General features: G+C 73.8%; 33 protein-coding genes and 1 pseudogene. 10 read left to right on the top strand and 24 right to left on the bottom strand.

What is annotated here, in order from left to right; translation table 11 throughout:
* Positions 1-492: 492 nt before the first annotated feature.
* The 3 genes from ACH4TG_RS12325 to thyX all read right to left on the bottom strand — a co-directional run bounded on the left by ACH4TG_RS12325 (position 493) and on the right by thyX (position 4,205).
* A complete protein-coding gene (locus ACH4TG_RS12325) occupies positions 493-2,178 on the bottom strand; it encodes a ribonuclease J (protein ID WP_398242109.1) in 1,686 nt (561 codons plus the stop codon).
* A gap of 196 nt (positions 2,179-2,374) precedes the next feature.
* Positions 2,375-3,274: a 4-hydroxy-tetrahydrodipicolinate synthase gene (dapA, locus tag ACH4TG_RS12320; RefSeq protein ID WP_398242108.1), complete on the bottom strand. Its 900-nt coding sequence runs from the start codon at positions 3,272-3,274 to the stop codon at positions 2,375-2,377.
* A 163-nt stretch (positions 3,275-3,437) separates the two neighbouring features.
* Positions 3,438-4,205, bottom strand: a complete 768-nt coding sequence (thyX, locus tag ACH4TG_RS12315) for an FAD-dependent thymidylate synthase (RefSeq protein WP_398242107.1) — start codon at positions 4,203-4,205, stop codon at positions 3,438-3,440.
* A gap of 133 nt (positions 4,206-4,338) precedes the next feature.
* Between thyX and ACH4TG_RS12310 the strand changes: the two genes are divergently transcribed.
* Positions 4,339-4,893, top strand: coding sequence for a hypothetical protein (locus ACH4TG_RS12310; RefSeq protein ID WP_398242106.1), 555 nt, complete (start codon positions 4,339-4,341; stop codon positions 4,891-4,893).
* Between the two features lie 53 nt (positions 4,894-4,946).
* Here the strand turns inward: ACH4TG_RS12310 and ACH4TG_RS12305 are convergent, their stop codons facing one another.
* The 6 genes from ACH4TG_RS12305 to ACH4TG_RS12280 all read right to left on the bottom strand — a co-directional run bounded on the left by ACH4TG_RS12305 (position 4,947) and on the right by ACH4TG_RS12280 (position 11,270).
* Positions 4,947-5,399, bottom strand: coding sequence for a hypothetical protein (locus ACH4TG_RS12305; RefSeq protein WP_398242105.1), 453 nt, complete (start codon positions 5,397-5,399; stop codon positions 4,947-4,949).
* A 4-nt stretch (positions 5,400-5,403) separates the two neighbouring features.
* Positions 5,404-6,168: a 4-hydroxy-tetrahydrodipicolinate reductase gene (gene dapB, locus ACH4TG_RS12300; protein ID WP_398242104.1), complete on the bottom strand. Its 765-nt coding sequence runs from the start codon at positions 6,166-6,168 to the stop codon at positions 5,404-5,406.
* 85 nt (positions 6,169-6,253) lie between these two features.
* Entirely contained in the window at positions 6,254-7,645 is a 1,392-nt protein-coding gene (locus ACH4TG_RS12295; protein WP_398242103.1) for a M16 family metallopeptidase, read from the bottom strand.
* Entirely contained in the window at positions 7,642-9,867 is a 2,226-nt protein-coding gene (locus ACH4TG_RS12290) for a polyribonucleotide nucleotidyltransferase (protein WP_398242102.1), read from the bottom strand. The genes ACH4TG_RS12295 and ACH4TG_RS12290 overlap by 4 nt, the downstream gene beginning before the upstream one ends.
* Before the next feature lie 341 nt (positions 9,868-10,208).
* Positions 10,209-10,496: a 30S ribosomal protein S15 gene (gene rpsO, locus ACH4TG_RS12285; protein WP_033173003.1), complete on the bottom strand. Its 288-nt coding sequence runs from the start codon at positions 10,494-10,496 to the stop codon at positions 10,209-10,211.
* A gap of 138 nt (positions 10,497-10,634) precedes the next feature.
* Positions 10,635-11,270, bottom strand: a complete 636-nt coding sequence (locus ACH4TG_RS12280) for a chloramphenicol phosphotransferase CPT family protein (protein ID WP_398242101.1) — start codon at positions 11,268-11,270, stop codon at positions 10,635-10,637.
* Between the two features lie 972 nt (positions 11,271-12,242).
* Between ACH4TG_RS12280 and ACH4TG_RS12275 the strand changes: the two genes are divergently transcribed.
* From ACH4TG_RS12275 to ACH4TG_RS12250, 6 genes are all read left to right on the top strand, one after another.
* Positions 12,243-15,089, top strand: coding sequence for an AAA family ATPase (locus tag ACH4TG_RS12275; RefSeq protein WP_398242148.1), 2,847 nt, complete (start codon positions 12,243-12,245; stop codon positions 15,087-15,089).
* A gap of 279 nt (positions 15,090-15,368) precedes the next feature.
* Positions 15,369-16,298: an ATP-binding cassette domain-containing protein gene (locus tag ACH4TG_RS12270; protein WP_398242100.1), complete on the top strand. Its 930-nt coding sequence runs from the start codon at positions 15,369-15,371 to the stop codon at positions 16,296-16,298.
* A complete protein-coding gene (locus ACH4TG_RS12265) occupies positions 16,295-17,134 on the top strand; it encodes an ABC transporter permease (RefSeq protein WP_398242099.1) in 840 nt (279 codons plus the stop codon). The genes ACH4TG_RS12270 and ACH4TG_RS12265 overlap by 4 nt, the downstream gene beginning before the upstream one ends.
* Positions 17,135-17,261: 127 nt before the next feature.
* Complete coding sequence (locus ACH4TG_RS12260) at positions 17,262-18,542, top strand: sensor histidine kinase (RefSeq protein WP_398242098.1); 1,281 nt, start codon at positions 17,262-17,264, stop codon at positions 18,540-18,542.
* On the top strand, positions 18,539-19,246 hold the full coding sequence (locus ACH4TG_RS12255; protein ID WP_398242097.1) for a response regulator: 708 nt from the start codon (positions 18,539-18,541) through the stop codon (positions 19,244-19,246). The genes ACH4TG_RS12260 and ACH4TG_RS12255 overlap by 4 nt, the downstream gene beginning before the upstream one ends.
* A gap of 119 nt (positions 19,247-19,365) precedes the next feature.
* Complete coding sequence (locus ACH4TG_RS12250) at positions 19,366-19,929, top strand: DinB family protein (RefSeq protein ID WP_398242096.1); 564 nt, start codon at positions 19,366-19,368, stop codon at positions 19,927-19,929.
* Positions 19,930-20,008: 79 nt separating this feature from the next.
* On the opposite strand, the gene ACH4TG_RS12245 is transcribed toward ACH4TG_RS12250, so the two are convergent.
* The 9 genes and pseudogenes from ACH4TG_RS12245 to rimP form a co-directional block, all read right to left on the bottom strand.
* Positions 20,009-20,965: a bifunctional riboflavin kinase/FAD synthetase gene (locus tag ACH4TG_RS12245; protein WP_398242095.1), complete on the bottom strand. Its 957-nt coding sequence runs from the start codon at positions 20,963-20,965 to the stop codon at positions 20,009-20,011.
* Between the two features lie 2,969 nt (positions 20,966-23,934).
* Positions 23,935-26,223: pseudogene (locus tag ACH4TG_RS12240) on the bottom strand (trypsin-like peptidase domain-containing protein); the annotation flags it as partial.
* 582 nt (positions 26,224-26,805) lie between these two features.
* Complete coding sequence (truB, locus tag ACH4TG_RS12235; protein WP_398242094.1) at positions 26,806-27,717, bottom strand: tRNA pseudouridine(55) synthase TruB; 912 nt, start codon at positions 27,715-27,717, stop codon at positions 26,806-26,808.
* Complete coding sequence (gene rbfA / locus ACH4TG_RS12230; protein ID WP_398242093.1) at positions 27,714-28,232, bottom strand: 30S ribosome-binding factor RbfA; 519 nt, start codon at positions 28,230-28,232, stop codon at positions 27,714-27,716. Before rbfA ends, truB begins: the two co-directional genes overlap by 4 nt.
* Before the next feature lie 138 nt (positions 28,233-28,370).
* On the bottom strand, positions 28,371-28,664 hold the full coding sequence (locus tag ACH4TG_RS12225; protein WP_398242092.1) for a DUF503 domain-containing protein: 294 nt from the start codon (positions 28,662-28,664) through the stop codon (positions 28,371-28,373).
* Positions 28,665-28,761: 97 nt separating this feature from the next.
* Positions 28,762-31,830: a translation initiation factor IF-2 gene (gene infB, locus ACH4TG_RS12220; RefSeq protein WP_398242091.1), complete on the bottom strand. Its 3,069-nt coding sequence runs from the start codon at positions 31,828-31,830 to the stop codon at positions 28,762-28,764.
* Positions 31,831-31,988: 158 nt separating this feature from the next.
* Complete coding sequence (locus ACH4TG_RS12215) at positions 31,989-32,267, bottom strand: YlxR family protein (RefSeq protein ID WP_398242090.1); 279 nt, start codon at positions 32,265-32,267, stop codon at positions 31,989-31,991.
* 91 nt (positions 32,268-32,358) lie between these two features.
* On the bottom strand, positions 32,359-33,345 hold the full coding sequence (gene nusA / locus ACH4TG_RS12210; protein WP_398242089.1) for a transcription termination factor NusA: 987 nt from the start codon (positions 33,343-33,345) through the stop codon (positions 32,359-32,361).
* Positions 33,346-33,347: 2 nt separating this feature from the next.
* The gene (gene rimP / locus ACH4TG_RS12205) at positions 33,348-33,890 is read right to left on the bottom strand and encodes a ribosome maturation factor RimP (RefSeq protein WP_398242088.1); all 543 of its coding nucleotides are present in this window, start codon (positions 33,888-33,890) and stop codon (positions 33,348-33,350) included.
* Positions 33,891-34,116: 226 nt separating this feature from the next.
* Here rimP and ACH4TG_RS12200 point away from each other — a divergent pair, with 226 nt between their 5' ends.
* From ACH4TG_RS12200 to ACH4TG_RS12190, 3 genes are read left to right on the top strand one after another with little or no spacing between them, the layout of a single operon-like run.
* Positions 34,117-34,650, top strand: coding sequence for a hypothetical protein (locus ACH4TG_RS12200; RefSeq protein ID WP_398242087.1), 534 nt, complete (start codon positions 34,117-34,119; stop codon positions 34,648-34,650).
* A complete protein-coding gene (locus tag ACH4TG_RS12195) occupies positions 34,647-35,153 on the top strand; it encodes a ferritin-like domain-containing protein (protein WP_398242086.1) in 507 nt (168 codons plus the stop codon). Before ACH4TG_RS12200 ends, ACH4TG_RS12195 begins: the two co-directional genes overlap by 4 nt.
* Positions 35,154-35,207: 54 nt before the next feature.
* Positions 35,208-36,152: an aminoglycoside phosphotransferase family protein gene (locus ACH4TG_RS12190; protein ID WP_398242085.1), complete on the top strand. Its 945-nt coding sequence runs from the start codon at positions 35,208-35,210 to the stop codon at positions 36,150-36,152.
* A 72-nt stretch (positions 36,153-36,224) separates the two neighbouring features.
* On the opposite strand, the gene ACH4TG_RS12185 is transcribed toward ACH4TG_RS12190, so the two are convergent.
* The 6 genes from ACH4TG_RS12185 to dxr form a co-directional block, all read right to left on the bottom strand.
* Complete coding sequence (locus tag ACH4TG_RS12185; protein WP_398242084.1) at positions 36,225-37,910, bottom strand: proline--tRNA ligase; 1,686 nt, start codon at positions 37,908-37,910, stop codon at positions 36,225-36,227.
* A 75-nt stretch (positions 37,911-37,985) separates the two neighbouring features.
* The gene (locus tag ACH4TG_RS12180) at positions 37,986-38,561 is read right to left on the bottom strand and encodes a GNAT family N-acetyltransferase (RefSeq protein ID WP_398242083.1); all 576 of its coding nucleotides are present in this window, start codon (positions 38,559-38,561) and stop codon (positions 37,986-37,988) included.
* A gap of 171 nt (positions 38,562-38,732) precedes the next feature.
* Entirely contained in the window at positions 38,733-39,578 is an 846-nt protein-coding gene (locus ACH4TG_RS12175; RefSeq protein ID WP_398242082.1) for a GNAT family N-acetyltransferase, read from the bottom strand.
* Positions 39,579-39,673: 95 nt separating this feature from the next.
* Positions 39,674-40,828 (bottom strand): flavodoxin-dependent (E)-4-hydroxy-3-methylbut-2-enyl-diphosphate synthase, encoded by a 1,155-nt coding sequence (gene ispG, locus ACH4TG_RS12170; protein ID WP_398242081.1) that lies wholly within the window; start codon positions 40,826-40,828, stop codon positions 39,674-39,676.
* Between the two features lie 100 nt (positions 40,829-40,928).
* Positions 40,929-42,245, bottom strand: a complete 1,317-nt coding sequence (locus tag ACH4TG_RS12165; RefSeq protein ID WP_398242080.1) for a M50 family metallopeptidase — start codon at positions 42,243-42,245, stop codon at positions 40,929-40,931.
* The gene (gene dxr / locus ACH4TG_RS12160; RefSeq protein WP_398242079.1) at positions 42,242-43,486 is read right to left on the bottom strand and encodes a 1-deoxy-D-xylulose-5-phosphate reductoisomerase; all 1,245 of its coding nucleotides are present in this window, start codon (positions 43,484-43,486) and stop codon (positions 42,242-42,244) included. The genes ACH4TG_RS12165 and dxr overlap by 4 nt, the downstream gene beginning before the upstream one ends.
* Positions 43,487-43,657 lie beyond the last annotated feature (171 nt).

The following is a 43,657-nucleotide window of genomic DNA, read 5'->3' as shown; positions in this document are numbered from 1 at the left end:
GCATGTGTTAAGCACGCCGCCAGCGTTCGTCCTGAGCCAGGATCAAACTCTCCGTGAATGCTTCCGGGTCATCCCGGCAACACACGAAAGAGCGGCACCGCAAGGAGGAATAATCCCCGCAGTGCACAGCGTCCTCGCTGTGTATCGCCTTCCCAGTAACGGGAAGGACTTTCAAAGGAACCTCATCCACCACGGACGAATCCGTGAGGGACGGGGTATCAACATATCTGGCGTTGACTTTTGGCACGCTGTTGAGTTCTCAAAGAACGGAAGCTGCCTTCAGCGGCCCTTTCAGGCCCCTCCGGGCTTTCCCTTCGTTGTGTTCCAACCTTAGCAGATGCTTTCCGGTCGGAATTACCAGCCCCTTTGCCTGTATTGGCTCCGGGACACGCGTTTCCGCGGGTCTCGTCGAGGCGGTTGTGCCAACGTACTGGAGCGGGCCGCCGGATGCAAATCCGGCGGCCCGCTGCCTGTCAGGGTGTTGACGGTGTGTCAGACCTCGACCACGACTGGCAGGATCATCGGGCGCCTGCGGTAGTTGTCGGAGACCCACTTGCCGACCGACCGGCGGATGAGCTGCTGGATCTGGCGGTTCTCCAGGACCCCGTCGGAGGCCGAACGGGACAGCCCCTCCTCGATCTTGGGGATGACCGCGGCGAACGCCTCGTCCTCGATGCCCGAACCGCGCGCGTGGATGTTGGGACCGCCGACCAGCTTGCCGGTGGTGCTGTCGACCACGACGAAGACGGAGACGATGCCCTCCTCACCGAGAATGCGACGGTCCTTCAGGGACGACTCGGTGATGTCGCCGACCGACAGGCCGTCGACGTACACGTATCCCGCCTGGACCTTGCCCGCGATCTTGGCCACGCCGTCGACGAGGTCGACGGCGACGCCGTCCTCGGCGATGACGCAGCGTTCCTTGGGAATGCCGGTCAGCTGGCCGAGTTCGGCGTTGGCGCGCAGGTGGCGCCATTCGCCGTGGATCGGCATCAGGTTCCGCGGCTTGCAGATGTTGTAGAAGTACAGGAGTTCGCCCGCCGAGGCGTGCCCGGAGACGTGCACCTTGGCGTTGCCCTTGTGCACGACGTTGGCCCCCCATCGGGTGAGGCCGTTGATGACGCGGTAGACCGCGTTCTCGTTCCCGGGGATCAGCGACGAGGCGAGGATGACGGTGTCGCCCTCGACGATGCGGATCTGGTGGTCGCGGTTGGCCATCCGGGAGAGGGCGGCCATGGGCTCGCCCTGGGAGCCGGTGCAGACCAGGACGACCTGCTCGTCGGGGAGGTCGTCGAGGACCTTGACGTCGACGATCAGGTTGGCCGGGACCTTGAGGTAGCCGAGGTCGCGGGCGATGCCCATGTTCCTGACCATGGAGCGGCCGACGAAGGCGACCTTGCGGCGGTGCTCGTGGGCGGCGTCGAGGACCTGCTGGATGCGGTGCACGTGGCTGGCGAAGCTGGCCACGATGATCCGCTTCTCGGCGCGGTCGAAGGTCTGCCGGAGCACCTGGGAGATGTCGCGCTCGGGCGCCACGAAGCCGGGGACCTCGGCGTTGGTGGAGTCGGAGAGCAGCAGGTCGATGCCCTCCTCGCCGAGCCTGGCGAAGGTGGGCAGGTCGGTGAGCCGGCCGTCGAGCGGCAGCTGGTCCATCTTGAAGTCGCCGGTGACGACGACCATGCCGGCCTGGGTGCGGATCGCGACGGCCAGGGCGTCCGGGATGGAGTGGTTGACCGCGACGAACTGGCAGTCGAAGGGGCCGATGCGCTCCCGGTCGCCCTCCTTGACCTCCAGGGCGTAGGGCCTGATGCGGTGCTCCTGGAGCTTGGCCTCGATCAGGGCGAGGGTCAGCTTGGAGCCGATGAGCGGGATGTCCTCCTTCTCGCGCAGCAGGAAGGGGACGGCGCCGATGTGGTCCTCGTGGCCATGGGTGAGGATGATGCCCACGATGTCGTCGAGGCGGTCCCTGATGGAACTGAAGTCCGGCAGGATCAGGTCGACGCCGGGCTGCTCCTCCTCCGGGAAGAGGACGCCGCAGTCGACGATCAGCAGTTTCCCGCCGAATTCGAAGACGGTCATGTTGCGGCCGATCTCGCCGAGGCCGCCGAGCGGGGTGATGCGCAGGCCGCCCTCGGTCAGTACCGGCGGGGCGCCGAGTTCAGGGTGCGGATGGCTCAAAAGGTTCTCCTCTGCCGCGCGCGCCGGGCGGCCCCTGCGGGGGCCCGGGGTGCGCGGCTCATCGTTCGTCGGGCGGCAGGCGGGCGTGCGGGCGGACGGGTGTCCTCGCGCGTCACGGCACGTCTGCGCCGACCTGGTGTGCGTTCTGCTTCGGTCTTCTTCGGTATGCAGCGGTATTCAGTTGTGAAGTCTGTGTTCAGAGGTGTACCCCGCCGGCGGCGAGATCCTTCCTGAGCTGCTCGGTTTCGGCGTCGGTGAGGCCGACCAGGGGCAGCCGCAGGGGTCCCGCGGGCAGTCCGCGCAGCGCCAGGGCGGTCTTCGTGGTGACGACGCCCTGGGCGCGGAACATGCCGGTGAACACCGGGAGGAGCCGCTGGTGGATCTCGGCGGCCTTGTGCACGTCGCCACCGGTGTACGCCTCCAGCAGGGCGCGCAGCTCGGGCGTGACGAGGTGGCCGACCACCGAGACGAAGCCGCCGGCGCCGATGGACAGCAGCGGCAGGTTGAGCATGTCGTCGCCGGAGTACCAGGCCAGGCCGCTGCGGGCGAGCGCCCAGGAGGCGGCGCCGAGGTCGCCCTTGGCGTCCTTGTTGGCGACGATGCGCGGGTGCTCGCCGAGCCGGACGATCGTCTCGGTGTCGATGGGCGCGCCGCTGCGGCCGGGGATGTCGTAGAGCATGACCGGCAGGCCGGTGGCGTCCGCGATGGCGGTGAAGTGCCGGTACAGGCCCTCCTGCGGGGGCTTGCTGTAGTACGGCGTGACCGTGAGCAGGCCGTGGGCGCCGGCGGCCTCGGCCTGGCGGGCCAGCTCGATGCTGTGGGCGGTGTCGTTGGTGCCGACGCCGGCGACGACGTGGGCGCGGTCGCCGACCGCTTCGACGACGGCTCGGACCAGCTGGTCCTTCTCCCGGTCGCTGGTGGTGGGCGACTCCCCGGTGGTGCCGTTGACGACCAGGCCGTCGTTGCCGGCGTCCACCAGGTGGGCGGCGAGCCGCCGGGCGCCGTCGAGGTCGAGCGCGCCGTCCGCGGTGAACGGCGTGACCATTGCGGTCAGGACCCGCCCGAAGGGGGCCTTGGGGGTGGAGGTCGGAGCCATGGGTCCCACGGTACTGGGTGGGTGCGCGCGGGTGCAGCCGCGGGACCTGCGGAGGAAGGACTCCGGCGCTGCCTGCTCGGGGGTTCAAGCAACGCCGGAGTCCGTTTCTGCAGCCTAGATGAACTTCACGAATGCCTGCAATCCGAACACTTCGGACATTTTCTCAGGGGGCGACTCGGCCGTTCGCGTTGAACGCGGCGTGCGTCAGCGGCATGAGATCCGTCCACAGCGCCTCCATCCGCTCCCCGACCATCTCGATCTCCCGCTGCGGGAAGGACGCCACCTTCGCCAGCTCGTGCTGGGTGCGCAGCCCCAGGAAGTGCATCAGCGAGCGGGCGTTGCAGGTGGCGTACATCGACGAGTACAGGCCCACGGGCAGAGTGGCCCGGGCCACCTCGCGCGCCACCCCGGCCGCCAGCATGTCCTGGTAGGCGGCGTAGGACTGGGCGTAGGACTCCTCCATGGCGGAGACCGCGGCCTTGTGCTGCTCCGGCGTGCCGTGCACGAACTCGTACTTGCCCGGGCGGCCCTGCTGGACCAGCTTGCGGTCCTGCGAGGGCACGTAGAAGACCGGCTGCAGCTCGCGGTAGCGGCCGGACTCCTCGTTGTAGGACCAGCCGACGCGGTGCCGCATGAACTCGCGGAACACGAAGATCGGCGCGCTGATGAAGAAGGTCATCGAGTTGTGCTCGAAGGGGCTGCCGTGCCGGTCCCGCATCAGGTAGTTGATCAGGCCCTTGGACCGCTCGGGGTCCTTCGTCAGCTCCTCGAGCGACTCCTCCCCCGCGGTGGAGACCCTGGCCGCCCAGAGCACGTCGGTGTCCGAGGCACTGTGCTTGACGAGTTCGACGGTGACATCGTCGCGGAACCGGACGGGGACGGCGGTCCCGGTGGGCGGATCGGTGGGGACGGGAGGGCGTTCCTGTTGCATGCGCCCAGCCTAGAGGCTGGTCCGAGGGGGTATTGCAGGCGACGGTCCCGACCCGGAGGTTGGCCGACGTGCCCGCGGCGGCTAGCCTCACCCGCTAGAGCCCGCCCCGCCGGACCGGAAGAGGATTCTCCGCGTGTCCCAGCCGTACCAGTCCCTCACTGCCCTTGCGCCCGACAGCGCCGAGCACACCGGCGCCCGGCCGCTGCCGCACGCCGCGCGCGACGGCTGGATGCGGCCGTACCGTCCCGGTCCCTGGCGGGTCGCCGCCGCCGCCCTGGCGCTGATGCTGGCGGCCTACCTGATGTTCGCCGCGCTGATCATGGTCGCCGCGGGCAGCGTGCAGGGCGCCGGGGCCTGCCTCGGCTTCGCGGTCCTGGTGATCGCGTGCACCCTGCGGCTGCTGCGGATGGGGGTGTGGATCAGCGGCAAGGGGCTGCGGCAGGTGGGCTTCTTCACCACGGCGACCGTGCCGTGGCGGCAGATCGGGCGGGTGCACACGGCGCAGCAGCCGGTGAAGGTGCTCGGCCTGCCGCGGACCGTGATGGGCCAGGCGCTGCTGATCTCGCGGCGCGGCGGCCAGACGCTGCGGCCGCTGATGACGGACCACAACGCGGATTTCCTCGGGCGGGTCGAGGCGTTCGACATCGCCGCCGACGCCCTCGAGGGCTGGGCCACCGAACTGCGCTGACGAGCGCCGGCCGGGCTGTCCGGGCCCGGCCCCGCCCCCGTCGGGCCGCCGGCCTAGTCGCCGACCGCCTTGCCGTCGTGCAGCGCGATCGCCCGCTGCATGGCCTTGCGGGCCCGCGGGGTGTCGCGGGCGTCGAAGTACGCGACGGCCAGCCGGAACCAGTTCCGCCAGTCGTCGGGGGCGGCCTCGGTTTCGGCCTGCCGCCTGGCGAACACCGCGTCGGCCGAGTCCCGGTCGATCCGGCCGCTGGGCGTGCGCGTCAGCTCGTCGACCGGCAGCCCGCCCTCGGCCTCCAGCTCCCGGCCCAGCCGGCCCGCGTGCCGGGCGAACTGGGTGGTGTGCCAGAGGAACCAGGCGCCGATCAGCGGGAGCACCAGCACCGCGACGCCGAACGCCACGGTGACCGGGCGTCCGTCAGCGATCAGCAGCACGCCGCGGTCGCCGACCAGGACGAAGTAGAACACCAGGACGACAGCGGACACGGCGTAGCTGATGCGGGCGCCCATGGCGTCAGGCTCCTTCGGGGCCGTCGGCCAGGAAGTGCTCCAGGCCGTAGGTGAGGCCGGGGACGGTCGGGACCGTGCGCACCGCGAGCAGGATGCCCGGCATGAAGCTGCTGTGGTGCAGCGAGTCGTGCCGGATGGTGAGGGTCTCACCGGTGCCGCCGAACAGCACCTCCTGGTGGGCGAGCAGGCCGCGCAGCCGCACCGAGTGCACCGGCACGCCGTCGACGTCGGCGCCGCGGGCACCCTGGAGGCCGTGCGTCGTCGGGTCCTGCTGGGGTGCGCGCCCCGCCTGGTGGCGGGCGGCGGCGATCAGCTGCGCGGTGCGGGCGGCGGTGCCGCTGGGCGCGTCCGCCTTGTTGTCGTGGTGCAGCTCGATGACCTCGACGGACTCGAACCAGCGGGCGGCCTGCTGGGCGAACTGCATGGTCAGCACCGCGCCGATGGAGAAGTTCGGGGCCACCAGCGCGCCGGTGCCCGGGGAGGCCTTCAGCCAGCCCTCCAGGGCGGCGAGGCGCTCGGGGGTCCAGCCGGTCGTGCCGACCACCGCGTGGATGCCGTGGCCGACGACGAACTCCAGGTTGGACATGACGGCGTCGGGATGGGTCAGGTCGACCGCGACCTGGACGCCGGCGCCGGTCAGCGCGTCGAGGCGGTCGTCGCGGTCGACGGCGGCGACCAGTTCCAGGTCGTCGGCCGCCTCGATCGCGCGGACCGCCTCGGAGCCGATCCGGCCCTTGGCGCCGATCACGGCCACACGGAGGGTGCTCATCGTTTCGTGGTCCTTAGGTTCGTCTGGCTTCACGCGTCGGGGTGGGCACGGGGCCCGGCGGCGGCCGCCCGGGCCGCCGCCGGGGTCAGGCGAGCGCCTCGTGCAGGCGGGCCGCCTGCTTGTCCTTCACCGGCCCTATGACGGCCAGCGAGGGACGCTGTCCCAGTACATCGCGGGCCACCGCGCGGATCTCGTCCGGGGTCACCGCGGCGATCCTGGCGAGCAGGTCGTCGACGGACAGCTGCTCGCCCCAGCACAGCTCGCTCTTGCCGATGCGGTTCATCAGCGCGCCGGTGTCCTCCAGGCCGAGGACCGTGGAGCCGGACAACTGACCGATGGCGCGCCGCAGTTCCTCGTCGTTGAGGCCGTGCTCGGCGACCTGCTGCAGCTCGTCGCGGCAGATCTTGAGCACCTCCGGCACCCGTCGCGGCTGGCACCCGGCGTACACGCCGAACATGCCGCAGTCGGCGTACGACGAGGTGTACGAGTACACGCTGTACGCCAGGCCGCGCTTCTCGCGCACCTCCTGGAACAGCCGCGAGCTCATCCCGCCGCCGAGGGCGGCGTTCAGCACGCTCAGCGCCCAGCGGCGCTCGTCGTTGCGGGACAGGCCCGGCATGCCGAGGACCACGTGGGCCTGCTCGGTGCGCCGGTCCAGGATCTCGACGGCACCGGCGGCGCGCAGGGTGCGCAGACCGCCGCGCGGCGGCTGCGGCCGGGCGTCGGCGTCGCGCAGCGCGCCGGCCCGCTCGAACGCCCGCCGGACCTGCCGGACGACGTTCGCGTGGTCGATGTTGCCGGCGGCCGCCACCACGAGCCGCGTCGGGTCGTAGTGCTTGCGGTAGAAGCGGGCGACCTGGTCGCGGGTGAGGGCGTTGATGGTCTCGACGGTGCCGAGGACCGGGCGGCCCAGCGGCGAGTCGCCGAGCAGCGCCGTGGTGAACAGGTCGTGGACCTGGTCGCCGGGGTCGTCCTCGGTCATGGCGATCTCCTCCAGGACCACCCCGCGCTCGGCGTCGAGGTCCTCCTGGCGGATCAGCGACCCGGTGAGCATGTCGCTGACCACGTCGATGGCCAGCGGCAGGTCGGTGTCGAGCACCCGCGCGTAGTAGCAGGTGTACTCCTTGGCCGTGAACGCGTTCATCTCGCCGCCGACCGCGTCGATGGCGGCCGAGATGTCGAGCGCGCTGCGCCGCTGGGTGCCCTTGAAGAGCAGGTGCTCCAGGTAGTGGGTGGCGCCGTTGAGCACCGGGGTCTCGTCGCGTGAGCCGACGCCCGCCCAGATGCCGAAGGTGGCGGAGCGCACCGTGGGCAGGGTCTCGGTGACGACCCGCAGCCCGCCGGGCAGCACGCTGCGGCGGACCGTGCCGGTGCCGTCGGTCCCCGGCAGGAGGGTGCGTGTGCGGGTGGCCCGCGTGCGGACGGCCCGCCCCTTGGTGGTGGGGCGGGCCGTCACTGCGGTGGAGCGGGTCGTCACTTGGCCGACTCGTCCTTCGCGTCGCCGTCCTTCGCGTCGTCCTCGCCCTCGATCACGGGGATCAGCGAGAGCTTGCCGCGCTGGTCGATCTCGGCGATCTCGACCTGCACCTTGGTGCCGACGCCGAGCACGTCCTCGACGTTCTCCACGCGCTTGCCGCCGGCGAGCTTGCGGATCTGCGAGATGTGCAGCAGTCCGTCCTTGCCGGGCATCAGCGAGACGAAGGCGCCGAAGGTGGTGGTCTTCACGACCGTGCCCAGGTAGCGCTCGCCGACCTCGGGCATCGTCGGGTTGGCGATCTGGTTGATCATCGCGCGCGCCGCTTCGGCCTGGGAGCCCTCGGTGGCGCCGATCAGCACCGTGCCGTCGTCCTCGATGGAGATGTCGGCGCCGGTGTCCTCCTGGATCTGGTTGATCATCTTGCCCTTGGGGCCGATGACCTCGCCGATCTTGTCCACCGGGATCTTGATGCTGATGATCCGCGGCGCGTTCGGGGACATCTCGTCCGGGGAGTCGATGGCCTCCATCATCACGTCGAGGATGTGCAGGCGGGCGTCGCGGGCCTGCTTGAGGGCCGCGGCGAGCACCGACGCCGGGATGCCGTCCAGCTTGGTGTCGAGCTGGAGGGCGGTCACGAAGTTCTTCGTGCCGGCGACCTTGAAGTCCATGTCGCCGAAGGCGTCCTCGGCGCCGAGGATGTCGGTCAGCGCCACGTAGTGCGTCTCGCCCTCGATCTCCTGCGAGATCAAGCCCATGGCGATACCGGCGACCGGGGCCTTGAGCGGCACACCGGCGTTCAGCAGCGACATGGTGGAGGCGCAGACCGAGCCCATCGACGTGGAGCCGTTGGAGCCGAGCGCCTCGGAGACCTGGCGGATCGCGTAGGGGAACTCCTCGCGGGTCGGCAGGACCGGGATCAGGGCGCGCTCGGCGAGCGCGCCGTGGCCGATCTCGCGGCGCTTGGGCGAGCCCACGCGGCCGGTCTCGCCGACGGAGTACGGCGGGAAGTTGTAGTTGTGCATGTAGCGCTTGCGCGTCTCGGGCGACAGCGTGTCGAGCTGCTGCTCCATGCGGAGCATGTTCAGGGTGGTGACGCCCAGGATCTGGGTCTCACCGCGCTCGAACAGCGCCGAGCCGTGCACCCGCGGGATCGCCTCGACCTCGGCGGCCAGCGTGCGGATGTCGGTGACGCCGCGGCCGTCGATGCGGACGCGGTCACGGATCACGCGCTGGCGGACCAGCTTCTTGGTGAGCGCGCGGTAGGCCGCGGAGATCTCCTTCTCGCGACCCTCGAACTGCGGCAGCAGCTTCTCGGCGGCCAGGCCCTTGACCCGGTCCAGCTCGGCCTCGCGGGCCTGCTTGCCGGCGATGGTCAGCGCCTGCGCCAGCTCGTCGGTGACCGCGGCCTGCAGGGCCTCGAACACGTCCTCCTCGTAGTCGAGGAAGATCGGGAACTCGGCGGTGGGCTTGGCGCCCTTGGCGGCCAGCTCCGTCTGCGCCTTGCACAGCACCTTGATGAACGGCTTGGACGCCTCCAGGCCGGCGGCGACGACCTCCTCGGTCGGCGCCTCGGCGCCGCCCTCGACGAGCTTGATCGTCTTGTCGGTGGCCTCGGCCTCGACCATCATGATCGCGACGTCGCCGTCCTCCAGCACGCGGCCCGCGACGACCATGTCGAAGACCGCGTCCTCGAGCTCGGTGTGCGTCGGGAAGGCCACCCACTGGCCCTTGATCAGCGCGACGCGGACGCCGCCGATCGGGCCGGAGAAGGGCAGGCCGGCCAGCTGCGTGGAGCAGGAGGCGGCGTTGATGGCGACCACGTCGTACAGGTGGTCGGGGTTGAGCGCCATGACCGTGCAGACGACCTGGATCTCGTTGCGCAGGCCCTTGACGAAGGACGGGCGCAGCGGGCGGTCGATCAGCCGGCAGGTGAGGATGGCGTCCTCGGACGGGCGGCCCTCGCGGCGGAAGAAGGAGCCGGGGATCCGGCCGGCCGCGTACATGCGCTCCTCGACGTCCACCGTCAGGGGGAAGAAGTCGAAGTGCTCCTTGGGCTGCTTCGAGGCGCTGGTGGCCGACAGCACCATGGTGTCGTCGTCCAGGTAGGCCACGGCGGAGCCGGCGGCCTGGCGGGCCAGACGGCCCGTCTCGAAGCGGATGGTGCGGGTGCCGAAGGTGCCGTTGTCGATCACGGCTTCGGCGTAGTGGGTCTCGTTCTCCACTATGGGGATTCTCCTCGTCCTTGCCCGCAGGGCGTGTCCCTGGCGGGCCATCGGTGGAGGGGCGTCCTGCCGGGGCCGGTCTTCGATCGAAGCCACCGGGGGTCTGCCACCCGGGGGCCACTACCGAGGACCGGCGTATGCGGCGGATAGGAGGACGCTCCTCCTCATTCGTTGTCAACAGCACCATTGCACCAGACGAGGACGGGGTCTCGCACGTCATGTGCACAGTCCGTCGCCGGGCACGTACGGTGCCGGTCCTGCATCGCACGCGCGCCGGGCCCCCGGCGCATATGCGAAAGGGAGCGGCCCCGTCGAGACGGGCACCGCTCCCCTCAAGCGTCCTAGCGAACGCCCGCAGCGCCGGCACGGATGCCGAGGCGCTCGCGGAGCTCACGGAAACGCGTGATGTCCTTCTTGGCCAGGTACTGCAGCAGACGGCGGCGCTGGCCGACCAGGATGAGCAGACCACGACGGCTGTGGTGGTCGTGCTTGTGGGTCTTGAGGTGCTCGGTCAGGTCCGAGATACGGCGCGACAGGAGCGCGACCTGGACCTCGGGGGAGCCGGTGTCGCCCTCCTTGGTGCCGAACTCGGCGATGATCTGCTTCTTCGTCTCGACGTCGAGCGACATACGGACTCCTCAGGGTGTTGGGGCCTGCGAGCGCCCCCGGTCTTCATCGCGGGGGATACTCAGGTGACTCGCAAGGCACAAGGTCACGAATGACCGTCACCCAGAGTACCAGCCTGTGGCGAGGCCCTTACCCACCGGTCAGGACGCCCGGCCGCCCGCCGGGACCGCCCGGTCCCCCGCGCCGGTGCTCCCGTCGGCGCTCCGCCCCTCGCCCGCCGCCCGGGCGCGCAGCCGGGCGAAGGCGGTGGGCGCCTCGCCGCGGGACACCGCGCCCTCCACGTGCGCCCGGATCTGCTCGGCGCAGTCGCGCGGGGACTGCGTGCCGGAGTCGACCTCGACGTCGTAGACGCCGTGCGCGTGCACCCGCTCGTACTGGTACGCGGCCAGGCCGGGCGGGCGGTCGCCGCGCTCGCGCTCGCGGCGCTCCAGTTCCGGGAGCGAGCAGCGCACCCCGACGAGGAACACGTCGAATCCCGACAGCACGTCGAGCAGGTCGGCCAGCCGCCAGGGCTCGCTCAGGATGTGGTCGACCACCAGGTCGTTGCCGGCGGCCGCCATGCCCGCGACGGCGCGGTGGTACCCCATGCGGGTCCGCCGCAGGATGCCGTCGAGCGACTCGGGGGCGATCTCCTTGTGCGCGCGCATCGCGTTGATGCCGTCGACGGCGAGGTGGAAGTGGGGGTCGCCGTCCAGGATCGCGAGCAGTTCGCGGGCGATGCTCGACTTGCCCGAACTGGACGTTCCGTTGAGAAAGATGATCCGGCCGGTGCGCATGGGCAGACCGTATCAATGCCGTATCGGTGGCAGAGGGACGGGAGTTGGGTGGTGAGGCGGGCAGGAGGCGGGTACGGGCAGGGTGTGGGGCGTGGTACCGCCGGGCGTCGGGCCTGACATCCGATGCCTACCGGCGATTAGTCTTGCCCTGAACGGGGAGGGGGAATCGGCCATGGGGTGCAGGGGCACGAGCGCCGCCGGACGGTTTACCGCAAGTGACCAGGAGGCATTGTGAGCAGCGATCGGGACGAGAACCGCGTGGGCGGGCCCGCCCCTGTCGAGGACGCGTCGGAGTCCGACTACACCGGCGAGTTCAGCCTGGGGCCGCGGCTCCCTGCCTGGTACATGCAGGATTCCGGCAGCAGTTCCGGCGATGCGTCGGACGAGTCGGAAGCGGAGAACGCACCGGAGGACGAGCCGCAGCGGACGGGCCCGCAGGCCGCCGAGCCGGCGGACCGCGCTGCCGCGGGCAGTGCGCCCGGCCCGGTCGCGGGCCTCGCCTCCGTGTCGCCGGCCTCGTGGTCGGCGTCCTCGGTACCGCTGGTCCCGCAGCCCGCGCCGCGGTCCGTGCCGGAGCCCGAACCCGAGCCCGCGCGCGTCGAGGACGAGCCGTCCTGGTCGGCGCCCTCCGGGCCGGTCGTCCCGCAGCCCAAGTCCCCCGAGCCCGCCGCCTCGCAGAGCCCGCGCCCGGCAGACGAGCCGCCCGCGCGACCCGCCCCCGTGCCGGACGCGGCGTCGTGGTCGGTGTCCTCGGTGCCGGTCGTCCCGCAGCCCAAGTCCGCAGAGCCGGAACCCGAGCGGGACGCCGACTCCGCCGGCGGCAGGGGCTTCCCCCGGCCGGTTTCAGCGACGGACTCGGAGGCCGTGTCCAATTCAGTCGGATCTGATCGGAGTTCGGCTGGTTCTGCCGCGGACGCGCCGTCCGGGCAGGGCGCGTCGCCCGACGCCACGCTGCGGTTCTCGGCCGCCGCGATGCGGCGGGAGATCGAGGAGCGGGCGGGCGAGAAGCTGCCCGAGCCGTCCGAGTTCGCGCAGGACGCCGCGTCGCCGGAGCCCCCGGCGGAGGCACCGAAGGCGGACCGGAGGGAGGACGCGCGGCCCGCGGCCGACGAGCCGGAACCCGAGCCCGAGTCGGAGCCGGAGCCGGAGCCGGAGCCGGAGGATGCCAAGCCCGCCAAGCGCGCCCCGGTGTGGACGCCGCTGCCGCAGTCGCCGGACGCCAATCCGTGGGCACCCGCCCCGCCGCAGGGCCCCATGCCGCCGCTGCCGCCGAGTTACCAGCGGGCGGACGCGCCGCTGCATCCCGGCGGCCCCAACCCGCCCGCGCCGCAGGGCGGGCACCCGTTCCCGCCGGCACCGGCCGCGGGACAGCCGCCGCTGCACCCGGGCGGCCCGAACCCGGCGGCGCCCCAGAGCGGGCACCCGTACCCGCCGCGGCCCGCGGAACCACAGGCGCCGATGCACCCCGGCGGCCCGAACCCGCCCGCGCCCGCCGCGGGTCAAGGAGGCGGTCAGGGGCTGGACTTCCCGCCGCCGACGGGCCTGCCCATGTCCCCCGGCGGATACGGCTTCCCGCCGCCCGCACCCAACCAGCCGCAGGCCCCGGCGCCCGCACCCTTCACACCCGAACCGCCGCAGCCCGCGGCACAGTCGGGCCCGGGGCAGAGCGGCTACGGCTTCCCGCAGCCGGCGGCGCCCCAGCCGCTGGACGGCCCGGGCCCGCAGAGCGGATACGGCTTCCCGCCGCCCGCACCGAACCAGCCGCAGGCCCCGGCGCCCGCACCCTTCACACCCGAACCGCCGCAGCCCGCACCGCAGTCCGGCCCCGGACAGGGCGGCTACGGGTTCCCGCGCCCGGCCGCGCCCGAGCCCCAGGACGCCCCCGCCCCGCAGAGCGGATACGGCTTCCCGCAACCGCCGCAGCCGGCCCAGCCCGGCCAGCTGGTCCAGCCGGGGCAGCCCGGCGGTGACCGGCTGCCCGCACCCGCGCAGGGCTTCCCTGCCGCGGGCGGTCCCGTGCCCGGGCCGCAGGGCCAGAACCCGGTGCTGCCCACGGGCCTGGCGCCGCAGCCTGCGCCGCAGGCCGTGCCTCCGGCTCCGCAGCAGCCCCAACTGCCCGGCCCCGCCGGTCCGGCCGCGCCGGGCCCGCAGGGCGGCGGGTACGGGTTCCCGCAGCCTGCCCAGCCGCAGGCCGAGCCCGGACCGCTGCAACCCCTGCCCGCGCAGGGCGGATACGGCTTCCCGCAGCCGGGCCAGCCAGGTCAACCGGGCCAGCCGGGCGTACCCGGCCAGCCCGTGCACCCCGGTCAGCCGGGGCCTGAGCAGGCGCCGCCGCCCGCCGAGGGCTACGCCCCGCCGGTCGACCCGCGCGCGGGCGGCTGGCCGACGGTGACGCCCGACCAGCGGCAGCCCATGGCCCACGGCGGCGCACCCCTCGGGTACACCGCGGCGGTGGAGCTGAGTTCGGATCGGTTGCTGCGTAATCAGCCGAAGCCGAAGAAGCCGGGTGCCAATGCGCAGCCGTCGCGGTTCAAGATCGGTGGGAAGAAGGAGGAGGCGGAGCGGCAGCGCAAGCTGGAGCTGATCCGTACTCCGGTGCTGTCGTGCTACCGGATCGCGGTGATCAGTCTCAAGGGGGGTGTGGGCAAGACGACCACGACCACCGCGCTGGGTGCCACGCTGGCGAGTGAGCGGCAGGACAAGATCCTGGCGATCGACGCGAACCCGGACGCCGGGACGCTGGGTCGTCGGGTGCGGCGGGAGACGGGCGCCACGATCCGGGACCTGGTCCAGGCGATCCCGTATCTGAACAGCTATATGGACATCCGGCGGTTCACCTCGCAGGCGCCGTCGGGTCTGGAGATCATCGCCAACGACGTGGATCCGGCGGTGTCGACGACGTTCAACGACGACGACTACCGGCGGGCGATCGACGTGCTGGGCCGGCAGTACCCGGTGATCCTCACCGACTCCGGTACCGGTCTTCTGTACAGCGCGATGCGCGGCGTGCTGGATCTGGCCGACCAGTTGATCATCGTCTCGACGCCGTCGGTGGACGGTGCGTCCAGTGCGAGCACGACGCTGGACTGGCTGTCCGCGCACGGCTACGCGGACCTGGTCTCGCGGAGCATCACCGTCATCTCGGGGGTCCGCGAGACCGGCAAGATGATCAAGGTCGAGGACATCGTCGCGCACTTCCAGACCCGCTGCCGCGGCGTGCAGGTCGTGCCGTTCGACGAGCACCTGGCCGCCGGCGCCGAGGTCGACCTCGACATGATGCGGCCCAAGACCCGCGAGGCGTACTTCAACCTCTCCGCGATGGTCGCCGAGGACTTCGTGCGGGCGCAGCAGGCGCAGGGACTGTGGACACAGGACGGCAGCAGCTCGCCGCCGGTCCAGGCGCCCCCGATGCCCGGCCAGTACCAGGGCGCCCCGGGGCCGTACCCGGGGGCGCCGGGCGCGCCTGGGCAGCCCGGACCGCAGGGCGGGTATCCGGCTCCGGGGCAGCCGGTCCCCGGCCAGCCGGCCCCCGGTCCCTACGGTCCGCAACCCGGACAGCCGTATCCGGGGCAGCCCGGCCAGATGGCGGCTCCCGCGCTGCCGCCCGGCCAGGTCCCGCCCGGCCAGTACGGCGTGCCGCCGCAGGCCCAGCAGCCGTACGGGCCCGCGCAGCCCGACCCGCAGGGCCCCGGCGCGCCGCAGTTCCAGCCGCAGTCCTCGCAGCCGCAGACACCGCAGGCCCAGCAGGGGTGGCCGCAGCAACCGCAGGACCCGCAGCAGCAGGGGTACGGCTTCCCGCCGCCCCCGCCGCCGCAGTAGCGCAAGGCGCCAGGCAGGCGGCCGCACGGCCGCCGACCCGCGCCGGGCGCCGCGCATCGGGCCTGGCAGGCGGTACCGAGGGCCGCCGTACGGACGACGATCCGTGCGGCGGCCCTTGCCCCTTCCGGGTGAGCCGTACACCGGCGGTCGTACGACGGGTCCGACCGGGGTGGCACGTGCACTGAAGCGGAATCAGCCCGTGGATCGTCGTGCGGGGAGGGTGCCGGCACGGACGATGGAACTCCACCGTCCATCGACGCAGCATCCGAGGACCACCCCATGATCGAAGCCCACGGACTGACCAAGCGCTACGGCGAACGCGCCGCCGTCACCGACCTGACCTTCACCGTCCGCCCCGGCGTGGTGACCGGCTTCCTCGGCCCGAACGGCGCCGGCAAGTCCACCACGATGCGCATGATCCTGGGCCTGGACTCCCCGACCGCCGGCAGCGCCACGGTGAACGGCAAGCCGTACGCCGACCACCGGGCACCGCTGCACGAGGTGGGCGCGATGCTGGAGGCGCGGGCGATCCACACCGGACGCACCGCCTACAACCACCTGCTCGCGCTCGCGGCGACCACCGGCATCCCCCGCCGCCGGGTGGACGAGGTGATCGACATCGTGGGCCTGCGCGAGGTGGCCCGCAAGAGGGTCGGCGGGTTCTCCCTGGGCATGGGGCAGCGGCTGGGCATCGCCAGCGCCCTGCTCGGCGACCCCGCCACGCTGGTGCTGGACGAGCCGGTCAACGGCCTCGACCCCGAGGGCATCCTGTGGATCCGCACGCTGCTCAAGGACCTCGCGTCCGAGGGCCGTACCGTGCTGCTCTCCTCGCACCTGATGTCGGAGATGGCGCTGACCGCCGAGCACCTGATCGTCATCGGCCGCGGCCGGCTGATCGCGGACACGTCGGTGGAGGCGTTCGTGAGCGGCGCGGCGGGCACCTCGGTGCGGGTGCGCACCGACGACGCCGAGGCGCTGCGCCGGCTGCTGGCCGGGCCCGACGTGTCGGTGGCGTCGGTGGAACGCACGGTCCTGGAGGTGACCGGCCTGACCAGCGACCGGATCGGCCGGATCGCCGCGGACGCCGGCATAGCGCTGGCCGAACTCACCCCGCAGCAGGCCTCGTTGGAGGAGGCCTTCATGGAACTCACCCGCGACGCCGTGGAGTACCAGACGCCGGTGCGCGAGAAGGAAGGACAGGCGGCATGACCACGACCACGATTCCCGCGGAGCCCCTGGCCCAGGCGCCCGCCCCGGCCGCGCGCGGCCACGTCACGCAGGCCCGGGTGCTGCACTCGGAGTGGATCAAGCTGCGCACGCTGCGGTCCACGTTCTTCACGCTGCTCACCGCCATGGTGGCGATGATCGGCCTGGGCGCCCTGTTCTCCTACTTCACCTCCAGCCACTGGGCGAGCATGTCGCCCGGCGAGCGGGCGCACTTCGACCCGGCACTGACCAGCCTGCGCGGCTACTTCCTGGCACAGCTCGCGATCGGCGTCCTCGGCGTGCTGATGATCAGCGGCGAGTACGCGACGGGCATGATCCGCTCGACGCTGTCGGCGGTCCCCAAGCGGCTGCCGGTGCTGTGGGCGAAGGCCGCGCTGTTCGCCGCGGTGGTGTGGGTGCTGATGACGGCGAGCGCCCTGGTGGCGTTCCTCATCGGCCAGTCGCTGCTGTCGTCGCACCACCTCGGCATGTCGCTGAGCGACCCGGGCGCGCTGCGCATGGTGATGGGCGCGGGCCTGTACGTCACGGTCGTGGGCCTGCTGGGTGTGGCCATCGGCGCCCTGATCCGCAACACCGCGGGCGGCATCGCCGCGCTCTTCGGGCTGCTGCTGATCATCCCGGTGCTCGGCGAGGCGCTGCCGTCCTCGTGGGGCAACCACGTGAACCAGTGGCTGCCCAGCAACGCGGGCCAGTCCCTGCTGGCGCTGCACCACGAGGCGCATACCCTGCAGCCGTGGACCGGTTTCGCAGTGTTCTGCCTGTACGCGGTCGTCGCCCTGGCCGGCGCGGCCTACCTGCTGAAGCGGCGCGACGCGTGACGACCGCCGCGCGGGGGCCGGGCGCGCCGTGCCGAGAAGGCCGCGGCGCGCCGCGGCGTCCCGGGGGCCAGGGCCGATGAGCCCGCGCCCGCCCGGGACGCTGTCCCCGGCCCCCGGGAGCCAGGCCGTGGCCGCCGACGCCGTCGGCGGCCGGTCGGCTGCTCCGGCCGAACCGGCGCCCCGCGGGACCGCGGGGGCGCGGGCCCGGGCGGCGCTGGCGGCCTCCTGGAACCGGGTGTACTGGCTTCGGGGGCGCCACCTGGCGCTGTCGCCCTGGGCGGTGGACGTGTGCTTCGCCGTCGGCCTGTTCGTGCTGCTCGGCGCCCTCTCCCATGGCGCCGTAAGGGCGCATCCGGTGCCGCTGCTGACGGCCCAGGCCGGGCTGGTGCTGCCGCTGGCGTGGCGGCGGCGGGCGCCGCTGGTGGCGTTCGGCTGCGTGGCGGCCGCGGCGCTGGGGCAGTGGCTGGCGGACCAGCGGCTCCCCGCCGACCTGGCGCTGCTGATCGCGCTGTACACGGTGGCCGCGAACCGGGACCGGGCGCGGGCCCTGGGGGCGTTCGCGGTGCTGGAGGGCGGGATCCTGCTGGCCACCGTGCGGTGGTCCCCCGCCGAGCACCGGGTCGGGACGTTCGTCTCGCTGTCGGGGCTGGCGGTCGCGGCGCTGGTGATCGGCTCGAACATGCGCGGCCGCCGCGAGCACATGGCGTTCCTGGAGGACCGCGCGGTGCGCCTGGAGCGGGAGCGCGACCAGCAGGCCCAGCTCGCGGTGGCCGGCGAACGGGCCCGGATCGCCCGGGAGATGCACGACATCGTGACGCACAACCTGTCGGTGATGGTCGCGCTGGCGGACGGCGCGGTGTTCGCCCAGCCGACGGCCCCGGAGCGGGCATCCGCGGCCATGCAGCAGGTCGGGGTGACCGGACGGCAGGCGATCACGGACATGCGGCGCTTCCTCGGGGTGCTGCGCGACGACGAGCCGGACGCGCTGCGCCATCCGCAGCCGGGCATCGGGCAGTTGGCGGGGCTGGCCGGGCAGGTGCGGGCCGCCGGGCTGCCGACCCGGCTGGAGATCACCGGCGAGCCGTCGGTCGTTCCCGCCGCCGCGCAGCTCACCGCGTACCGCCTGGTCCAGGAAGCCCTGACGAACACCCTCAAGCACGCGCCGGCCGGGACCCGCGCCGACGTGCGGGTGGCCTGCACGACGGCCGCGGTCACCCTGTCGGTGGCCGACGACGGCAACGGCACCGTCCCCGCGCCACCCGCCTCGGGCGGGGCGTCCGGGCACGGCCTGCCCGGGATGCACGAGCGGGCGGCGGCCTACGGCGGCCGGCTGACCGCGGGCCCGCAGCCCGGCGGCGGCTGGCGGGTCGAGGCCGTGCTGACCCTGACGACGCCGGAGGCGATGTGAACCTGGAGGGGGAGCCGGTGCGACCGGACGGCCGGCCGATCACGGTGCTGCTCGTGGACGACGAGCCGCTGCTGCGGATGGCGTTCACGATGGTGCTCGACGCGCAGTCCGACATGCGGGTGGTCGGCGAGGCCGGCGACGGCGCCGAGGCGGTGCGGCTGACCGGCACGCTGCAGCCGGACGTGGTGCTGATGGACGTCCGGATGCCCGGCACGGACGGCATCGAGGCGACGGACCGGATCATCGCGTCGTGCCCGCAGTCCCGGGTGCTGATCCTGACGACGTTCGACCTCGACGAGTACGCCTTCGCCGGCCTCAAGGCGGGGGCGTCGGGCTTCCTGCTGAAGAACGCCCTCCCGGAGGAGCTGCTGGGCGCGATCCGGGCGGTGGCCGGCGGGGACGCGGTGGTCGCGCCGCGGATCACCCGGCGCCTGCTGGAGCACTTCGCCCACCAGCTGCCCTCCCCCGCGACGACCGAGGGTCCGGCGACCGACGAGCGGCTGGCCCGGCTGACCGCGCGGGAGCGGGAGGTGCTGGTGGAGGTGGGCCGCGGCCTGTCGAACACCGAGATCGCCGCGGGCCTGCACCTGGCGGAGGCGACGGTGAAGACGCACCTGAGCCGGATCCTGGTCAAGCTCGAACTGCGCGACCGGGTCCAGGCGGTGGTTTTCGCCTACGAGACGCGGCTGGTCCGCCCGGCCTGAGGCCGCCCGGGGTCCGCCCGCGGACGGCGGCTCGCGGGCGGGCTCACCGCGCCCCGACGCGCGTCGGCTCCCCGCGAAAGGCCTCCCGCGTTGTCGGTCCCTGCTGCGAGACTCGGGGCATGACGGAGATGGGGCATGCGCCGAGCGAGCAGACGATCCAGACCTCCCCGTCGTGGGCCGAGGGCGACCGGCCCGCGCTGCCCACCACGGGCGGGGAGCGGGAGATCCTCACCGCCTTCCTGGAGTGGCACCGTGCCACGTTCGAGCTGAAGTGCAGGGGCCTGGCGGACGCCCAGATGTCCCGTCGGGTCATCCCCCCGTCCGGGCTGACCCTGCACGGGCTGGTGCGGCATCTGGCCGGGGCGGAGCGCTGGTGGTTCCGCATCCAGTTCGCCGGCGAGGACATCCCGTTGCTCCACTACTCCGACGACGAGCCCAACCAGGACTTCGACCGGCTGGACGGCGACGTGTCCGCGGCCTTCGCGGTGTGGCGGGCGGAGCGCGACCGGGCCAGGATCATCGTCGCCGAGGCGCCGTCGCTGGACACCACGTTCCGGTCCCGGATCACCGGCAAGGAGATCTCGCTGCGGTTCCTGCTGATCGACCTGATCGCCGAGTACGCCCGGCACAACGGGCACGCGGACCTGCTGCGCGAGCGGATCGACGGCGCCGTCGGCCTGTGAGGCGGGGTGCGCCGGCCGGGCGCGCGCTCCGGGACGGGAGTCTCCGGCCGGTGGGCCGCGCGTCCGGGGACGCAGCGGGTCAGACGGTGGGCTCGACCGCTTCCAGCAGTTCCCGCGCGCGCTTGACGTCGTCGGCCATCCGCTCGAGCAGCGCGTCGATCGTGTCGAACTTCTCCATGCCGCGCAGGTACGCCTGGAAGTCCACCGCCACGTGCAGCCCGTACAGGTCCAGGCCGACGCGGTCGATGGCGTACGCCTCGACGGTGCGGGCGGTGCCGTCGAACGTGGGGTTGGTGCCGACGGAGATCGCCGCGGGCATCGCCTCGCCCTCGACGTGCAGCCAGCCCGCGTACACGCCGTCCGCGGGGATCGCAGTGTGCGGCAGGGTCTCGACGTTGGCCGTGGGGTAGCCCAGTTCGCGGCCGCGCTGGGCCCCGCGGACCACGACGCCCTCGACGCGGTGCGGGCGGCCGAGGACCTCGGCGGCGCCCTCCACGTCGCCCTCGGCGACCAGCCGGCGGGTCAGGGACGAGGAGAACGCCTCGCCGCCGCCCGCCTCACCGCGCACGAACAGGTCGACGACCTCCAGCTCGTAGTCGTACTTCAGGCCGAGCGCGGACAGGAAGTCCACGTCGCCCGCGGCCTTGTGGCCGAAGCGGAAGTTCGGGCCCTCGACGACCAGCTTGGCGTGCAGCCCCTCGACGATCACGCTGCGCACGAACTCGCTCGGCGAGAGCCGGGAGAACTCGGCGGTGAACGGCAGGATCAGCAGGGCGTCCACACCGAGGGTCTCGACCAGCTCGGCCCGCCGGTGGTGCGCGGACAGCAGCGGCGGGTGGCTGCCGGGCCGCACGACCTCGCTGGGGTGCGGGTCGAAGGTCACGACGACCGAGGGCAGCCCGAGTTCACGGGCCCGCTGCACGGCGCGCCCCATGATCAGCTGGTGGCCGCGGTGCACCCCGTCGTACGAGCCGATGGTGACGACGCTGCGACCCCAGTCACCGGGAACGTCCTCCAAGCCCCGCCAGCGCTGCACCTTGACGCTCCGCTTCCTCGCCGAATCACTCACTGCCGCTTACGCCAGGGCGCTCGCCCTGCAGAGCCAAGCCTGCCATGCCTGGGGGCCGCGGTGTCCATCGGCACGTCACCCAACGGGACGCCCGGGGGTTCCGATCAGGCCCGGAGGCGGCGCGCGGGGCCGGCGGCCCGCGGTGGCCGTGTCCGGTGTCACAGCGCGGCCGGGGCCGCGGACGTGGGGTGCCCGCCGGCTGGTGCCCTGGTGAGGGGCCGGTCCGGGGAGCGGATCCGTCAGGGAACGGAGGCCAGGGTGCGGTGGGCGCTCGGGCCGATGAGCGAGTCCCAGACGTGGCCGTCGGCCAGCCACACCCGGACCATGCGGGCGAACTCCGGTGCGGCGGAGGCGAGTTCGACGATCCGGCGGTCGAACCTGGCGGCGCCGTCAGGAGTCCGCACCAGCAGCAGGGCGAGCTGGTGCACCAGGTCGCGGGTCAGCAGTGGATGCCGCTGCCGCGCGCCGTGGGCCGCCGCGGTGAGCAGCGCGTCCAGCACCACCGGGTCGCGCTCGGACTCCAGGACGGTCTCCAGCAGTTCCTGGCGCAGCGGCCGCGACAGGTGCGAGCCCGGGGCCGCGAAGACCGGGACGAGGGCCGCCCGCACCGGTGCGGGGTGGTCGCGCAGCAGGGCGGCGGCCAGCGGCAGGAGCACCCCGCGCGCGCCCGGCCCCTGTTCCAGCCGCAGGTCCAGGTAGCGGGCGACGGCCGCGACCTGCCCGGGCCGGTGCCGCAGCAGGTCCTCGACGAGCGCGGCGGCTCGACGGGCCAGCGCCGGCGCGCCGACCTCCGCCAGCGCCCCCACGGCCTCCGCGGTCCGGCCGTCCGCACACCGCAGCCGGCTCTGGAACGCGGCGAGCACGGGCTCGGGGTGCGTGGTCAGCGCGGCCGCCAGGTCCGCGGCGCGCAGCCCCGGGTCGCCGTCGGCGAAGTGCCGCAGCGCGGCGGGCAGATGGCGGGCGCGGGTCAGCGGATCGCGGACGAGCAGGCCGAGCGCCGCGCCGTGCAGAGTGCAGTCGTCGGGGCGCGCGACGATGGCCAGCGCGGCGTACCGCAGCAACTCCCGGTCGGCGTCCGAGCGGACGTACGGCGCGGTCCTCACCCCGTACGTGGCGGCGGCGACATGGCGGTCCGGCCGCGGATCGTGCGCCCACCGGTCGACCGCCCGGCACAGGGCGGACGGCTCGTCCTCGACCAGCGCGGCCAGCACCTCGTCGGCCGCCGCGCTCCCCGCCGCAACCAGGGCGTCCGCCAGCTCGTCGATGCCCAGCCGCCGGTAGGTGTGCAGCAGCGCCTGCGCCGCCGCGGCCACCGTGAGCCGCGGCTCCCCCTGCAACGGCCGGTCGTCCCCGAACCACCCGCACACCGCGGGCATCGCCACCCCCGGCTCGTCCCGCAGCATCTCCGCCACCACCCCCAGAAACCGCTCCCCGCGCCCTCCACGATCCGCGGGGTCGACCTGTTGAGCGCCGGACATCACGTCCCGCGGACCGTACGTGCGGCCGCCTGAACCTGCCAGGAGTCCGGACTCAGCAGCGCCGGTGGGATCGGCCCGGTAGGCGCCGAGCATCGAGTCGCGCCCGCTGCCGGCGCGATCGCCCGCACCAGCCACCGCTCCGGAGCCGGCAGCGCCGGTGCCGTCCGCCCGGTCGGCGCCGGGCCTCGGGTCGAGGGGGCCCCTCGGGTCGAGGGGGCCGTGAGTGCGGTCGGCCGGGTGGGGGCCGTCGAAACGGGGGTCCGGGGCTGCCTGGTGTGCGGAGTCGCCGCGGCCGGGCTGATCGGCGATGGCCGTCGCGCGGAACAGGTCATCGAGGCGGTCGCCTCGGTCGGCCCGTCCGGTACGGTCCAGCCTCTCGCCGCCGGTGCGGTCGTCGCGGTCTGTCCAGGCCGCGGTATCGGGCGGGCCGGCGAGGTCGGTGCCGGCCTCCCGGTCTGCGCGGGCCAGTGCGCCGGGCGGGCCGTCGGCGGGCAGCAGCAGGCGAAGGAGGTCGAGCCGGTCGGCGGCGGGGAGCGGCACGCGGCGCCAGAACCAGGGACCGAACGCGCCGAGGCCGTCCTCTCCCAGTTCCGCGAAGCCGCCGCGCTCGACCGCGCGCACCACGATCCGCCCGGCAAGCGCTCGCAGCACTTCCCGGTAGGGACCGGCGTCCGGCACGCGGAGCAGGACCTCGCGCAGCAGGTGCGCGGCCCACCACTCCGCGTCCTTCCGCCGCGCTTCCAGCCCGTACATCCCGCCCTCGGGACCGCCCCGCCCCGGGGATCGCGTGTACCCCGCGCCCTCCGATCCAGCACGCCCCGGCGCGTACGCCGGACCACCGTGGCCGTGCAGGCCCGGCACGTCGGCGGCGCCCCAAGCGCCGCCGCGGTGCGCGACCTCGGCGACGACCCTGCCCTGGGCCCTGCTCCCCGACCGGTCGGCGGCCGGGACGCAAGCGCGGTCCTCAATTCCCTTGGCGCCCGGGCCCGTCGGGTGGGCGGTCCCGCCGGATGGCTGCCGGTCCGAGACGTCCGCCCGGTCCCCGGGTCCGGCCCCGCCCGCGTCCGCCGCGCCGGTGACCTCGCCGATTCCGCGTGGGCCCACGCCCGCCGCAGGGGTTCCGCCGCTGCCGGGACTCCGCGGCTCCCCCGCCGTCCCGGTCTCCCCCACCGGGCGCCCGGTGGGGCGCGTCCGCGGGCTCGGCACGGTGTCGGCGTCGAGGTCGGCCTCCGCTTCGGGTCGGCTCGACGGGGCGCCGGAGGGGACGCGGCGTGCGGCCGCCGCCTCCGCCGCCTGCGGGGCCTCGCCTCCTGGCCGCCGCTTCCCGCCCGTGAGACCCGCAGGCTCGTCTGCGTCATCTGCCGTCGCGTCAGGCCGAGTCGGCCGCTCGACGGACCGGCCGGGCGCCGCGCCCGCCGGGTCCCTGCTGCCCGCCTCGGGGCGGCGCGGCGTCTGCGGGGGCACGCGAGGGGCGCGCGGGGCGAGGGCGGGGTGGGCGAGCGCCTCGATCAGGCCGTGGAGGTGGGTGGCCAGGGTCTTGGGCGGGGTCAGGAGGAGGGCCTGGACGACGGGGGCCGCGCGGTGGTGCGGCACCGGCAGGCTCCGCGGGAAGCCCTGCGGCGCGACAGCGGGCGCGGGCGGGACCGGGGGCGGCTGGCCGGTGGTGGACGCCCGGCGCGAGGGAAGCCGTACCGGCGCCTCCGCGGGGGTGCCCGCCGGGGCGAACCAGCGGTGGACCAGGGCGTAGAGGGCGGTCGGCAGGTCGAGGTGGAGCGACTGGAGCCAGTCGGCGGCCTCCTGGTGGGCGAAGCGGTAGCCCGCGCCCGCGGGCACCAGCAGGCCCTCGGTGAGGACGGCGGAGGCCCATCCCGTGCGCCACGGGAACAGCTCCTCGAACGCCTCGCGGTCCAACTCGCCCTGCCCGGGGCCGAGGCAGCGTCGGGCGGCCTCGTGCATCCGGCCCGCCACCCGCGCGGCGAGCCGCCGCACGCCCGTGCCGCGCACCGGCGGCTCGGACGCCGCGGCCAGCCGGACGGCGATGCGCAGGCACACCAGGTCCAGGTGCGCGGAGAACAGCTCCACCCGGCTGGGCGGTACTGCGCGCTCGCCCAGGTCCTGGTCCAGTTCCTCGGGCAGCGCGGCCCTGAGTTCCGACAGCAGGCGCATCGCCAGCGGGTGGGCCGCGTCGGGCTCCGCAAGGTCCCCTGGCCGGAGGCCGTAGCGCGTCCGGGCGCGGGCCGCCTGGTCGTCGGAGAGGTCGCCCAGCGGCAGGCACGGCGGCAGCGCGCGCGACGGCACGGCCGCCGCCGGCACCGCGGGTGCCCCGTACAGCAGCTCGCGGGGCAGCAGGGCGCCGGCCTGCTCCCAGAACTCCGGCCGGCAGGCCACCACGAGGCGGACCTGCCCGGCACGCAGCCAGCGCGCGGTGCCGGCGGTCCAGTCGGCCAGGGCGTGGGCGAGGACGGGCGGCATCTCCTCGGGCGCGTCGAGCAGTACGAGCAGGGGCCGCCCGGCGTGGTGGGCGAGGTCGGCGACGGCGTCCGGCGAGGGGTCGTCGGCGCCGCCGGCCGGCCACCCCGGAGCCACCGCGGCGTTCAGGGGGCGGCCCGCGCCGACGATCCGTGCGGCGGTGCGCAGCGCCCGCTCGACGGCGTCCCGCAGGCCCCCGTCCCCCGGACGCAGCTCCGCCCCGCGCAGCCACAGCGTCGGCTCGGGCTGGGCGCCGCGGGCCCGGCGTGCCGCCAACTGGGCCAGCTCGGTGGTCCGTCCGGTCCCCGGCTCCCCCACCAGCCCGAGCACCAGCGGCGGTTGCCCTCCGGTTCGCTGATCGGAGGGCGTACTCGTGCCGGCGGCGTACGCAGCCGCGCCTGGGTTGTCGGCCTCGTGGAGACGGCCCGCGCGGGCGGCGAACTCCCGCCCGCCGTAAGCCCCTTCGCCCTGCACCGAGCGAACGCCCGCGTCCTGGGGGCCGCCCCCGCCACCGCGCCCGACCGGGCCCTCGCCGTCGGACGGGCCGCCCTCCGGGGCCCCGGCGGTGAGGAAGTCGCGGAGGCCGGCGGCGACGTCGTCACGGACGATCGGTTCGCGCCATTCGCCGGGGCCGGTCGCGGCCCCGACCGAGGTGGCGGTGAGCTGGAGGGCGCCGGCCAGGTTCAGGTGGCGGCCGTACGCGGGCACGGTCGCCGCGTTGCGCCGCAGCAGCAGGGCCAGCGGCTCGGGCGCCCCTGCGGGGTCCAGCGGGATGGCGAACCCGGCGGCCCGGTGACCGGAGTGCAGGGCGGTCGCGACGACGCCGAGCACCGCCCCGGTCGCGGCGTCCAGCAGCGGCGCGCCGGACGCCTGGGCGGCGGACCTCGCCAAGTCGGTCTCCCCGAGCGCGAGTTCGTACACCTCGCCGAGCAGGTGGAAGCGGTCGGTCGCGGTGTAGGTCACGGTCGCGGTGCCCAGTACGGTGCCGTCGACCCGGTGCGGGATGTGCAGCCGCACCGCGCGTTCGGGGTGGGCGGGGCCGTGCGGGGCGACCGGCAGCGGCGGCACGGTCAGGCCCTCGGTCGCGACCAGCGCCAGCCCCGTCTCGGGGAGCGCGGTGACCGCCTCGGCCTCGGCGAGGCACACCTGGCCGCCGGGGGCGTGCAGGACGAGGCGGGCGAGCCCGTCGACCGCTTCGTGGCTGGTGACCAGCGTGCCGTCGCCGTCCGCCAGGAACCCCGTGCCGCGCGGGCGCCCGGCGAGGTCGCAGATGCGGATCAGCGGGTCGTCCCCCGAGCCGCGCCCGCCCGGGCCCGGCCATCCGCCCCCCGCGGTCCCCGCTCCGGCGCCCGCCCGCGCGCCGGAGCCCGCCGGCCCGGCGGCGCCGCCGTTCCCGTGCCGTTGCGCGCCCCCCGACGCCTCCCCGCGCCGTGCGCCCCCGGATCCTTCGCCCCGCCGTCCGCCCCCGCGTACCGCCATGTCGGCGCCTCCCGCTGCCTCGCCCTGCGCTGCCCCCGCTTGCGCGAAAGCGCCCCGTTTCGTCCCACTTCGACGGTAGGCGGCAGATGATCTCGCGCCAAGATCGCGCGGGAAAAGCGCCCCTTCGCGCCCCCTCGCTTCACTCCGAGCGCCCGCCCGTTGGGGTGATTTCCGGGTCCGGCGTGGATAAGGACTGGTCAGGGGGTTTGACGGGGGGCCGTGGGGCGGGGCCGCTCAGGAGACAGGTGGCCCCGCCGCTCGGTACCGCGAGCAGCGGGGCGACGGGCCGGGTGTCCGCGCCTCCCGCGGACGGCAGGGCGACGGCGGGAGATCAGCGGGACCACGACGGGGCGGCGGACGGGAAACGGTCGGCGGGCAGCGCTACTGCGCGAACCCCGCGACGATCTTCGCCTTCCCCTTGTCCTCCTCGACCAGCGCGAGGAAGCGGCCGTCCGGCCCGAAGACGGCATGCGGCCCGGCGGGCAGCGCGGGCACGGCGATACGGACGCCGTGGCCCAGCAGCCGCGCCTGGTCGGCGTCGGCGTCCCAGCGAGGGAAGGCCGCGGCGGCCGCCTGCTCGATGGGCAGGACGGCGAACGACAGCTCCAGCTGCTCCAGCGTCCGCGCGCCGTCCAGGCCGTAGGGCCCGACACGGGTGCGGCGCAGTGCCGTCAGATGCCCGCCGGCGCCCAGTCCGGCGCCCAGGTCGCGGGCCAGCGCCCTGATGTAGGTGCCGGAGGAGCAGACGACGGTGACGTCCAGGTCGACGACCTCGGTGGCCGCGCCGGCCGCGTCGACGGCCTCCGCGCGCCGCATGTCCTGCACGGTGAACGAGGAGACGGTCACCGGACGCGCGGGGAGTTCGAAGTCCTCGCCCTCCCGCACCCGGGTGTACGACCGCACGCCGTTCACCTTGATCGCGCTGACCTTGGACGGCACCTGCTGGATGGGCCCGGTCAGCGCGGCGATGCCCGCGTCGACCGCCTCCCGGGTGACCGCGCCGACCGGGACGGAGGCGGTGACCTCGCCCTCCGCGTCGTCGGTCACGGTGGTCTGGCCCAGCCGGATGGTGGCGGCGTACTCCTTCTCGGTGAGCGCGAGGTGCCCGAGCAGCCGGGTGGCCTTCTCGACGCCGATGATCAGCACGCCGGTGGCCATCGGGTCGAGGGTCCCGGCGTGGCCGACCCGCCGCGTACCGGCCAGCCGCCGCATCCGGGACACCACGCCGTGCGAGGTGAGCCCACCGGGCTTGTCGACGATCACCAGCCCGGAAGGTCCCTGTGGACGACTCATGCCTTCGGGGAACCGTCCTCGTCGGAGGGCGCACCGGCGGTGCCGGCGGCCTCGCCCGCGTCGGCGGCCTCGGCCGCCTCCGCCTTCTCGTCGTCCTCGGCCGGCTTGCGGTACGGGTCGGCGTCGCCGGCGTACTGCGCGTCGGTCGCGGTCTTGCGGACCTGCTCGTCGGCCGCGCGGGCCTTGGCGAGCAGGTCGTCGATGGTGCGGGCGTTGTCCGGCAGGGCGTCGGCGACGAAGGCCAGCGTCGGCGTGAAGCGCACGCCCGTCTGCCGGCCGACCTCCGAGCGCAGCACGCCCTTGGCGCTCTCCAGGGCAGCCGCCGAGGCGGCCCGCTCCTCGTCGTCGCCGTAGACCGTGTAGAAGACCGTCGCCTCCCGCAGGTCACCGGTGACCCGGGTGTCGGTGATCGTCACGTACCCCAGCCGCGGGTCCTTGATCCGCCGCTGCAGGGTCTCCGCGACCACCACCCGGATGCGGTCCGCCAGCTTTCGGGCCCGCGCGGTGTCGGTCATCGTCTCCTTCTCTCTTCTTCGCGTTCAGGTGCGCGTGCAGACGCGCCGGTCAGTCCGTGACGGTGGTCGTGGGGGGTCCTCGGCGGCCCTGGGAGGCCGCCTCCGGTCGCCGGTGGCGCACCGGACCGCCGGCGGCCGTCAGTCGTCGTCACCGTGGATCCGCTGCCTGGCCGACAGCAGCTCCACCTCGGGCCGGGCGACCATCCAGCGCTCGCACCGGTCGAGGACGTCCTTGACATGCGCCAGATCGCCGGACACCACCGCGATCCCTATCTCGGCCCTGCGGTACAGATCCTGCCCGCCGGTCTCCGCCACGCTCACCCCGAACTTGCGGTGCAGCTCGGCGACGATCGGGCGGACGACGGACCTCTTCTCCTTCAGCGACCGTACGTCACCCATCAGCAGGTCGAAGCTCAGAGCACCTACGTACATGCCACCGAAGGTACAGGCGACGGCCGGGGCCGATCGACGGGATTTCGCCCGCCGACCGGCCCCGGACCGGTGTGTCACGCCTGTACGGCGTGCCGGATCAGCCGCGCGGCTTCTCCCGCATCTCGTACGTCGCGATGACATCGTCGATCTTGATGTCGTTGTAGTTGCCGAGGTTGATACCGCCCTCGTAACCCTCGCGGATCTCGGTGACATCGTCCTTGAAGCGGCGCAGGCCCTCGATGGTGAGGTTCTCCGCGACGACCTTGCCGTCGCGGAGCAGGCGGGCCTTGGTGTTGCGCCGCACCTCGCCGGAGCGCACCAGCACACCGGCGATGTTGCCGAGCTTGGAGGAGCGGAACACCTCGCGGATCTCGGCGGTGCCGAGCTCCACCTCCTCGTACTCGGGCTTGAGCATGCCCTTGAGCGCCGCCTCGATCTCCTCGATGGCCTGGTAGATCACCGAGTAGTAGCGGACGTCCACGCCTTCGCGCTCGGCCATCTGCGTGGCACGCCCCGCGGCGCGCACGTTGAAGCCGATCACGATGGCGTCGGAGCCGGTCGCCAGGTCGATGTCCGACTCGGTGACCGCACCCACGCCGCGGTGCAGCACGCGGATGTCGACCTCCTCGCCGACGTCGAGCTGCAAGAGCGAGGACTCCAGGGCCTCGACAGAACCGGACGCGTCGCCCTTGATGATGAGGTTGAGTTCCTGCACCTCACCGGCCTTGAGCGCCTCGTCCAGGTTCTCCAGCGAGAACCTGCGGCCCTTGCGGGCGAACGCGGCGTTGCGCTCGCGGGCGGCCCGCTTCTCGGCGATCTGGCGTGCCGTGCGGTCCTCGTCGACGACGATGAAGCTGTCGCCGGCGCCCGGGACGTTGGTCAGGCCGAGGACCTGGACCGGCGTCGAGGGGCCCGCCTCGTCGACGGTGTTGCCCGCGTCGTCGAGCATGGCGCGGACACGGCCGTAGGCGTCGCCGACGACCATGGTCTCGCCGACCCGCAGCGTGCCGCGCTGCACCAGGACGGTCGCGGTCGCGCCGCGGCCCTTGTCCAGGTGCGCCTCGATCGCGATGCCCTGCGCGCTCTGCTCCGGGTTGGCCCGGAGGTCCAGGGACGCGTCCGCGGTCAGGATGACCGCTTCGAGCAGGCTGTCGATGTGCAGGCCCTGCTTGGCGGAGATGTCGACGAACATGGTGTCGCCGCCGTACTCCTCGGCCACCAGCCCGTACTCGGTGAGCTGTCCGCGCACCTTGGTCGGGTCGGCACCCTCGACGTCGATCTTGTTGACCGCGACGACGATCGGCACGTCGGCCGCCTTGGCGTGGTTCAGCGCCTCGACGGTCTGCGGCATCACGCCGTCGTTGGCCGCCACGACCAGGATCGCGATGTCGGTCGACTTCGCACCGCGGGCACGCATGGCGGTGAACGCCTCGTGACCCGGGGTGTCGATGAAGGTGATCCTGCGCTCTTCGTCGTTGACCTCGGTCGTGACCTGGTAGGCACCGATGTGCTGGGTGATGCCGCCGGCCTCGCCCGCGACCACGTTGGTCTTGCGGATCGCGTCGAGCAGGCGGGTCTTGCCGTGGTCGACGTGACCCATGACGGTGACCACCGGAGGCCGCGAGACCAGGGCCTCTTCGCCGCCCTCGTCCTCGCCGAACTCGATGTCGAAGGACTCGAGCAGCTCGCGGTCCTCCTCCTCCGGGCTGACGATCTCCAGCACGTAGTTCATCTCGCCGGCGAGCAGCTCCAGGGTGGAGTCCGACACCGACTGGGTGGCCGTGACCATCTCACCGAGGTTGAGCATCACCTGGACGAGCGACGCCGGGTTGGCGTTGATCTTCTCGGCGAAGTCGGTGAGGGAGGCACCGCGCGACAGGCGCACGGTCTGGCCGTTGCCGCGGGGCAGCAGCACGCCGCCCACGGACGGGGCCTGCATGGCCTCGTACTCCTGGCGCCTCTGACGCTTGCTCTTACGGCCGCGCGCCGGACGTCCGCCCGGGCCGCGACCGAACGCGCCCTGCGTGCCGCCACGACCGCCCGGGCCGCCGGGACGGCCGCCGAAGCCGCCGGGGCGCGGACCGAAGCCGCCACCGCCGCCGGGGGCGCCGCCACCGCCGGGACGACCGCCGAAGCCGCCGCCACCGCCCGGACGACCGCCGCCGCCGGGACCCGCGGGACGGCCGGCGAAGCCGCCGCCGCCCGGACGACCGCCGGGACCGCCGGAACGGCCACCGGGACCACCGCCGGGACGACCGCCGGGACCACCCGGACGGCCGCCGGGGCCACCGGTGGACGACGGGCGCTGCGGCATCATGCCGGGGTTCGGGCGCGGGCCCGAGGACTGCGGACGGGGCATGCCGCCGGGGGACGGACGACCGGCGCCCGGACCGCCCTGGCCGCCGGGCGCACCCGGACGGGGGGCGCCACCGGGGCGCGGACCGCCGCCGCCGGGACCGGCGGGACGCGGGGCACCGCCCTGGCCGCCACCGGGACGCGGCGCGCCACCCGGGCGCGGCATGCCGGTGGAGCCGGACGAGGTGAACGGGTTGTTACCGGGACGCGGGCCGGCGGGACGCGCGGCACCGCCCGGACGCGGGGCACCCTGGCCGGACGGGCGCCCGCCGGAACGGGACGCGCCGCCCTCGCCGCGCTGCTGGCCCTGGCCGGGACCGGCCGGACGGGCCGGACGCGGGCCGGGGGTGGCACCGGGACGCGGGCTCGGGGCCGCCGGGGTCGACGGCGCCTGGAACTCGGCGGCCGGCACGGGGGCCGACGGCGCGGGCTTGGGCGCCGGCTTGGGGCCGGGGCGCGGGCCGGGCGCCGGCGCGGAGCCGGTGCTCGGGGCGGCCGGAGCCGCGGGGGTGGTGGGGGTGGTGGGGCCGCCCGGCTTCGGCGCCTGGGCAGCAGGACGAGCCGGCGCACCCGGGGTCGGGGCCGGCTTCGAGGGCGCCGCCTTGCGCGGCGCGGACGGCTTGGCAGCGGACTTGCCGGCGGCGGGGCCACCGGATCCCTGGAAAGCGTCAGTCAGTTTGCGAACAACCGGCGCCTCGATCGTCGAGGACGCCGAACGGACGAATTCGCCGAGTTCCTGGAGCTTGGCCATGACGACCTTGCTCTCGACTCCCATCTCCTTGGCGAGTTCGTATACCCGGACCTTAGCCACTTCGCTCCTTCTAGGTCCGGGGTGGTCGTCCGCCGGACCGTCGCTACTTCATGGGCGTACTCATCGCGTACTCATCGAGTGCTCATCGCAATCTCGACCTACTTCCATCTCGCGAGGTACCTGACCGCACGGTGTTGCCCGTGCCGTACTTCTTCTTCCTACGGGGCTGCCTGCTCGACATACCGGCGCAACACCGCGGTGTCGGGCGCCACCGGTCCTCTGAAGGCCCGGGCGAACGCCCGGCGGCGGACCGCCAGGTCAAGACAGGCAAGGGCGGGATGCAGATAAGCACCCCGACCGGGCAGCGTACCGCGATGATCGGGAACGCACGCATCCCCGACCGCCGCCACACGCAGCAGATCGCTCTTGGCCGCTCGCTTCCGGCACCCGACGCACGTGCGCTCCGGGCATGCTGGGTTCAGCGTCCGACCAGACACCCTTCAGTCTACCTCCCCGCACCGACCTCACTCCTTCGAGTGGGTCAGCGCACGGTTGTTCGTCTGCCATCTGCCCGGCGGTTGGCCGGATTCAGTCCTGCGGCTGCTCCGTGTCGGGACGGATGTCGATCCGCCAGCCGGTGAGCCGGGCCGCCAGCCGGGCGTTCTGCCCTTCCTTCCCGATCGCCAGCGAGAGCTGGTAGTCGGGGACGGTGACCCGGGACGAGCGGGCCGCGAAGTCGACCACCTCGACCTTGGACACCCGGGCCGGCGACAGCGCGTTCGCCACCATCTCCGCCGGGTCGTCGGACCAGTCGACGATGTCGATCTTCTCGCCGTTCAGCTCGGCCATGACCGCCCGCACCCGGGCGCCCATCGGGCCGATGCAGGCGCCCTTGGCGTTGAGGCCCGAGCGGTTCGAGCGGACCGCGATCTTGGTGCGGTGGCCGGCCTCGCGGGCGATCGCCTCGATGACCACCGAGCCGTCGGCGATCTCCGGGACCTCCAGGGCGAAGAGCTTCTTCACCAGGTTCGGGTGGGTGCGCGAGAGGGTCACCGACGGGCCGCGCACGCCCTTGGCGACCCGCACGACGTAGGAGCGCAGCCGGGTGCCGTGGCCGTAGTCCTCGCCGGGCACCTGCTCCTGCACCGGCAGGATGGCCTCCAGCTTGCCGATGTCGACCAGCACGTTCTTCGGGTCCTTGCCCTGCTGGACCACTCCGGTGACGATGTCGCCCTCGCGGCCCGCGTACTCGCCGAACGTCACGTCGTCCTCGGCGTCGCGCAGCCGCTGCAGGATCACCTGCTTGGCGGTCGACGCGGCGATCCGGCCGAAGCCGGACGGGGTGTCGTCGAACTCGCGCGGCTCGGCGCCCTCCCCCGCCTCCTCGGGCTCCTCGGTGGCCCACACGGTGACGTGGCCGGTGTGCCGGTCCAGCTCCACGCGCGCCTTGCGGTGGCTGCCGGGCTCGCGGTGGTACGCGATGAGGAGGGCCGACTCGATGGCCTCGACGAGCAGGTCGAACGAGATCTGCCGCTCCGTCACCAAGCCCCGCAGGGCCTTCATGTCGATGTCCACGGCTACGCCTCCTCAGTGCTCTCGTCGATGCTGTCCTCGGCGTCGCCGTCGGCCTGCGCCTCGCCGTCCGCCTTCCGGCTGAACTCGACCTCGACCCGGGCCCGGGCGATGTCCGCGAACTCCACGCGGTCCGGCTTGGGCTTGCGGCCCTTGACGCCGGGCACCTCCAGGTCCAGACCGGTGTCGTCCACCGTCATGATCCGCGCGATCAGCTCTCCGCGCTCCTTGAGCTGCAGCTTGACCAGCCGGCCCGCGTTACGCCGGAAGTGTCGCGGCTCGGTGAGCGGGCGGTCGGTGCCGGGCGAGCTGACCTCGAGCAGGTACTCCTGCTCGCCCATGACGTCGGACTCGTCGAGCGCGGTGGAGACCTGCCGGCTGACCTCGGCCATCGCGTCCAGGTCCACACCCTCGTCGGAGTCGACCACCACCAGCAGCTGGCGCCGCCGTCCGGCCGCGGAGACCGTGATCTCCTCCAGTTCCAGGCCCGCCGTCTCGACGAGCGGCTCAAGCAGCGCGCGCAGCCTCTCGCTCTGGGTGGTGCTCATCCGGGTGACTCCTCGGCCGCGTCTGCTGTTGTCATGGAAGGTCGCGTGTACGGACAAGGCTACCTGAGTTCACTGCTCCGTTTCGCCCGGCGGCCATGGAAACGCAGGGGTCCGGCAACGGGCCGGACCGAGGGGTGCGACCGGGGGAAAAGAACGGTCGACCCCGCCGTAGAATCCCGTCATGATCCCCCGGGTGGCACGCCTGAGCAGGCGAAGTGTGGTGGCTGTGGCGGCTGTCGGGGCCGCGGCCGGATGTTCGGGGGGCTCGCGGGACGGGGACGGCCGGGACAAGGCGCCGGCGCCCGGAACGGTGGAGCGGGCGCGGGCGGCGCGCGACAGCCTGACGCTGCTCGGGCAGTACGACGCGGCGCTTGCCGCGCACCCTGGACTCGCGGGGCGTCTGACCCCGCTGCGGGCCCAAGTGGCCCTGCACGCCTCGGCGTTCGGCGGGAGGCTGCCGGCGCCTGCGGGCTCGGCGACGCCCTCCGCGTCCTCGTCGGGGCGCGGCGCCTCGGGCCGTCCGTCCACCGCGCCGCCGGCCTCGCCCACCCCGCGTCCGGGGGCGCCCTCGGCGTCCCCCACCCCCCAGTCCCCGGCCGCGGCGCTGGCGGCGCTCGCCGCGGCGGAGCGGGCGCTGGCCGACCGCAGGGCCGCGGCCCTGCTGACCGTGCCGGGCGAGCTGGCCCGGCTGATGGCGTCGGTGGCCGCCGCCGGCGCCGCCCACGTCGTCCTGCTGACCCCGGGAGCGCACACGGCATGAGCGGTACCAGCAGCCCGAGCCCGACGGGCGGCGGGCGCCCAGCGGGCACTCCTGCCCCGGGCAGCAGCAGCGCCCGCCCGGCCGCGGGGCCGGTCCTGGCCGCCGCGCAGGCGGCGCTGGCCGCGGAGCACGCCGCGGTGTACGGCTACGGCGTGGTCGGCGCGCGGGCGGCGGCAGGACGCCAGGCCGAGGTGCGCCAGGCGTACGACGCGCACCGCGCGGCCCGCGACGCCCTGGCCCGCACCGTCGCGGATCTCGGCGGCACACCGGTGGCCGCCGCGGCCGGCTACCGGCTGCCCTTCCCGGTGCCGGACGCGGCCGCGGCCCTGCGGCTGGCGGCGTATCTGGAGGACCGGCTCGCGGGCGCGTACGGCGATCTGGTGCGGGCCGCGACCGGGGACGTGCGGGGCGACGCGGCCGCCGCGCTGCGTCAGGCGGCGGTGCGCGCCGTCCGCTGGAGCGGCGACAGCGTAGCCTTCCCGGGGTTGGCGGAGCGCGGCTGAGCCCGGCTGGGCACCCCGCCGCCGACCGCACGGACACGGAGGGAACGCAGCGCGATGGGTTCAGTGGCGGACGACGGCCGGCCGGGACGCGTGGATCTGGCACCGCCGGAGCGGCTGGCCCGTACCGTCGCGGCCTGGGAGGGCGAGGCGGGCCTGCAGTGGCTCGAGCGGCTTCCCGGGCAGGTCGCCGGGTATCTGGAGCGCTGGCGGCTGACCCCCGAGCGGGTGTTCGCGGCGGGCGGCCAGATCAGCATGATCGTCCTGGTCAGGGCCGAGGACGGGTCGCCCGCGGTGCTCAAGGTCGGCATGGTCAACCGGGAGACGGCCCAGGAGCACGCGGCCCTCGCGCACTGGGACGGGCGGGGCGCGGTGCGGCTGCTGCAGGCGGACGCCGAGCGCGGCGCGCTGCTGCTGGAGCGACTGCAGGCCGACGTCTCGCTGCGCTCGCTGGCCGAGGCGCGGGCGATGCTGGAGGCCGAGGCGGTGCTCCAGCGACTGTGGGTGCCGCCGGCCGGCGGGCACCCCTTCACGTCGGTGGCGGAGTACACGGAGTACCTGGCCGGGACGCTGCGCGAGCGGCGGGACCGGGACTGGGCGGCGGACGCCCGGCCGCTGATCGACGAGGCGCTGGCGCTGCGCGACGAGTTGCTCGCGAGCGCGCCCGAGGAGTTCCTGCTGCACGGCGACTACCACCACGGCAACGTGCTGGCCGGCGAGCGGATGGCGTGGCTGGCCATCGACCCCAAGCCGCTGGTCGGCGAGCGGGCGTACGACCTGGCGTGGCTGGCGCGGGACCGGCTCTCCACGCTGGCCGCGCAGCCGGGTTCGCGGTCCGCGGCCAGGCGGCGGGTCGCCAAGCTGGCGTCGGCCCTGGACGTGGACCCCGAACGGCTGCGCGGCTGGGCGCTGTTCCGGTCGGTGGAGGCCGGGGTGTGGTCCCTGTCGGTCGGTGACCGCGAACCCGGCGAGCTGCTGCTGGAGTTCGCCGGCTGGCTGTGAGCACGGCGGCGCCGGGCCGCCGGCCGGCCTGACGAACCTGCCGCGCCGGAACGGGACTTGGCGGTTCGTTCGTCAGGCGGTGAGCAGCTTGAGCGCTTCGGCCAGTTGCAGCTCGCGGCGTTCCCCGGTGCGGCGGTCCTTCACCTCGACGTACCCCTGTGCCGCGCGGCGCCCGGCGATGAGGACGGTCGGCACGCCCAGCAGGTCGGCGTCGGCGAACTTGGCGCCCGGCGAGACCCCGGCCCGGTCGTCCAGCAGCACCCGCAGTCCGGCGACGTGCAGGGCGTCGGCGGCCAGGGCGGCGAGTTCGGTCTGCGCGGCCTTGCCCGCGGCGACGACGTGGACGTCGGCCGGCGCGACCTCGCGGGGCCAGCACAGCCCCTGCGCGTCCGCGGTCTGCTCGGCCAGCGCGGCCACCGCGCGGGAGATGCCGATGCCGTAGGAGCCCATGGTGACGCGGACCGGCTTGCCGTCCCGGCCGAGGACGTCGACCTGGAGGGTGTCGGTGTACTTGCGGCCCAGCTGGAAGATGTGGCCGATCTCGATGGCCCGTCCCAGGGTCAGGCCGGCGCCGCAGCGGGGGCAGGGGTCGCCGTCCTGCACGGTGACCACGTCGAGGTGGCGGTCGACCTGGAAGTCGCGGCCGCACACCACGTTCGCGGCGTGCCGGCCGGGCTTGTTGGCGCCGGTGATCCAGGCGGTGCCGGGGGCGACGCGGGGGTCGGCCAGGTACGGGACGCGCAGGCCCTGGGGGCCGACGTAGCCGCGGACGAGGTCGGGGCGGGCGGCGAAGTCCTCCGCGGTCACCAGCGCGACCTCCGCGGGCGCCAGGTGCTCGGCGAGCTTGCCGAGGTCCACCTCGCGGTCGCCGGGCACGCCCACCGCGGTGATCTCGCCGTCCACGGTGACCAGCAGGTTCTTCAGGGTGGCCGAGGCCGGTACGCCCAGGTGGGCGGCGAGCGTCTCGATGGTGGGCGTGTCGGGGGTGTCCAGCTCCTCGACGGGCCCGGGGTCGACGGCGGCGGGCACGGCCGCGGTGAAGGCGACCGCCTCGGTGTTGGCGGCGTAGTCGCACGCGGGGCAGTCCGCGAAGGTGTCCTCGCCCGCGGCGGCGGGCGCCAGGAACTCCTCGGAGGCCGATCCGCCCATGGCGCCGGACACCGCGGACACGATCCGGTAGTCCAGGCCGAGCCGGCGGAAGATCCGCTCGTACGTCTCGCGGTGCAGCCGGTACGCCTCGGCGAGCCCCTCCTCTCCGGTGTCGAAGGAGTAGGCGTCCTTCATCTGGAACTCGCGCCCGCGCAGCACCCCGGAGCGGGGCCTGGCCTCGTCGCGGTACTTCGTCTGGATCTGGTAGAGGATCACCGGCAGGTCCTTGTACGAGGAGACCTGGTCCTTCACCAACTGGGTGAAGATCTCCTCGTGGGTGGGCCCGAGCACGTAGGCGGTGCCCTTGCGGTCGGTGAGCCGGAAGAGCAGGTCGCCGTACTCCTCGGCGCGGCCGGTGGCCTCGTACGCCTCCCGGGGCAGCAGCGCGGGCAGCAGCACCTCCTGGCCGCCGATGGCGTCCATCTCCTCGCGGACGATCCGCGTCACGTTGTCCAGCACCCGCTTGCCCAGCGGCAGCCAGCTCCACATGCCGGCCGACGAGCGCCGCACGTACCCGGCCCGCACGAGCAGCTTGTGGCTGGTCGTCTCGGCGTCGGCCGGGGCGTCGCGCAGCGTCTTGAGCAGCAGTCGGGACATGCGCTGGACCATGGCGGGCCTCCGGTGGGGCTTCAGGTGCTGAGGGTCCGGCGAGGATACCGGCGCCGCGGTGGCCGGACGTACCGGTTATTCCCGCCCGTCCCGGGCACCGGGCAGCGGCATCCGGCCGCGGCGCAGCAGGGGCAGTGGCGCGCCCATCACCGCGTACGGCCGGCTGGCGCTGGGGAAGTGCACCGGGCGGGCCAGGTCGCGGTAGCCCAGATGGTGGTACAGGTGCCGGGCCGGGCTGTCGCCGTCGATCGCCGACAGGATGCTGCGTGGCTCGGTGGCGGTGTCGGTGATCTCGGTGATCAGCCGGCGCCCGATGCCGCGGCCCTGGAAGTCGGGCAGCACGTGCAGTTCGGTGATGACGAACGCGTCGTCGAGCCAGTGGTCGTTGCCGGTCCGGCGCAGGTACGGCTGGACGACACTGGACCACCAGTGGGTGCGGTCGTTGGGCAGGCCGTAGACGAAGCCGACGAGCCGCCCCGCGGCGGTCTGTGCGCCGAAGGCGCGGGCCCCCGGGACGCCCAGGTGCCGCAGCACGATCTGCCGGCGGATGGCGACCTCTTCGGGCCCGAGCCCGAAGGCGACCGCCTGTACGGCCAGCGCCTCGTCGACGCGTGCGGCGAGGTCGAGCGGGCCGACCACCACGTTCTCCATGTCCGGCGACCCTACCGGTGCGGGCCGCCCCGCCTCGCCACGCACCCAGGATCCGGACACCGCGGCTCCGGTCGGCGGAGGCCGGCCCCCGCGGGACGCCGCAGGTCCCGGGCCGCCGGCGCCTGGGCCGTGCCAGACCCCGCGGGGCAGGCGGGATGGGTCGGAGACGGCCTAGAACAGCACGCTCATGAACGCGCCGACCTCGGTGAAGCCGACCCGGCGGTAGGCGGCGCGGGCGGGCACGTTGAAGTCGTTGACGTAGAGGCTGACCACGGGGGCCACGTCGTGCAGCGCGTAGTGCAGCACCGCCGCCATGCCCGTCTCGGACAGGCCGCGGCCGCGGTGCGCCGGCGCCACCCACACGCCCTGGATCTGGCAGCTGTGCCGGGTGACCGCGCCGATCTCCGCCTTGAAGACCACCTGGCCGTCCTCGATGCGGGCGAAGGCGCGGCCGGTGGAGACCAGTTCGGCGACCCGCGCCTGGTAGAGCAGGCCGCCGTCCCCGGCGAGCGGGGACACCCCGACCTCCTCGGTGAACATCGCCACGCAGGCCGGCAGGATCACGTCCATCTCGTCCCGCCGCACCCGGCGCACCAGCGGGTCGGGCGCGACCTCGGCGGGCAGCGCACGGGTCGTCATCAGCGGCTGGTGGGTGCGGATCTCGCGGGCCGGCCCCCAGTGCGGTGCGAGCTGCGCCCACAGGTCGGCGGTGGCCTCGGCCGGGCCGACGATGGACGAGCAGCGGCGGCCGGCCCGCCGGGCGCGCTCGGCGAACGCCCGGACGGCCTCCGGAGTGGCGCAGATCGGGACCAGGTTGGCCCCGGCGTAGCACAGCGAGGTGAGCCGGCCGCCGGAGTACCAGCCCCACATCTCACCGCCGAGCCGCCACGGGTCCAGGCCGGCGATGGTGACCCGCGAGGTCACGAAGGCGTTGGCCACCGGGTCGCGGTCGAGGACCGCGAGTGCGGCGTCCAGGTCTCCGGGTTCCAGGACTCGGGCAGTGGAGTGGGTCAGCATGCGGGCGCCTCACCGTGCGGGCCGCGGGCGACGGCAAACGATGGTCCCCGCACTTTACCTCCCGCGGGCGCGGCGGGTGGCCGGCCGGGTCCGCTTCAGGAGACGCTCACCTCGGGCTCGCCGGAGAACACGCCGTCGGCCTCCATCTGCTCGGCCAGCTTCATGGCCTCCTCGATCAGCGTCTCGACGATCTTCGACTCGGGCACGGTCTTGATGACCTCGCCCTTGACGAAGATCTGGCCCTTGCCGTTGCCGGAGGCGACGCCCAGGTCGGCCTCGCGGGCCTCGCCGGGGCCGTTGACGACACAGCCCATGACGGCGACGCGCAGCGGCACCTCCATGCCCTCCAGGCCCGCGGAGACCTGGTCGGCGAGCTTGTAGACGTCGACCTGGGCGCGGCCGCAGGACGGGCAGGAGACGATCTCCAGGCGGCGCTGGCGCAGGTTGAGCGACTCCAGGATCTGGATGCCGACCTTGACCTCCTCCGCCGGCGGCGCGGACAGCGAGACGCGGATGGTGTCGCCGATGCCCTCGGCCAGCAGCGCGCCGAAGGCGACCGCGGACTTGATGGTGCCCTGGAAGGCGGGGCCGGCCTCGGTGACGCCGAGGTGCAGCGGGTAGTCGCACTTCTGGGCGAGCAGCCGGTAGGCGTTCACCATCACGACCGGGTCGTTGTGCTTGACCGAGATCTTGATGTCGCGGAAGTCGTGCTCCTCGAAGAGCGACGCCTCCCACAGGGCGGACTCCACGAGGGCCTCGGGGGTGGCCTTGCCGTACTTCTCCAGCAGGCGGCGGTCCAGCGAGCCGGCGTTGACGCCGATCCGGATCGGCACGCCCGCGGCGGACGCGGCCTTGGCGATCTCCTTGACCTTGTCGTCGAACTGCTTGATGTTGCCGGGGTTGACGCGCACCGCGGCGCAGCCGGCGTCGATGGCGGCGAAGACGTACTTCGGCTGGAAGTGGATGTCGGCGATGACCGGGATCTGCGACTTGCGGGCGATCGTGGCGAGCGCGTCGGCGTCGTCCTGCGTCGGGCAGGCCACCCGGACGATCTGGCAGCCGGAGGCCGTCAGCTCGGCGATCTGCTGCAGCGTGGCGCCGATGTCGGAGGTCCGGGTGGTGGTCATCGACTGGACGGAGACGGGTGCGTCGCCGCCCACTGCGACGCTTCCGACCTGGATCTGACGGCTTTTGCGGCGGTCGGCGAGTCGGGTCGGAACTTCCGGCATACCGAGCGAAATCGCGGTCATCTGCGTGGCATCCCCTGGTGTGGATCGAGGTCCCGTCGTGGGCGGGCTCCGGGATCGAGGTTACGGCACCGCGCCCACGACTCTGACTCGGCTCAGGGCATTACGAACTCAGTTTGACCGGGTTGACCACATCTGCGATCAGAACCAGCAGGGTGAAGGACACGAAGATTCCGGCCACGACATAAGCGACCGGCATCAGCTTGGCGACGTCGAACGGCCCGGGGTCGGGCTTGCGGAAGACCCGCGCGGTGTGACGGCGGATCGCCTCCCACAGGGCGCCGGCGATGTGCCCGCCGTCCAGCGGCAGCAGCGGCAGCATGTTGAACAGGAACAGCGACAGGTTGAAGCCGGCGACCAGCATGACCATCGTCATGATGCGGTCGATGGCCGGCTCCTTCAGGGCGAACACCTCGCCGCCGACGCGGGCCGCGCCGACCACGCCCATCGGGGAGTCCTGCTTGCGCGGGGCGCCGTCGAACGCGGCCTTCCACAGGTCCGGGATGCGCTTGGGCAGGCTCACCAGGGACTCCACGCCCTGGCGGGCCATGTCGCCCATGTGGTTCACCGAGGCGCCGAAGCCGAGCTGCTCGATGTGGGTGGCGGGCGAGAAGCCGAGGAAGCCGGCCTTCACGGTGCCGTCGAGGTAGTTGCCGTCCTTGTCGGTCTTGGCGACGGTGTTGGTGGTGATCGTCGGGTGCAGGGTGACCTGCTTGCCGTCGCGGATCACCACGATGGTGGCCGGGCCGGCGCCGGTGCGGATGTCCTCCGACAGCTGCGCCCAGCCCTTGACCGGCTTCCCGTTGAAGCTCACGAACTCGTCGCCGGCCTTGAAGCCCGCGGTCTTGGCCGGCGCCACCGGGTCGTGCGAGGTGCAGGGGTTGTTCGGGTCCCGCTTGGAGGTGTCGGACTGGGAGATCACGCAGTCGCTGACCTGGCCGATGACCGTGGTGCGGGTGTTCACGCCGAAGCCCATGAAGACGCCGAGGAACAGCGCGACGGCCAGGATCAGGTTCATGAACGGCCCGGCGAACATCACGATGACGCGCTTCCACGGCTTGCGCGTGTAGAACAGCCGGGTCTCGTCCCCCGGCTGCAGCTCCTCGTAGGCGGCCGAGCGGGCGTCCTCGATCATGCTGCGCCACGGCGAGGTGGAGCGGGCGGTGATCCGGCCGTCCTCACCGGGCGGGAACATCCCGATCATGCGGATGTAGCCGCCGAGCGGGATGGCCTTGAAGCCGTACTCGGTGTCGCCCTTCTTCCGCGACCACAGGGTGGGGCCGAAGCCGACCATGTACTGGGGTACGCGGATCTTGAACATCTTGGCCGTCGAGAGGTGGCCGAGCTCGTGCCAGGCGATGGAGACCATCAGGCCCACGACGAAGACGACTATGCCGAGGACCGTCATGAGAGCCGTCATACGCGCGCTTCCTCCGATGCCTGTGCCAGTTCGCGGGCCCTGGCGCGGGCCCATGTCTCCGCTTCGAGGACGTGTCCGACGGTCAGCCGAGTTCCCTGCTCGGGTGTGCCGTGTTCCTCGACGACGCGGGCGACGGTGTCCATGATGCCCGTGAACGGCAGCCGGCCGGTCCTGAAGGCCTCGACGCATTCCTCGTTCGCCGCATTGAACACCGCCGGCGCGGTACTGCCCAGAGTGCCGACGTGCCGGGCCAGCGCGACCGAGGGGAAGGCCTCCTCGTCGAGCGGGAAGAACTCCCACGTCGAGGCGGTGGACCAGTCGAAGGCCGGGGCGGCGTCGGGCACCCGGTCGGGCCAGCCGAGGCCGAGCGCGATCGGCATCCGCATGTCGGGCGGGCTCGCCTGGGCCAGCGTCGAGCCGTCGGTGAATTCCACCATCGAGTGAACGTAGGACTGCGGGTGGACCACGACCTCGATCCGCTCGAACGGGATGTCGTAGAGCAGATGGGCCTCGATCACCTCCAGGCCCTTGTTCACCAGGGTGGCCGAGTTGATCGTGACGACCGGGCCCATGTCCCAGGTGGGGTGGGCCAGCGCCTCGGCGGGAGTGACCTTCGCCATCTGCGCGCGGGTGCGGCCGCGGAACGGGCCGCCGGAGGCGGTGACGACCAGCTTGCGGACCTCCGAGCGGGAGCCGGCGAGCAGCGCCTGGAACAGCGCGGAGTGCTCGGAGTCGACCGGCACGACCTGCCCAGGCTTGGCGAGCGCCTTGACCAGCGGCCCGCCGACGATCAGCGACTCCTTGTTCGCCAGGATCAGCACCCGGCCTGCCTCCAGCGCCGCCAGCGTCGGGAGCAGGCCGATCGAGCCGGTGATGCCGTTGAGGACCGAGTGGCACGGCAGCCGCGCCGCCTCGGCGGCGGCGTCCGGGCCGGCGAGGATCTCCGGCTGCCTCTCGGCGCCGTAGCGCGCGGCCAGCGCCTCCCGCACGGCGGGCACCGCGGACGCGTCGGCGACCGCGACGGTGTGCACTCCCAGCCGGTGGGCCTGCTCGGCGAGCAGCTCGGCCCGGCCGCCGGCCGCGGCGACCGCGACGACCCGGAAGCGGTCGGGGTTGCGCAGCACGACGTCGATCGCCTGGGTGCCGATCGAGCCGGTGGAGCCGAGGATCACGATCTCCCGGGGCCCGGCCTGCTCGGCGGCGGGCGGCCTGTGGTGCGGATCTGCGAGTGCGTCGGTCATGGGGTCATTGTGTCCTGCCCGCCTGAGAGACGGGTCAACGGGCGGGCGGCTCGGCGGGGGCGGGGGGGCGGCCCCGGGCCGGCCCCCCCCCCCCCCCCCGGGCGGGGGGGGGGGGGGGGGGCGGGGGCCCCCCCGGGGGCGCCCCCCCCCCCGGGGGGGGGCCCGGGGGCC

The organism is Streptomyces sp. NPDC020917 (assembly GCF_044333795.1).
Classification (GTDB): Bacteria; Actinomycetota; Actinomycetes; order Streptomycetales; family Streptomycetaceae; genus Actinacidiphila.
The sequence above is the reverse complement of the archived record's forward strand: the minus strand, read 5'-3'. Positions and strand labels throughout refer to the sequence as shown.

Coding starts and splice junctions, on each gene's coding strand:
- dapA (WP_398242108.1), bottom strand. CDS start 3,274: ATGGCTCCGACCTCCACCCCCAAGGCCCCCTTCGGGCGGGTCCTGACC.
- thyX (WP_398242107.1), bottom strand. CDS start 4,205: ATGCAACAGGAACGCCCTCCCGTCCCCACCGATCCGCCCACCGGGACC.
- ACH4TG_RS12305 (WP_398242105.1), bottom strand. CDS start 5,399: ATGGGCGCCCGCATCAGCTACGCCGTGTCCGCTGTCGTCCTGGTGTTC.
- dapB (WP_398242104.1), bottom strand. CDS start 6,168: ATGAGCACCCTCCGTGTGGCCGTGATCGGCGCCAAGGGCCGGATCGGC.
- rpsO (WP_033173003.1), bottom strand. CDS start 10,496: ATGTCGCTCGACGTCGAGACGAAGAAGCAGATCATCGCCGAGTTCGGC.
- ACH4TG_RS12280 (WP_398242101.1), bottom strand. CDS start 11,270: ATGCGCACCGGCCGGATCATCTTTCTCAACGGAACGTCCAGTTCGGGC.
- ACH4TG_RS12275 (WP_398242148.1), top strand. CDS start 12,243: ATGCGGCGGGAGATCGAGGAGCGGGCGGGCGAGAAGCTGCCCGAGCCG.
- ACH4TG_RS12270 (WP_398242100.1), top strand. CDS start 15,369: ATGATCGAAGCCCACGGACTGACCAAGCGCTACGGCGAACGCGCCGCC.
- ACH4TG_RS12265 (WP_398242099.1), top strand. CDS start 16,295: ATGACCACGACCACGATTCCCGCGGAGCCCCTGGCCCAGGCGCCCGCC.
- ACH4TG_RS12250 (WP_398242096.1), top strand. CDS start 19,366: ATGACGGAGATGGGGCATGCGCCGAGCGAGCAGACGATCCAGACCTCC.
- truB (WP_398242094.1), bottom strand. CDS start 27,717: ATGAGTCGTCCACAGGGACCTTCCGGGCTGGTGATCGTCGACAAGCCC.
- rbfA (WP_398242093.1), bottom strand. CDS start 28,232: ATGACCGACACCGCGCGGGCCCGAAAGCTGGCGGACCGCATCCGGGTG.
- ACH4TG_RS12225 (WP_398242092.1), bottom strand. CDS start 28,664: ATGTACGTAGGTGCTCTGAGCTTCGACCTGCTGATGGGTGACGTACGG.
- rimP (WP_398242088.1), bottom strand. CDS start 33,890: ATGAGCACCACCCAGAGCGAGAGGCTGCGCGCGCTGCTTGAGCCGCTC.
- ACH4TG_RS12195 (WP_398242086.1), top strand. CDS start 34,647: ATGAGCGGTACCAGCAGCCCGAGCCCGACGGGCGGCGGGCGCCCAGCG.
- ACH4TG_RS12190 (WP_398242085.1), top strand. CDS start 35,208: ATGGGTTCAGTGGCGGACGACGGCCGGCCGGGACGCGTGGATCTGGCA.
- ACH4TG_RS12185 (WP_398242084.1), bottom strand. CDS start 37,910: ATGGTCCAGCGCATGTCCCGACTGCTGCTCAAGACGCTGCGCGACGCC.
- ACH4TG_RS12180 (WP_398242083.1), bottom strand. CDS start 38,561: ATGGAGAACGTGGTGGTCGGCCCGCTCGACCTCGCCGCACGCGTCGAC.
- ACH4TG_RS12175 (WP_398242082.1), bottom strand. CDS start 39,578: ATGCTGACCCACTCCACTGCCCGAGTCCTGGAACCCGGAGACCTGGAC.
- ispG (WP_398242081.1), bottom strand. CDS start 40,828: ATGACCGCGATTTCGCTCGGTATGCCGGAAGTTCCGACCCGACTCGCC.
- ACH4TG_RS12165 (WP_398242080.1), bottom strand. CDS start 42,245: ATGACGGCTCTCATGACGGTCCTCGGCATAGTCGTCTTCGTCGTGGGC.
- dxr (WP_398242079.1), bottom strand. CDS start 43,486: ATGACCGACGCACTCGCAGATCCGCACCACAGGCCGCCCGCCGCCGAG.